General features: G+C 64.0%; 61 protein-coding genes (2 of these 61 cut by a window edge). 36 read left to right on the top strand and 25 right to left on the bottom strand.

The window, feature by feature from the left end; translation table 11 throughout:
- On the bottom strand, positions 1 to 553 hold the 5' portion of the coding sequence (locus SINAR_RS0128820) for an NAD-dependent epimerase/dehydratase family protein (protein ID WP_028002306.1). 431 nt of this gene lie to the left of the window's left edge; the window shows 553 of its 984 coding nt (coding positions 1-553); its start codon is at positions 551 to 553; the stop codon falls past the left edge of the window.
- 72 nt (positions 554 to 625) lie between these two features.
- Positions 626 to 1,150, bottom strand: a complete 525-nt coding sequence (locus SINAR_RS0128815; protein WP_028002305.1) for a helix-turn-helix transcriptional regulator — start codon at positions 1,148 to 1,150, stop codon at positions 626 to 628.
- Between the two features lie 112 nt (positions 1,151 to 1,262).
- Here SINAR_RS0128815 and SINAR_RS0128810 point away from each other — a divergent pair, with 112 nt between their 5' ends.
- Positions 1,263 to 2,072 (top strand): AraC family transcriptional regulator, encoded by an 810-nt coding sequence (locus tag SINAR_RS0128810; protein WP_028002304.1) that lies wholly within the window; start codon positions 1,263 to 1,265, stop codon positions 2,070 to 2,072.
- Positions 2,073 to 2,154: 82 nt separating this feature from the next.
- Positions 2,155 to 3,099, top strand: a complete 945-nt coding sequence (locus tag SINAR_RS01000000133970; RefSeq protein WP_050577565.1) for a DMT family transporter — start codon at positions 2,155 to 2,157, stop codon at positions 3,097 to 3,099.
- On the opposite strand, the gene SINAR_RS0128800 is transcribed toward SINAR_RS01000000133970, so the two are convergent.
- Positions 3,068 to 4,651 (bottom strand): peptide chain release factor 3, encoded by a 1,584-nt coding sequence (locus SINAR_RS0128800; RefSeq protein WP_028002303.1) that lies wholly within the window; start codon positions 4,649 to 4,651, stop codon positions 3,068 to 3,070. The two genes, SINAR_RS01000000133970 and SINAR_RS0128800, sit on opposite strands and share 32 nt — an antisense overlap.
- 98 nt (positions 4,652 to 4,749) lie before the next feature.
- Between SINAR_RS0128800 and dut the strand changes: the two genes are divergently transcribed.
- Positions 4,750 to 5,232 carry a dUTP diphosphatase gene (dut, locus tag SINAR_RS0128795; protein ID WP_084617803.1) on the top strand — a complete coding sequence of 161 codons (483 nt, stop codon included), beginning with the start codon at positions 4,750 to 4,752 and terminating at the stop codon, positions 5,230 to 5,232.
- Here dut and SINAR_RS0128790 read toward each other — a convergent pair.
- Positions 5,225 to 5,662: an Lrp/AsnC family transcriptional regulator gene (locus tag SINAR_RS0128790; RefSeq protein WP_028002301.1), complete on the bottom strand. Its 438-nt coding sequence runs from the start codon at positions 5,660 to 5,662 to the stop codon at positions 5,225 to 5,227. The two genes, dut and SINAR_RS0128790, sit on opposite strands and share 8 nt — an antisense overlap.
- A 134-nt stretch (positions 5,663 to 5,796) precedes the next feature.
- Here SINAR_RS0128790 and SINAR_RS0128785 point away from each other — a divergent pair, with 134 nt between their 5' ends.
- Complete coding sequence (locus tag SINAR_RS0128785; RefSeq protein ID WP_028002300.1) at positions 5,797 to 6,711, top strand: DMT family transporter; 915 nt, start codon at positions 5,797 to 5,799, stop codon at positions 6,709 to 6,711.
- A 92-nt stretch (positions 6,712 to 6,803) separates the two neighbouring features.
- On the opposite strand, the gene SINAR_RS0128780 is transcribed toward SINAR_RS0128785, so the two are convergent.
- A complete protein-coding gene (locus tag SINAR_RS0128780; protein WP_028002299.1) occupies positions 6,804 to 7,436 on the bottom strand; it encodes a LysE family translocator in 633 nt (210 codons plus the stop codon).
- Between the two features lie 161 nt (positions 7,437 to 7,597).
- Here SINAR_RS0128780 and SINAR_RS0128775 point away from each other — a divergent pair, with 161 nt between their 5' ends.
- Both SINAR_RS0128775 and cysK read left to right on the top strand, forming a co-directional pair.
- Positions 7,598 to 8,215 (top strand): LysE family translocator, encoded by a 618-nt coding sequence (locus tag SINAR_RS0128775; RefSeq protein ID WP_028002298.1) that lies wholly within the window; start codon positions 7,598 to 7,600, stop codon positions 8,213 to 8,215.
- A gap of 140 nt (positions 8,216 to 8,355) precedes the next feature.
- Positions 8,356 to 9,324 carry a cysteine synthase A gene (cysK, locus tag SINAR_RS0128770; RefSeq protein WP_028002297.1) on the top strand — a complete coding sequence of 323 codons (969 nt, stop codon included), beginning with the start codon at positions 8,356 to 8,358 and terminating at the stop codon, positions 9,322 to 9,324.
- A 320-nt stretch (positions 9,325 to 9,644) separates the two neighbouring features.
- Here cysK and SINAR_RS0128765 read toward each other — a convergent pair whose 3' ends face one another.
- The 5 genes from SINAR_RS0128765 to rsmI form a co-directional block, all read right to left on the bottom strand.
- Entirely contained in the window at positions 9,645 to 10,004 is a 360-nt protein-coding gene (locus tag SINAR_RS0128765; protein WP_234710646.1) for an SH3 domain-containing protein, read from the bottom strand.
- A gap of 26 nt (positions 10,005 to 10,030) precedes the next feature.
- Complete coding sequence (locus SINAR_RS0128760) at positions 10,031 to 11,563, bottom strand: YifB family Mg chelatase-like AAA ATPase (protein ID WP_028002295.1); 1,533 nt, start codon at positions 11,561 to 11,563, stop codon at positions 10,031 to 10,033.
- 180 nt (positions 11,564 to 11,743) lie between these two features.
- Entirely contained in the window at positions 11,744 to 12,691 is a 948-nt protein-coding gene (gshB, locus tag SINAR_RS0128755; RefSeq protein ID WP_028002294.1) for a glutathione synthase, read from the bottom strand.
- Positions 12,692 to 12,882: 191 nt separating this feature from the next.
- A complete protein-coding gene (locus tag SINAR_RS0128750; RefSeq protein WP_028002293.1) occupies positions 12,883 to 13,251 on the bottom strand; it encodes a YraN family protein in 369 nt (122 codons plus the stop codon).
- Complete coding sequence (gene rsmI, locus SINAR_RS0128745) at positions 13,241 to 14,347, bottom strand: 16S rRNA (cytidine(1402)-2'-O)-methyltransferase (protein WP_234710645.1); 1,107 nt, start codon at positions 14,345 to 14,347, stop codon at positions 13,241 to 13,243. Before rsmI ends, SINAR_RS0128750 begins: the two co-directional genes overlap by 11 nt.
- Positions 14,348 to 14,448: 101 nt before the next feature.
- Here rsmI and dnaN point away from each other — a divergent pair, with 101 nt between their 5' ends.
- From dnaN to SINAR_RS1000000135880, 7 genes are all read left to right on the top strand, one after another.
- Positions 14,449 to 15,567 carry a DNA polymerase III subunit beta gene (gene dnaN / locus SINAR_RS0128740; protein WP_028002291.1) on the top strand — a complete coding sequence of 373 codons (1,119 nt, stop codon included), beginning with the start codon at positions 14,449 to 14,451 and terminating at the stop codon, positions 15,565 to 15,567.
- Between the two features lie 202 nt (positions 15,568 to 15,769).
- Entirely contained in the window at positions 15,770 to 16,372 is a 603-nt protein-coding gene (pmtA, locus tag SINAR_RS0128735; RefSeq protein WP_028002290.1) for a phospholipid N-methyltransferase PmtA, read from the top strand.
- Positions 16,373 to 16,385: 13 nt separating this feature from the next.
- Positions 16,386 to 16,967 (top strand): histidine phosphatase family protein, encoded by a 582-nt coding sequence (locus tag SINAR_RS0128730; protein WP_028002289.1) that lies wholly within the window; start codon positions 16,386 to 16,388, stop codon positions 16,965 to 16,967.
- Between the two features lie 7 nt (positions 16,968 to 16,974).
- Positions 16,975 to 17,679, top strand: coding sequence for an orotidine-5'-phosphate decarboxylase (pyrF, locus tag SINAR_RS0128725; protein ID WP_028002288.1), 705 nt, complete (start codon positions 16,975 to 16,977; stop codon positions 17,677 to 17,679).
- 103 nt (positions 17,680 to 17,782) lie between these two features.
- The gene (locus SINAR_RS0128720) at positions 17,783 to 18,070 is read left to right on the top strand and encodes a DUF1330 domain-containing protein (RefSeq protein ID WP_028002287.1); all 288 of its coding nucleotides are present in this window, start codon (positions 17,783 to 17,785) and stop codon (positions 18,068 to 18,070) included.
- 119 nt (positions 18,071 to 18,189) lie between these two features.
- Positions 18,190 to 19,170 carry a complex I NDUFA9 subunit family protein gene (locus tag SINAR_RS0128715; protein ID WP_028002286.1) on the top strand — a complete coding sequence of 327 codons (981 nt, stop codon included), beginning with the start codon at positions 18,190 to 18,192 and terminating at the stop codon, positions 19,168 to 19,170.
- Between the two features lie 245 nt (positions 19,171 to 19,415).
- On the top strand, positions 19,416 to 19,577 hold the full coding sequence (locus tag SINAR_RS1000000135880) for a hypothetical protein (protein ID WP_028002285.1): 162 nt from the start codon (positions 19,416 to 19,418) through the stop codon (positions 19,575 to 19,577).
- 110 nt (positions 19,578 to 19,687) lie between these two features.
- Here SINAR_RS1000000135880 and SINAR_RS0128705 read toward each other — a convergent pair whose 3' ends face one another.
- Entirely contained in the window at positions 19,688 to 20,494 is an 807-nt protein-coding gene (locus tag SINAR_RS0128705; RefSeq protein ID WP_028002284.1) for an undecaprenyl-diphosphate phosphatase, read from the bottom strand.
- Positions 20,495 to 20,650: 156 nt separating this feature from the next.
- Between SINAR_RS0128705 and SINAR_RS0128700 the strand changes: the two genes are divergently transcribed.
- The 10 genes from SINAR_RS0128700 to SINAR_RS0128655 all read left to right on the top strand — a co-directional run bounded on the left by SINAR_RS0128700 (position 20,651) and on the right by SINAR_RS0128655 (position 32,192).
- Positions 20,651 to 21,343 carry a glutathione S-transferase family protein gene (locus SINAR_RS0128700; RefSeq protein WP_028002283.1) on the top strand — a complete coding sequence of 231 codons (693 nt, stop codon included), beginning with the start codon at positions 20,651 to 20,653 and terminating at the stop codon, positions 21,341 to 21,343.
- Between the two features lie 10 nt (positions 21,344 to 21,353).
- On the top strand, positions 21,354 to 22,517 hold the full coding sequence (gene queG, locus SINAR_RS0128695; protein ID WP_028002282.1) for a tRNA epoxyqueuosine(34) reductase QueG: 1,164 nt from the start codon (positions 21,354 to 21,356) through the stop codon (positions 22,515 to 22,517).
- Positions 22,514 to 23,389, top strand: a complete 876-nt coding sequence (locus tag SINAR_RS0128690) for an SDR family oxidoreductase (protein ID WP_028002281.1) — start codon at positions 22,514 to 22,516, stop codon at positions 23,387 to 23,389. The genes queG and SINAR_RS0128690 overlap by 4 nt, the downstream gene beginning before the upstream one ends.
- Before the next feature lie 460 nt (positions 23,390 to 23,849).
- Entirely contained in the window at positions 23,850 to 24,224 is a 375-nt protein-coding gene (locus SINAR_RS0128685) for a septal ring lytic transglycosylase RlpA family protein (RefSeq protein WP_028002280.1), read from the top strand.
- Positions 24,225 to 24,355: 131 nt separating this feature from the next.
- Positions 24,356 to 25,645: an RsmB/NOP family class I SAM-dependent RNA methyltransferase gene (locus tag SINAR_RS0128680; RefSeq protein ID WP_028002279.1), complete on the top strand. Its 1,290-nt coding sequence runs from the start codon at positions 24,356 to 24,358 to the stop codon at positions 25,643 to 25,645.
- 155 nt (positions 25,646 to 25,800) lie between these two features.
- Positions 25,801 to 27,081: an imelysin family protein gene (locus SINAR_RS0128675; RefSeq protein WP_028002278.1), complete on the top strand. Its 1,281-nt coding sequence runs from the start codon at positions 25,801 to 25,803 to the stop codon at positions 27,079 to 27,081.
- 48 nt (positions 27,082 to 27,129) lie between these two features.
- Positions 27,130 to 28,680 carry a di-heme oxidoreductase family protein gene (locus tag SINAR_RS0128670; protein ID WP_028002277.1) on the top strand — a complete coding sequence of 517 codons (1,551 nt, stop codon included), beginning with the start codon at positions 27,130 to 27,132 and terminating at the stop codon, positions 28,678 to 28,680.
- Positions 28,680 to 29,807 carry an imelysin family protein gene (locus SINAR_RS0128665; protein WP_028002276.1) on the top strand — a complete coding sequence of 376 codons (1,128 nt, stop codon included), beginning with the start codon at positions 28,680 to 28,682 and terminating at the stop codon, positions 29,805 to 29,807. Before SINAR_RS0128670 ends, SINAR_RS0128665 begins: the two co-directional genes overlap by 1 nt.
- Before the next feature lie 222 nt (positions 29,808 to 30,029).
- Complete coding sequence (locus SINAR_RS0128660; RefSeq protein WP_028002275.1) at positions 30,030 to 31,019, top strand: magnesium transporter CorA family protein; 990 nt, start codon at positions 30,030 to 30,032, stop codon at positions 31,017 to 31,019.
- A gap of 36 nt (positions 31,020 to 31,055) precedes the next feature.
- Positions 31,056 to 32,192 (top strand): DUF1513 domain-containing protein, encoded by a 1,137-nt coding sequence (locus SINAR_RS0128655; protein WP_028002274.1) that lies wholly within the window; start codon positions 31,056 to 31,058, stop codon positions 32,190 to 32,192.
- On the opposite strand, the gene SINAR_RS0128650 is transcribed toward SINAR_RS0128655, so the two are convergent.
- A complete protein-coding gene (locus SINAR_RS0128650; protein WP_028002273.1) occupies positions 32,138 to 32,692 on the bottom strand; it encodes a GNAT family N-acetyltransferase in 555 nt (184 codons plus the stop codon). The two genes, SINAR_RS0128655 and SINAR_RS0128650, sit on opposite strands and share 55 nt — an antisense overlap.
- Before the next feature lie 239 nt (positions 32,693 to 32,931).
- Between SINAR_RS0128650 and SINAR_RS0128645 the strand changes: the two genes are divergently transcribed.
- From SINAR_RS0128645 to guaA, 3 genes are all read left to right on the top strand, one after another.
- Complete coding sequence (locus SINAR_RS0128645) at positions 32,932 to 33,318, top strand: PaaI family thioesterase (RefSeq protein WP_234710667.1); 387 nt, start codon at positions 32,932 to 32,934, stop codon at positions 33,316 to 33,318.
- Positions 33,315 to 33,953, top strand: a complete 639-nt coding sequence (locus tag SINAR_RS0128640) for a 5'-methylthioadenosine/S-adenosylhomocysteine nucleosidase (protein ID WP_028002271.1) — start codon at positions 33,315 to 33,317, stop codon at positions 33,951 to 33,953. The genes SINAR_RS0128645 and SINAR_RS0128640 overlap by 4 nt, the downstream gene beginning before the upstream one ends.
- Before the next feature lie 106 nt (positions 33,954 to 34,059).
- A complete protein-coding gene (gene guaA / locus SINAR_RS0128635) occupies positions 34,060 to 35,622 on the top strand; it encodes a glutamine-hydrolyzing GMP synthase (RefSeq protein ID WP_028002270.1) in 1,563 nt (520 codons plus the stop codon).
- A gap of 71 nt (positions 35,623 to 35,693) precedes the next feature.
- Here guaA and SINAR_RS0128630 read toward each other — a convergent pair whose 3' ends face one another.
- Positions 35,694 to 36,119 (bottom strand): type II toxin-antitoxin system VapC family toxin, encoded by a 426-nt coding sequence (locus SINAR_RS0128630; protein WP_028002269.1) that lies wholly within the window; start codon positions 36,117 to 36,119, stop codon positions 35,694 to 35,696.
- Positions 36,119 to 36,361 (bottom strand): type II toxin-antitoxin system Phd/YefM family antitoxin, encoded by a 243-nt coding sequence (locus tag SINAR_RS0128625; protein ID WP_028002268.1) that lies wholly within the window; start codon positions 36,359 to 36,361, stop codon positions 36,119 to 36,121. The genes SINAR_RS0128630 and SINAR_RS0128625 overlap by 1 nt, the downstream gene beginning before the upstream one ends.
- 153 nt (positions 36,362 to 36,514) lie before the next feature.
- Between SINAR_RS0128625 and SINAR_RS0128620 the strand changes: the two genes are divergently transcribed.
- The 4 genes from SINAR_RS0128620 to ybaK all read left to right on the top strand — a co-directional run bounded on the left by SINAR_RS0128620 (position 36,515) and on the right by ybaK (position 39,868).
- On the top strand, positions 36,515 to 37,576 hold the full coding sequence (locus tag SINAR_RS0128620) for a succinylglutamate desuccinylase/aspartoacylase family protein (RefSeq protein ID WP_028002267.1): 1,062 nt from the start codon (positions 36,515 to 36,517) through the stop codon (positions 37,574 to 37,576).
- Positions 37,577 to 37,673: 97 nt separating this feature from the next.
- Positions 37,674 to 38,843 (top strand): tyrosine aminotransferase, encoded by a 1,170-nt coding sequence (gene tatA, locus SINAR_RS0128615; RefSeq protein WP_028002266.1) that lies wholly within the window; start codon positions 37,674 to 37,676, stop codon positions 38,841 to 38,843.
- Positions 38,844 to 39,040: 197 nt separating this feature from the next.
- Positions 39,041 to 39,391 (top strand): ArsC family reductase, encoded by a 351-nt coding sequence (locus SINAR_RS0128610; protein ID WP_028002265.1) that lies wholly within the window; start codon positions 39,041 to 39,043, stop codon positions 39,389 to 39,391.
- A 3-nt stretch (positions 39,392 to 39,394) separates the two neighbouring features.
- Entirely contained in the window at positions 39,395 to 39,868 is a 474-nt protein-coding gene (gene ybaK / locus SINAR_RS0128605; RefSeq protein WP_028002264.1) for a Cys-tRNA(Pro) deacylase, read from the top strand.
- Positions 39,869 to 39,886: 18 nt separating this feature from the next.
- Here ybaK and SINAR_RS0128600 read toward each other — a convergent pair whose 3' ends face one another.
- Positions 39,887 to 40,339, bottom strand: coding sequence for a MarR family winged helix-turn-helix transcriptional regulator (locus SINAR_RS0128600; RefSeq protein WP_028002263.1), 453 nt, complete (start codon positions 40,337 to 40,339; stop codon positions 39,887 to 39,889).
- Positions 40,340 to 40,421: 82 nt separating this feature from the next.
- On the opposite strand from SINAR_RS0128600, the gene SINAR_RS0128595 reads away from it, so the two are divergent.
- Positions 40,422 to 41,108 carry a glutathione S-transferase family protein gene (locus SINAR_RS0128595; protein WP_028002262.1) on the top strand — a complete coding sequence of 229 codons (687 nt, stop codon included), beginning with the start codon at positions 40,422 to 40,424 and terminating at the stop codon, positions 41,106 to 41,108.
- Between the two features lie 70 nt (positions 41,109 to 41,178).
- Positions 41,179 to 42,435: an aminopeptidase gene (locus SINAR_RS0128590; RefSeq protein ID WP_028002261.1), complete on the top strand. Its 1,257-nt coding sequence runs from the start codon at positions 41,179 to 41,181 to the stop codon at positions 42,433 to 42,435.
- Positions 42,436 to 42,734: 299 nt separating this feature from the next.
- Here the strand turns inward: SINAR_RS0128590 and SINAR_RS01000000133965 are convergent, their stop codons facing one another.
- The 3 genes from SINAR_RS01000000133965 to SINAR_RS0128575 form a co-directional block, all read right to left on the bottom strand.
- On the bottom strand, positions 42,735 to 43,160 hold the full coding sequence (locus tag SINAR_RS01000000133965; RefSeq protein ID WP_050577563.1) for a VOC family protein: 426 nt from the start codon (positions 43,158 to 43,160) through the stop codon (positions 42,735 to 42,737).
- 76 nt (positions 43,161 to 43,236) lie between these two features.
- Entirely contained in the window at positions 43,237 to 43,812 is a 576-nt protein-coding gene (locus SINAR_RS01000000133960; RefSeq protein ID WP_234710644.1) for a sigma-70 family RNA polymerase sigma factor, read from the bottom strand.
- Between the two features lie 220 nt (positions 43,813 to 44,032).
- The gene (locus tag SINAR_RS0128575) at positions 44,033 to 44,905 is read right to left on the bottom strand and encodes an EamA family transporter (protein WP_028002260.1); all 873 of its coding nucleotides are present in this window, start codon (positions 44,903 to 44,905) and stop codon (positions 44,033 to 44,035) included.
- Positions 44,906 to 45,017: 112 nt separating this feature from the next.
- Between SINAR_RS0128575 and SINAR_RS0128570 the strand changes: the two genes are divergently transcribed.
- The gene (locus SINAR_RS0128570; RefSeq protein ID WP_028002259.1) at positions 45,018 to 45,512 is read left to right on the top strand and encodes a MarR family winged helix-turn-helix transcriptional regulator; all 495 of its coding nucleotides are present in this window, start codon (positions 45,018 to 45,020) and stop codon (positions 45,510 to 45,512) included.
- Positions 45,513 to 45,520: 8 nt separating this feature from the next.
- Here the strand turns inward: SINAR_RS0128570 and SINAR_RS0128565 are convergent, their stop codons facing one another.
- The 3 genes from SINAR_RS0128565 to SINAR_RS0128555 all read right to left on the bottom strand — a co-directional run bounded on the left by SINAR_RS0128565 (position 45,521) and on the right by SINAR_RS0128555 (position 48,576).
- Positions 45,521 to 46,111, bottom strand: a complete 591-nt coding sequence (locus tag SINAR_RS0128565; protein ID WP_028002258.1) for an NAD(P)H-dependent oxidoreductase — start codon at positions 46,109 to 46,111, stop codon at positions 45,521 to 45,523.
- Positions 46,111 to 47,691: an exodeoxyribonuclease VII large subunit gene (xseA, locus tag SINAR_RS0128560; protein WP_028002257.1), complete on the bottom strand. Its 1,581-nt coding sequence runs from the start codon at positions 47,689 to 47,691 to the stop codon at positions 46,111 to 46,113. The genes SINAR_RS0128565 and xseA overlap by 1 nt, the downstream gene beginning before the upstream one ends.
- 93 nt (positions 47,692 to 47,784) lie before the next feature.
- Positions 47,785 to 48,576, bottom strand: coding sequence for a helix-turn-helix domain-containing protein (locus tag SINAR_RS0128555; RefSeq protein WP_028002256.1), 792 nt, complete (start codon positions 48,574 to 48,576; stop codon positions 47,785 to 47,787).
- A gap of 126 nt (positions 48,577 to 48,702) precedes the next feature.
- Between SINAR_RS0128555 and SINAR_RS0128550 the strand changes: the two genes are divergently transcribed.
- The gene (locus tag SINAR_RS0128550; protein ID WP_028002255.1) at positions 48,703 to 49,113 is read left to right on the top strand and encodes a hypothetical protein; all 411 of its coding nucleotides are present in this window, start codon (positions 48,703 to 48,705) and stop codon (positions 49,111 to 49,113) included.
- Between the two features lie 48 nt (positions 49,114 to 49,161).
- On the opposite strand, the gene SINAR_RS0128545 is transcribed toward SINAR_RS0128550, so the two are convergent.
- A complete protein-coding gene (locus SINAR_RS0128545; RefSeq protein WP_028002254.1) occupies positions 49,162 to 50,148 on the bottom strand; it encodes a Gfo/Idh/MocA family protein in 987 nt (328 codons plus the stop codon).
- A gap of 212 nt (positions 50,149 to 50,360) precedes the next feature.
- Here SINAR_RS0128545 and SINAR_RS0128540 point away from each other — a divergent pair, with 212 nt between their 5' ends.
- Positions 50,361 to 51,311, top strand: a complete 951-nt coding sequence (locus tag SINAR_RS0128540; RefSeq protein WP_028002253.1) for an aldo/keto reductase — start codon at positions 50,361 to 50,363, stop codon at positions 51,309 to 51,311.
- 5 nt (positions 51,312 to 51,316) lie between these two features.
- Here SINAR_RS0128540 and SINAR_RS0128535 read toward each other — a convergent pair whose 3' ends face one another.
- On the bottom strand, positions 51,317 to 51,958 hold the full coding sequence (locus tag SINAR_RS0128535) for a hypothetical protein (protein WP_028002252.1): 642 nt from the start codon (positions 51,956 to 51,958) through the stop codon (positions 51,317 to 51,319).
- Between the two features lie 38 nt (positions 51,959 to 51,996).
- Positions 51,997 to 52,767: an SDR family oxidoreductase gene (locus SINAR_RS0128530; RefSeq protein WP_028002251.1), complete on the bottom strand. Its 771-nt coding sequence runs from the start codon at positions 52,765 to 52,767 to the stop codon at positions 51,997 to 51,999.
- A gap of 217 nt (positions 52,768 to 52,984) precedes the next feature.
- Between SINAR_RS0128530 and SINAR_RS0128525 the strand changes: the two genes are divergently transcribed.
- On the top strand, positions 52,985 to 53,476 hold the full coding sequence (locus SINAR_RS0128525; protein ID WP_028002250.1) for a YciE/YciF ferroxidase family protein: 492 nt from the start codon (positions 52,985 to 52,987) through the stop codon (positions 53,474 to 53,476).
- 35 nt (positions 53,477 to 53,511) lie between these two features.
- Here the strand turns inward: SINAR_RS0128525 and SINAR_RS0128520 are convergent, their stop codons facing one another.
- Positions 53,512 to 53,655 carry the 3' end of a LysR family transcriptional regulator gene (locus SINAR_RS0128520; protein WP_028002249.1) on the bottom strand. It continues 747 nt past the right edge of the window, so only the last 144 of its 891 coding nucleotides appear in the window; the start codon falls outside the window, past its right edge — the gene reads right to left on this strand; its stop codon occupies positions 53,512 to 53,514.

Here is a 53,655-nt window from a genome sequence, read left to right as displayed (position 1 = left end):
CCGTTTCGTAGCGGCCGCGGATTTCCGCGTCGTCGTCGGCCTCGGGAAAGAAACGCGAGGTCCGGAGGATAACGGCGGGCAGACTATGCCGCCGCGCGAAAAGCTCGCAGAAACCCTCCGCTGCGACTTTGCTTACGCCGTAGATATTGCGCGGGATCGGCCGGACATCCTCCGTGATCCAGGCGGCGGGCTCGCCGGGCGCCGGCGTCAGGGCCGAACCGAAGGCGCTCGTGGTGCTGGTGAAGACAAAGGCTCCGACGCCCGCCCCTGCCGCCTCTTCGAGAAGATTGACCGTGCCCGCGACATTGGTGTCTACGAATTCGGAATAGCCGTGCGTCGCCACATGCGGCTTGTGCAGGGTCGCGGAATGGATGACGGCGCGCACGTCCTTCATAGCGTGACGGACGAATATGCGGTCGACGATCGATCCGACCGCATCGGTAAATGGGGAGACCTTGATGTCGATCCCGCGCACGTCGTGCCCCGCCCCGCGCAGCAGCCGCATCAATGCTTCGCCCAGATGGCCGGCGCTTCCCGTCACCAATATCGTCATGCGTCGCTCCTTTTTACCTCGAAGCTAGTTCAAGCGCGGCGACGGGGACAACGCATAAATTATGCGTTGCGATCATGAGAGCGCGGTGACCAGCCGGCCCATCGCACCATCGGCGAGTGGTATGCGCTCCCAAAGCACGCGGCCGGCTGAGATCGGGACGTCATCACGGCCGTTGGGGCCGGTCTCGACGGCCAGCGAAGCCACGCGGCAATCGTGCCAGCCGAGATCGTCGAGTTCGCTTTCCGCCCTGCGTATTTCCTCCGAGGCGTAACGGAACATCGGCTCGCCGATCATCTCCCGCCTCCATTCCGCCCGCCGTCCGGGCGAGGCCGCCAGCAGCCGGTGCGAATGGTCGCAGATCAGGTGGACCTTTGCCGCCGACGTTTCGACCAGCCGCTTGAGGGCTGCATCGGCCGCCGAAGGCGTCCTGGCGAAGAGGCGCTCCAGTGCCTGTCGCTGGCTATCCGAAGGCGTCAGGACACCTGCCTCCCAGCGCGATACCGTCGCCTGCGTCACCCGCAGGAGCTCCGCCACATGGGTCTGCTTCATGCCGTTCAGAACCCGCAGCCGCTTCAGCGTCCGTCCCATAAAGATCATTCGACTCCTCCGAAACCGCCCAAACCATCAATCCGCCTGCGCTTTGCGACAGGGGGATGGAAGCGCTATACCACCATCGAGGCGCAACGAAGAACGGGGGCGGCAACGGCACATGGCGAAAGGGCATTTCAGGGTGCTGCCGCGCCGCATCGCCGGCGTCGACGTGGTGGAAGCGGCGACGAACCACAGTTTCGCGCGCCATACGCACGAGCAGTTCGGCATCGGTCTGATCCGTGCGGGCGCGCAAACGTCGCTGAGCGGCCGCGGAACCGTCGAGGCGAAGGCAGGCGATGTGATCACGGTCAATCCCGGCGAGGTCCATGACGGCGCACCGATCGGTGACGCGGGCCGCTCCTGGCGGATGCTCTATTTCGATCCGCCGCTGGTCGCCTCGCTCATCGACGACGTCTCAGAAGGGAAAAGGTCGGATTGCGAATTCTCGGACCCGGTGATCCGGAACGCCGGGCTCGCGGCCCGGTTCGGCACGATCTTCGCGGCCGCCGCAGGCGCCGGCGGTGCCGGGACGGGGTTTCGATGGGAAGAACTGGCCGTCACCCTGTTTGCGGAGGCGATGCAGCTTGCCCCGCCAAATGCACCGGCCAGCGCACCGAAGTCGGTCGCCGCCGCCGTAAGCCTGATCGATGACGATCCGCTGGCGCCGCTCTCGCTCGCTGACCTCGCCCGCGAGAGCGGCCTGAGCCGCTTCCAGCTTGTTCGCGGCTTTGCCAAGGCAACGGGGCTCACGCCCCATGCCTATCTCGTCCAGCGGCGGATAGACGTCGTCCGGCGGCTGATCGCCGGGGGTATGCCGCTCGCGGAGGCGGCAGCTGCGGGCGGCTTCGTCGACCAGAGTCACATGACGCGGGTTTTCGTGCGCAAATACGGCTTTTCGCCCGGAGCCTATGCGCAAGCGGTGAAATGATTTCAACATCTGCAATTCCATACAAGACCGCCGGCTGCCGATCGGCTCTTCTGCCCGAACGCCAATCGGGAGTTTCTGCGGGATGTCGAAGCAAATTGAAGGATATATCTATCTGTCGCTCGCCATGGTGCTCGTCGGCAGCACCGTGATTGCGAGCAAGATCATCGCCGCCGGCCTGCCGCCCTTCACGGCCACGGCGCTGCGTTTCGCCATCGCCTTCCCTCTTTTCCTGTGCCTGATGCGCGCAACCGGGGCGTCCTGGCCCAAGCTGGCGAAGAGCGACTGGCTCATCCTCGTGTTTCAGGCAGGCGCCGGCAGCGTCGGCTACACCACTCTGCTCATTTCCGGCCTGAAGCTCACCTCTGCGGCCAATGCCGGCGTCATCATCGGGACGCTTCCCGTCGTCTCCGCCGCGATCGCCATCATGGTTCTCGGCGAGCGTCCGCATCGCTCCGTGCTCGTGGCCGCTTGCCTGGCGGCGGCCGGCGTTCTCGCGATCGTCTTCCGGCCGGATGCGAACACCCCGCATTCGCTCGCCGGCAGCGCGCTGATCTTCGGCGCGGTCATCTGCGAAGGGCTGTTCATACTGCTCAACAAGCGCGTCAGCGTCGCGATTCCGCCGCTTGGCCTGTCGGCGCTGATGACGGGCTTCGGCGGCGCCATTGCGCTCCCCTTCGCGCTTGCCGAGCTTCCTTCTATGGGTGCGCCAGGCGCCCCGGCCCTCGCCGCGGTCGCCTATTACGCGCTCGTACCCACGGTCGGGGGCTTCGTGCTCTGGTATGCGGGACTTCAGAGGGTGAGCGGCACGGAGGCCTCGGTCTTCACCGCGCTGGCACCCGTTTCCGCGCTGCTCCTCGCCGCTGCCGTTCTCGGCGAGACGATCACCGCCAATCAGATGATCGGCATGGCCTGCGTGCTGATCGCCGTGTTGAGCCTCGGCCTACGCGGGACCAGCCCGGGACAGGCTGGTGGGGTGGAATCCGGCGAAGGCACGATCACGCCGCCTTGGCGACGTGATACTCCTTGATCGCCACCATCCTGATCGCCGGGTAGCGCTCCGACTCGTAGCGCAGCGAGAACCCGTCCTGCGCCATGTACACCGGATCGCCGTCGAGATCCCGCGCGATATCGCCGCGGTGGGCTCCGATGAACTTCTCGAGATCGGCCGGGTTCTCGGCGGAGATCCAGCGGCAGATGGAAAAACGGGACATTTCGAAGGAGACCGGCAGGCTGTATTCCGCCTGCAGCCGTTCCCTGAGGACGTCGAGCTGGAGCGCTCCGACGACGCCGACGATTGCCGGCGCGCCGTCATCGGGCGAAAAGAGCTGCACGACGCCCTCCTCCGCCATCTGCTGCAGCGCCTCCTTCAGCTTCTTCGCCTTCATCGCATCCTCGAGCCGGACGCGGCGAAGGATCTCCGGCGCGAAGTTCGGCACGCCCTGGAAGACCAGCGGCTCACCTTCCGTCAGCGTGTCGCCGATCCGAAGCGTGCCGTGGTTCGGAATGCCGACGACGTCGCCGGCGAAGGCCGTATCGGCGAGCTGGCGTTGCGAGGCAAAGAAGAATTGCGGCGCCGTGAGGCCCATCTGCTTGCCGGTGCGCGAAAGCCGCGCCTTCATGCCGCGTTCGAGCTTGCCCGAGCAGACGCGGACGAAGGCGATGCGGTCGCGGTGGTTCGGATCCATGTTCGCCTGGATCTTGAAGACGAAGGCGGTCATCCTGTCGTCCGTCGCCTCGACGGTGCGGATGTCGGCAACCTGGGCTCGCGGCGGCGGCGCAAAGTCGGCGAGCGCATTGATCAGATCGCGCACGCCGAAGTTCCGGAGCGCCGAGCCGAAGAAGACCGGCGTCAGGTGGCCTTCGAGGAAGGCCTTGCGGTCGAAGGGCTTGCAGGCCTCGATCGCCAGCGACGTTTCCTCGATGAAGGTGTCGCGCTCGTTCTCGGGCAGGCGGTGCGCAGCCATTTCCGGACCATTGACCTTGGTCAGACGTTCCTGCGTGTCGGCGCCGCGCACCTCGTCGGTGGCAAGATGATAGGTGCCGCAGAAGGTCTTGGAGCGGCCGATCGGCCAGGTGACCGGCGCGCAGTCGAGCGCCAGCTTCTGCTCGACCTCGTCGAGGATCTCGAAAGGGTCGCGGCTTTCCCGGTCCATCTTGTTTACGAAAGTGATGATCGGGATATCGCGCAGACGACAAACCTCGAAGAGCTTGAGCGTGCGCGGCTCGATACCCTTGGCCGCGTCGATCACCATGACCGCCGCATCGACCGCCGTCAGGGTGCGGTAGGTGTCGTCGGCGAAGTCCTCGTGCCCGGGCGTGTCCAGCAGGTTGTAAACCGTGTCGTTATATTCGAAAGTCATCACCGAGGTGACGACCGAGATGCCGCGCTCGCGCTCGATCTTCATCCAGTCCGAGCGGGTCTGGATCCGGTCCTTCTTGGCCTTGACCTCGCCGGCGAGCTGGATCGCGCCGCCGAACAGAAGCAGCTTCTCGGTGAGCGTCGTCTTACCTGCGTCCGGATGCGAAATGATCGCAAATGTGCGGCGGCGGGAGACCGCCTCGGCAATGCTTTCGGCCATGATCTGAGTATCCTGTGAGTTGCGGCGTCCTTTACAGCCTCGGGGGGCAATATGCAATTGACTGCGGCAAAGCCGGTCGTGCTTATGATGGAATGATCATGCACATGTCCGAAAATCGCGCTGCCCTCGCCCCTTGCCTCACCCTCGTGCGCCTGCCCCATGGCGAAGGCCTCGACCTGCCGGCCTATGAGACGGCGGGTGCCGCGGGGATGGACCTGCGTGCGGCGGTTCCGGCGGATGGGCCGATGGTGATCCGGCCGGGGGAACGCGCATTGGTGCCGACCGGCTTCATCTTCGAGATCCCCGAGGGTTACGAGGGCCAGGTTCGCCCGCGTTCGGGTCTTGCCTTCAAACACGGCATTACCTGCCTCAATACGCCGGGCACCGTCGACAGCGACTATCGCGGCGAAGTGAAGGTGCTGCTCGTCAATCTCGGTGCGGAGGATTTCGCGGTCGAGCGCGGCATGCGTATCGCCCAGATGGTGATCGCCCCGGTGACCCAGCTGGCGATCCGCGAGGCGGATGGCGCGACGGCGACGGTGCGCGGGGCCGGCGGCTTCGGCTCGACCGGAACTAGATAAGCGGCGGCAGGCGCCGCTTGACCGGCGACGCTTTGACGATCGACGTGTTGGTCTGCGCCTTTTCGGCGATGCGGTCGAGGATCGTGTCGAGTTCCGCCATGTCGCGCACCAGCATCTTGGCGATGAAGCAGTCGTCCCCCGTAACCTTGTCGCATTCGATGAATTCGGGCGTTTCCTGGATCAGCCTTTCGACGATATGCAGCATGCCCGGCATGGGGCGGATGCGGACGATGGCCTGCAGCGGATAGCCGAGGCGCGCCGGATTGACCGAAATCGTGAAGCCGTCGAGCACACCGCGCTCCTCGAGCTTGCGCAGCCGCTCTGCTGCACTCGGCGAGGAAAGGCCCGCCTCCTGCGCCAGTTCCTTCAGCGACACCCGGGCATTGGCGGCCAGAATTTCGAGAATGCGGCGGTCGAGCTCGTCCAGCATGCGAATTCCCCCTAAGCCAAATCGGCTTTTCTACCTCAAAATTTTAGGCATATTCCCATATTTTCCTCTCAATATCCATATCTCTGCGCCAGCAAGCTCATTATTATTGCAGCACAATGAATGGAGCCAAGGCTATGGATAGGGACATGCGGCGCGGAAGCGCGGAAATGACGGCGGCGATGCTGATTTCGGGAACCATCGGCTGGTTCGTCCTGATGTCAGGCCAGCCCGTGGCGGGCGTCGTCTTCTGGCGTTGCGTGTTCGGGGCTGCGACGCTTGCCGCACTTGCGGCAGTCTTCGGCCTCATCGACCTCAGACATTTGCGGATGAAGGTCATCGTTCTTTCCGCTCTGGGCGGCGTCGCGATCGTCGTGAACTGGCTCCTGCTCTTCGCCGCCTATCCCCGCGCCTCGATCTCGATCGCGACGATGGTCTACAACACGCAACCCTTCATGCTGCTCGGGCTCGGCGCGCTTTTTCTCGGAGAGAAGATCACCGCCAGCAAGCTTCTCTGGCTCTCACTCTCCTTCGCAGGCATGGTCGCGATCGTCTCCGCCAAGCCCGCGGGCGGCTTCGAGCCCGCCGACTATCTGGCCGGAATCGCCCTGTCGCTCGGTGCCGCTTTCTTCTATGCCATCGCGGCGCTCGTCACCAAGCTCCTCAAGGGCACGCCGCCGCATCTGATCGCGCTGGTGCAGGTCATCACCGGAGCGGCCATGCTCGCCCCCTTCGCCCTTGTCGCGCCGCTGCCGCAAGGCACGCTCCAGTGGACGCTGCTCCTGACCGTCGGCGTCGTCCACACGGGCATCATGTATATCCTGCTCTATGGCGCCATCCAGAAGCTGCCGACCCACATGACCGGCGCCCTCTCCTTCATCTATCCGATCGCCGCGATCCTGGTCGACCGCATCGCCTTCGGCCACGCCCTGCAGCCGGCGCAGATCGCGGGCTCGGTCGCGATCCTCATTGCTGCCGCGGGCACGAATCTGGGCTGGACCCTTCGGCCGTCGTCACCGTCCGCCAAGCGCCCGGCGGAAGGAAGCCTCTAGGGCACTTCCAGGAAAGCGTATGCGGTCTTCCGTCCGGATTGCGCGAACCGAAGCGTTTGATGTTTCCGCGCCTCGGGGAAAAGCGAAGTGGTCTAGCGCCGCGCCTCCGCGGCCATGCTGATGGCAAGACCCGCAAGCGCCGTGCTCATGAGCCAGCGCTGCACCAGCATGAAGGACGGCCGACCGGAGAGGAAGGCGGCCACCGCTCCGGCCGTCATCGCGATCAGCGCATTGACGCTGACACTGATCGCGATCTGCACGCTGCCGAAGACGAGAGACTGCGCGAGCACGTTGCCGGCCTCGGGACGGATGAATTGCGGCAGCAGCGACAGGTAAAGGATAGCCACCTTCGGGTTGAGCATGCTGGTGAAGAAGCCCATCACGAAGAGCTTGCGCGGACGATCCTTCGGCAGGTCGCGCACTTGAAAGATCGAGCGGCCGCCGGGACGGACCGCCTGCCACGCGAGGTAAAGCAGGTAAAGCGCACCTGCGAAACGAAGGGCATCATAGGCAAAGGGAACCGCGAGAAGCAGGGCGGTAATGCCGAACGCGGCAGACACCATGTAACAGACGAAGCCGAGCGCCACGCCTCCGAGCGAGATCAGCCCCGCCGCCGGTCCCTGGCAGATCGAGCGGGAGATCAGATAGATCATGTTCGGCCCCGGCGTCAGCACCATGCCGAGCGCGATCAGGGCAAAGCCCAGGAGGTTCTGAACTTCGGGCATGGTGCGCCGGTCTCCCATTTTTCCGGAAAGTGTACGGCTCTGCCGCCGAGGGCAACGCCGTTCTTGTCACCCGATCAATTTTCGCGCGTGTACGCGAGTGCGCCCGGATTTTCCTCGGCGGCAGATTGCGCTACACCTGCACCTATTCAGGAGGAACGATCGTGACACTTGCGGCTCTTCTCGCCTATAGCGGCGCTCTCTTTATCGCAGGGATCATTCCCGGCCCGGGCGTGACGGCGCTCGTTGCCCGAGCCCTGGGGTCGGGCTTTCGGGAGACCTTCTTCATGGGTCTCGGCCTCATCGTCGGCGACATGGTCTATCTGACGGCGGTGGTGCTTGGGCTCGCCTTCGTCGCCCAGACATTCACGACCGCGTTTCTGGTCGTGAAGATCGCCGGCGCGCTCTATCTCGGCTATATCGCCTGGAAGCTCTGGACGGCCGGACTCCTGCCCCAGAACATCGAGGCGCGGAAGTCGACGAGTGCGGCGCTCTCCTTCCTCTCGGGCCTGACGGTCACGCTCGGCAATCCGAAGACGATGCTCTTCTATGTGGCGCTGGTTCCGACGCTGATCGACCTTGCCTCGATCGGGATCCGCGACTACAGCGTGCTGCTTGTGGCGACTTTCCTCGTGCTTCTTGCCGTGCTGCTGCCCTATATGCTGCTTGCGGCCCGCGCCCGTTCGCTCCTGAAAGAGCCGCAGGCATTGAAGGTCCTGAACCGGGCTGCGGCCGGCATTCTCGCCGGAACCGCGGCCTATATTGCGACCCGCGCGACCTGAGAAAAAGATTTCCCTGCCGGCCGCTTCGCATCGGTTTTTTCCTTCAGCACCATCGATCCGAGGCTTTCCCGCTCTGGAAGGAAGCGCGCATAGCTCCTATTGTCGCAGCGACAATTTCAAAAAACGAAGGGAGAAACCATATGCCTGAAGCGCGCAAGCCCGGCCGCGGCCGCGTCTTTTCCTCGATCACCGAGACGATCGGCGACACTCCGATCGTGCGGCTGGACAAGCTCGCGAGCGAAAAAGGCGTAAAGGCGAACCTGCTCGCCAAGCTCGAATTCTTCAACCCGATCGGCTCCGTCAAGGACCGCATCGGCGTCGCGATGATCGAATCGCTCGAGGCGCAAGGGAAGATCACGCCCGGCAGCACGACGCTGGTCGAGCCGACTTCCGGCAATACGGGCATCGCACTCGCCTTCGTCGCGGCCGCCAAGGGTTACAGGCTGATCCTCACCATGCCCGAGACGATGTCCGTCGAACGCCGCAAGATGCTGACGCTTCTCGGTGCCGAACTGGTGCTGACGGAAGGCGCCAAGGGCATGAAGGGCGCGATCGCCAAGGCCCAGGAACTCACCGAGACGCTGCCCGACGCGATCATTCCGCAGCAGTTCGAAAATCCGGCCAATCCGGAAATCCACCGCACGACGACCGCCGAGGAGATCTGGAACGACACGGAAGGCGCGGTCGACATCCTCGTGTCCGGCATCGGCACCGGCGGCACCATCACCGGTGCCGGCCAGGTGCTGAAGGCCCGCAAGCCATCGGTCAAGGTGATCGCCGTCGAGCCCGAAGAATCCCCCATTCTTTCCGGAGGCGTCCCGGGTCCGCACAAGATCCAGGGCATCGGCGCGGGCTTCGCACCGGCGATCCTCGACACGAGCGTCTATGACGAAGTCGTCACCGTAAACGCCGGCGAGGCCGTCGAAACCGCACGGCTCGTCGCGAGACTCGAGGGCGTTCCGGTCGGCATCTCCGCCGGTGCGGCGCTCCAGGCGGCGATAGAGGTGGGACGGCGCGAGGAAAACGCCGGTAAGAATATCGTCGTGATCATACCGTCCTTTGCCGAACGGTACCTTTCGACTGTGCTGTTCGAGGGATTGGGGAGCTAGGCTTAGCCTGGGACTAAGCGCCGGCAGTCGCGCATGCCCCTCATCCGGCCTGCCGGCCACCTTGTCCCCGCAGGCGGGGAGAAGGGATATGCCGCGCCCGCTCGCTCGCCGAACAGGCGGTGAATGCGGGGTTCAGCCGGCGCCGCTTGTCCCTTCTCCCCGTCGTGACGCGTGAAACGGGGAGAAGGTGGCGGCAGCCGGATGAGGGGCACGCCCTCAATGAAACGGTTTGAAATCAAACCATTGGCTCCTTCCCGGCCTCTGTCGGGAAGCGAAAAATGGAGACCCGCAAGGCCGCCTCCCTGCGCGGCCATATCCCACTAGAGCGTGGCGGGCAGCCCCGCCTCCTCAGGCGACACAAGCTTGCACAAAGGCACCCAGCCCTGTTTACCACCAGCTGACCGGCACCAGGCCCAGCCATGCGTTTCCTCGACAATCAGCAGGACCTCTCCCTTTCGACAGGTAAGCTCTGCCGCCGAGTAGTCGCGTATCGCATATGTCCCGTTTCCATCTCGGCCTCCCACGATGCCGCCTGGAACCCAGCCTTCCCTGCGGTCGGGGCCTATCGCCCAAAGCCATTCATGCCCGTCCCAGTTGTCGGCTTTTCCGGACAGGTAAACGGTGTCGCCTGCTTTGACTGCGATCGGATCGGGGTAACTTGCTACATGATCTTTCACCACGACTTTTCTCATCGGAGCCGGGTCCCTCACGCCGCGACCGGCAGCCGCTCTCCCGCGACCCGATAGGAAATCGCTTCGGCGAGATGGATGCGGCCGACGGTCGGCGCCTCATCGAGATCGGCAAGGGTGCGGGCCACTTTCAGGACCCGGTGGTAGCCGCGTGCAGAGAACTTCAACTTTTCCGCCGCATCTCTCAGCAGCTGCAGACCGGCGGCATCCGGCTCGGCGATCTTTTCGATCATCGCCGTCGAAGAGCGGGCATTATTCGTGAGTTCCGAATGGCCGAGGGCGGCGAAGCGTTCCCTCTGCAATTCGCGGGCCCGGGCGACGCGGCGGGCGACGGCGGCGCTCGGCTCGGAGGTGCCGGGGCGGATCAAGTCGGCGGCGCTGACGGCCGGAACGTCGACGCGGATATCGATACGGTCCATCAACGGCCCGGAGATCCGCGCCTGGTAATCGGCCATGCAGCGCGGTCCGCGGGCGCAGCTACGGCCCGGCTCGCCTGCCATGCCGCAGCGGCAGGGATTCATAGCGGCGACGAGCTGGATCGCAGCCGGATAGGTGACCCGATGATTGGCACGCGCAATGATGCACGTGGCCGTTTCAAGCGGCTGACGCAACGCATCGAGCACCTGAGGCGAGAACTCAGGAAACTCGTCGAGAAAGAGCACGCCGTTATGGGCGAGCGACGCCTCTCCCGGCTTTGCGCGGAAGCCGCCGCCGATCAGCGCCGCCATGGTGGCGGAATGGTGCGGCGCGCGGAAGGGCCGGCGGTCCGACAGCTTGCCGCCCGGCAATTGCCCGGCGATCGAATGGATCATCGAGACTTCGAGCAGTTCGGCGGGCGAAAGCAGCGGCAGGATGGACGGGAGCCGCGCCGCAAGCATCGACTTGCCGGAACCGGGCGGGCCGACCATCAGCAGATTATGGTTGCCCGCCGCCGCGACCTCCAGCGCCCGCTTGGCGCTCTCCTGGCCCTTGATGTCGGCAAGATCGGGAAGGCCCTCGGCGGCCGCCCGGACCGCCGGCTCGGGGCGGGAGAGCACCTGGGTGCCGCGGAAATGATTGGCGATCGCGATCAGGCTGCGCGGGGCGAGAATATCGATCTCCGATCCGGCCCAGGCGGCCTCGGGCCCGCTTTCCGCCGGGCAGATCAGCCCCTTGCCGAGCGCGTTGGCGCCGATCGCCGCCGGAAGCGCGCCGGCGACGGCTGCGATCGTGCCGTCGAGATTGAGCTCGCCGATGACGACATAGCCGGACAGCGCGTCAGCCGGAATCGCGCCGAGCGCCGCCATCAGGCCGAGCGCGATGGCGAGATCGAAATGGCTTCCTTCCTTCGGCAGGTCGGCGGGCGCCAGATTGACCGTTACCCGCTTCGCGGGCAACGCCAGCCCCGATGCATGAAGCGCCGCCTGGACGCGCTCGCGGCTTTCGGCGACCGCCTTGTCCGGCAGTCCGACGATCTGCATCCCGACCTTGCCGGGCGCGACCATCACCTGGACGTCGACCGGAACGCCTTCGATGCCCTGAAACGAAACGGTGCTGACGCGCGCGACCATAATGCCCCCTCTGTTCGAGCGGAGCGCGGAAGGTCATCGCCCTCCGCAACCGCTTCAGCACGGCTGCCCACACACGCCGTCACAACCGCATCCGGTTGCAACGACAAATCTTGCACGGAATACGCTTAAATACAAGAACAATAACAGAACAAATGGACGAGGTGGCCGCGCGCCTTGAAGTCAGGCGCGCTTCTTCTCGATCGCGTCCCAGAGAAGGCTTGCGACATCGGCGCCACCGAACTTCTTGACCTCGCGGATGCCGGTCGGCGAAGTCACGTTGATCTCGGTCAGATAGTCGCCGATCACGTCGATGCCGACGAAAAGGAAACCGCGCTCCTTGAGCGCCGGACCGATGCGGGTGCAGATCTCCCGCTCGCGCGCCGTCAGTTCGGTTGCCTCCGCGCGCCCGCCCACATGCATGTTGGAGCGCGAATCGTGCTCGGCCGGAACCCGGTTGATCGCGCCGACCGGCTCGCCGTCGACGAGCAGGATGCGTTTGTCGCCCTTGCGGACCTCCGGCAGATATTCCTGGGCGATGTAGGGCTCGCGGAACATCTGGGCGAACATTTCCAGGAGCGACGAGAAATTTCGGTCGTCGCGTGCGGAGTGGAACACGCCGGCGCCGCCATTGCCGTAAAGCGGCTTCAGTATGATGTCGCCCATTTCCTGGCGGAAGCGGGCAATCTCGTCCACATCGCGGGTGATCAGCGTCTTCGGCATCAGATCCGGAAACTCGGTGACGAAGATCTTCTCGGGCGAGTTCCTGACCCAGGCCGGATCGTTGACGACCAGCGTCTTCGGGTGGAGGCGCTCGAGCAGATGCGTCGAGGTGATATAGGCCATGTCGAAGGGCGGATCCTGGCGAAGCAGGATCACGTCCATGGCCGAAAGATCGATCCGCTCGTCTTCCCCGAGGGTGAAGTGGTCGCCCTTGAGATCGCGCAACTGCATCTGCTGCGCGGTTGCAAAGACCTTGCCGTCCCGGAGCGACAGCCTGTCCGGGGTGTAGTGGAACAGGCGGTAGCCGCGGGCCTGCGCCTCCAGGCTCATCGCGAAGGTCGAATCGCCCGCGATTGATATACCCGACACATGGTCCATCTGGACCCCGACATTGACGATTCCTGCCATCTTCCCGTTCCCGATCTGGATCCTCGATCCGCATAGTTCCTTCGACCGGCGCCGGCCAGAGATCGAATTATACGGCATTCAACGCGATGCTGTGCCCTCGTTGTCGAAACGGGTCGGCACCGCAGAAAAAGCCCGCAAGATGTAGAATGCGCACCCTCGTTAGGCAAGAAGGCTCCTGCCGCTCCCGCTGATCAAAAGGCGTCCGGCAGGTGCCGCGGCCAGCGCCAGGGCATGACGGCAACAATGTCGTAGCGTACCGACAGGCGGTGGAAGTCGCCCTGGCGCGAAAGCCAGATATCGCTTGCCGCCCGGATGCGCCGCTGCGCCGTGTCGGTGACGGCGAAGACCGCCTCGTCCGGGCTCGACCGGGCCTTCACCTCGACGCAGGCGATCAGGTCGCCGCGCCGGGCGATGATGTCGATCTCGCCGAGCGTGGTGCGATAGCGCATGGTGACGATACGATAGCCCTTCAGCATCAGGCAGAGCGCGGCGCGGTATTCGGCAAGATGCCCCCGCCTCAGAGCCTTCAGCTTGCGGGCGTCCGGCCGCTCAGCTTTCATCGCCGCCCTTGAGCCGAAGGAGCCGGTCGTAAAGATGCTTGCGGCCGAGCCCGGTGCGGCGTGCGGCCTCGGTCGCGGCCTTGCCCATCGGCATGTCCCTTGCCAGCGCCTTCAGCAGTGCATCGACGTCCGCTTCCTCCGGCGCAGGCTTCGCTTCCGGCGGACCGATCACCAGGACGATCTCGCCTTTGACGTTCGCGCCTTCGCCGTAGAAGGCCTTGAGTTCGCCGAGCGTGCCGCGGCGGAACTCCTCGAAGGCCTTGGTCAATTCGCGGCAGACGGCCGCCCGCCTGTCTGCGCCGAGGACCTCGGCTGCAGCGGTGACGGTCGCGGCGATACGATGCGGCGACTCGAAGAAGACGAGAGTGGCGGGAACGGCGGCGAATTCCGCGAGCCGGTCGCGCTTCGCCTTGTCCTTCACCGGCAGGAAACCCGCAAAAAGAAAGGCATCGCTCGGAAGGCCGGAGCCGACAAGAGCCGCAAGCGGCGCCGAAGGCCCCGGCACGGGCACGACCCGGTCCCCCGCCTCGACCGCCTGCTGCGCGAGTCGGTAGCCCGGATCGGAGACGAGCGGCGTGCCGGCATCGGAGACCAGTGCCACCGACTTTCCGTCGCCGAGCGCTGCAAGCAGTCGCGGCCCCGCTTCGGCGGCATTGTGCTCGTGATAGGCGGTCGGCCGACTGACGATCCCGTAGCGATCGAGCAGCACCCGCGTCACCCTCGTGTCCTCGCAGGCGAGCACATCGGCTCCGGCAATCGTCTCGAGGGCTCTCAGCGTGATGTCGCCGAGATTGCCGATCGGCGTTGCCACGAGATAAAGGCACGGCTCCAGCGGACGCGCAGGAATATTCGTATCGTGCAGGCGAAAACCGCGCCGTCGTTCCTTTTCAGACGCATCCGTCGATTGCTGCTTTTGCAACGCCGCGTTCCCAATCACTCCTGGCCCGATCGTTCCCGACCGATCATTCCGGTCAAGCCGGTTCGAGCCCTTTATGAGTGAGCGCGAAGCTCGGGGCAAGGGTGGGCCGCGGCAGCGACCCCGGATTTGGGGAAGAGGCCGCGAAACCCCTTGCTTTTGCGGCTCTCTTTCTGCCATTTTGCCCGTCCACATCCTTCCGGCCGACCGGCCGGGGCACGCAGTTGACGCCGCGGCGGACCCCTCGCCCGCCCCGGCAATGGTTGAAAGCGGTAGCATCCATGCGTATTACTCTCGAGCGGTCCAACCTTTTGAAATCGCTGAACCATGTCCACCGTGTGGTCGAACGGCGAAACACGATCCCGATCCTTTCGAACGTGCTCTTGCGCTCCGACGGCGCAAGCCTCGAAATGAAGGCGACCGATCTCGACCTGGAGATCACCGAGGCCACGCCGGCGCAGGTGGAACAGGCTGGTGCCACGACCGTTCCGGCGCACCTCCTCTACGACATCGTGCGCAAGCTGCCTGATGGTTCGGAAGTGCTGCTGGCCACCAATGCGGAAGTCACGGCGATGACGGTGGCCTCCGGCCGCTCCAAATTTTCGCTGCAATGCCTGCCCCAGTCGGATTTTCCCGATCTGACCGCCGGTACGTTCTCGCATTCGTTCCGCCTGAAGGCGACCGATCTGAAGATGCTGATCGACCGCACGCAGTTCGCGATCTCGACGGAGGAGACGCGCTATTATTTGAACGGCATCTTCGTCCACACGGTCGAGAGCAACGGCGAACTGAAGCTGCGCGCCGTCGCGACCGACGGCCACCGGCTGGCCCGCGCCGATGTCGAAGCGCCGTCCGGCTCCGAGGGCATGCCCGGCATCATTATTCCGCGCAAGACCGTCAGCGAATTGCAGAAACTACTCGACAATCCGGACGTGGTGGTGACGGTCGAGGTCTCCGACGCGAAGATCCGGCTGACGATCGGCTCGATCGTCATGACGTCGAAGCTGATCGACGGAACCTTCCCCGACTATCAGCGCGTGATCCCCGCCAGCAACGACAAGGAGCTGCGCGTCGATTGCCAGTCCTTCTCGCAGGCCGTCGACCGTGTCTCCACGATCTCGTCCGAACGCGGTCGCGCCGTGAAGCTTGCGCTTGCCGATGGCCAGATGACGCTGACCGTTAACAACCCGGATTCCGGCAGCGCGACCGAAGAAGTGCCGGTCGGCTACGAAAGCGACCCGCTCGAGATCGGATTCAACGCGAAATACCTTCTCGACATCACCGCGCAGCTGACCGGCAGCGAGGCCGTATTCCTGCTTGCCGATCCCGGTTCGCCGACGCTGGTGCGCGACCTCGCCGCGGATGACGCGCTCTACGTCTTGATGCCGATGCGCGTGTAACGCATTCCGCAGACTGCGATAAAGCCCGCCATCCGGCGGGTTTTTTCATATGTGCCCGTCGCGCATCGTTCATGATCTGTCGCTTTTAGACGCAGTCGGACTTGTTTTTGCCGCAGATGGAAGCACATTATGATTAAGCGCTCCCGCAGCAACGCGAATCACGATAAGAGCGCAACTGCAAATCACACTGCGAGGGGATTCGATGAGCTTGCGCTTGAGGGTGAAGGAAAAATTCGGTCGGAAATTCGACGAAGAAATCCGCTTCTTCAAGGGCTGGATGAGCAACACCCGCGCCGTCGGCGCGATCCTTCCGACATCCGCCATCACGGCACGCCGCATGGCAAGCATCGTCGATCCGGAATCCGGCCTTCCGGTCCTCGAGCTCGGCCCCGGCACCGGGGTGATCACGAAGGCGATCCTCGAGCGCGGCATCGAGCCTGAAAAGCTGGTCTCGATCGAGTACTCGACCGATTTCTACAATCAGCTCAAGGCGCATTTCGATGGCGTTCATTTCATCAATGGCGACGCCTTCGATCTTTCCCGGACGCTTGGAACCTTCAAGGATCAGCAGTTCGACAGCGTCATTTCCGCCGTGCCTTTGCTGAACTTCCCGATGCACCGCCGGGTCGAGCTGCTCGAAGACCTGCTCTCGCGCATCCCCTTTGGCCGTCCGGTCGTTCAGATCTCCTACGGTCCGATGTCGCCGGTCGTTGCCATGCCGGACCGCTACCGCATCCAGCATTTCGACTTCGTGGTGCGCAACATTCCGCCGGCGCAGCTGTGGATCTACCGCAAAACGCACTGACCGTTTAAATCCAGTGTTCGGCATCTACCTCACCCATCCGCAGGTCAGGATCGATCCCGCCGTCTCCGTTCCGCAATGGGGTCTCTCCGAACTCGGCACAGAGCGCATGCGCGCCACGGCGAAACGGCCATGGGTCCGCTCGCTCGGACGCATCGTCGCCAGCGGCGAGAAGAAGGCGATCGAAACGGCGCGGATACTGGCCGAGGTCACCGGCATTCCGGTCGAGACCGACGAGGAGATGGGCGAGAACGACCGTTCTTCGACCGGGTTCCTGCCGCCGGACGAATTCGAGAAGGCTGCCGATCAGTTCTTTGCCCGCCCCGAGCTGAGCTTCAAGGGCTGGGAGCGTGCCGTGGATGCCCAGGCGCGAATCTCCAGAGCCGTCTTCCATATCCTCGACCGGCACGATCCGGTCATGCCCATCGCCTTCATCGGCCATGGAGGCGTCGGCACGTTGCTCAAATGCCGGATGACCGGCACCGCGATCGCCCGCAGCGCCGATCAGCTGCCCGGCGGAGGCAATCTCTTCGCCTTTCGTCTTGCGGATCGCGCCGTCACATGCGACTGGACGCCGATGGAGTTCTGGCAGGGGTGATCTCGATATGAGCACAAGTGCACGCGACCGGCTGATCGTCGGCCTTGATCTTCCAACGGTGGCCGAGGCCGAAAAAATCGTCTCGTCGCTCGGCGACGAAGTCGTTTTCTACAAAATCGGCTATCAACTCGCCTTCGCCGGTGGCCTCGACTTCGCGCGCGACCTCGTCGCGAGCGGCAAGCAGGTCTTCCTCGACATGAAGCTGCTCGACATCGACAACACGGTCGCCAAGGGCGTGGAGAACATCGTCAAGATGGGTGTGTCGATGCTGACCCTGCACGCCTATCCGAAGGCGATGAAATCGGCCGTCGAGGCGGCAAGGGGCTCGGACCTCTGTCTGCTCGGCGTGACCGTGCTTACATCGATGGACGAACAGGACATCATCGACGCCGGTTATGAATATGATCCGCATAGCCTGGTTTTGCGTCGCGCCGAACAGGCCCGCGCCGCCGGCATGGGGGGCGTCGTCTGCTCGGCGGAGGAGGCCGCCGCCGTGCGCAAGATCATCGGCGGCGGCATGGCGCTGGTGACGCCCGGCATCCGCCCCGCCGGCGCGGACAAGGGCGATCAGAAGCGGGTGATGACGCCGGCCGACGCGCTTCGCTCCGGCTCGAGCCATCTGGTGGTCGGACGACCCATTGTTGCCGCGCCCGAACCGCTCGCGGCAAGCCGCGCGATTCTGGCCGAAATGGAGAGCGCGCTCTCCAGCTGATCGCCCCATGTCCGTTCAGCGGCGTCAGGCAAGCTTGACCTTGGGCGCAAATTGCCGGAAGTAACCATCCCGTCTGTATTTCGCGAAAGACGAGGAGCTCAAAATGGCCAAGGGATACTGGATCGCTCGGGTCGATATAAGGGACCCCGAGCGCTACAAGGACTATGTGGCGGCGGCGACGCCGGCCTTCAAGAAATACGGCGCGACCTTCCTCGCCCGGGGCGGGCAGTTCCATCGACTCGAAGGTGCCGTTCGCGCCCGCAACGTCGTCATTGAATTTCCCTCGCTGCAAGCGGCGGTCGACTGCTACAATTCGCCGGAATACCAGTTGGCAGCGGCCATCCGTCAGGAGGTCGCCGATGCCGAGATGGTGGTCGTCGAAGGTGTTTGACGCGAGGCGGGCGAAGCATTGAGAGAGGCCTCCGAAGCACGCGGATTGGCCTTCACCTCGGTCGCCGCTTGGGCTATGTAGCAGGCAATTCCACCATTGACATCAGGAGTGCGTTTCTCATGACCTTGTCCAACCTTCCGCCGCTGGTGACGATTTTCGGCGGATCCGGATTTGTCGGCCGTCATGTGGTGCGCGCGCTTGCGAAACGGGGCTACCGCATTCGCGTCGCGGTCCGCCGCCCGGATCTCGCCGGCCACCTGCAGCCGCTCGGCAATGTCGGTCAGATCTCATTCGTCCAGGCCAATCTGCGCTACCGCAACTCGGTCGATCGCGCGGTCGATGGTGCCGACCATGTCATCAATTGCGTGGGCGTGCTCTTCGAAAGCGGTCGCAATACCTTCGACGCGGTCCAGGATTTCGGCGCACGGGCGGTCGCCGAGGCGGCTCGGGCGACCGGCGCCACGCTTACCCATATCTCGGCGATCGGCGCCGACGCCAAGTCCGAATCGAGCTATGCCCGGACAAAGGGGCGCGCCGAGGCTGCAATCCTCGAAACGCTGCCGACAGCGGTCATCCTCCGCCCGTCGATCATTTTCGGCCCCGAGGACGGCTTCTTCAACAAGTTCGCCGAGATGGCCCGCTTCTCGCCCGTCCTGCCGCTGATAGGCGGCGGCCGTACAAGATTCCAGCCGGTCTATGTCACCGATGTGGCCGAGGCCGTGGCGCGCTCCGTCGACGGAAAGCTCAAGGCCGGTACGATCTACGAACTCGGCGGGCCGCAGGTTCTCTCGTTCCGCGAATGTCTCGAGGCCATGCTGAAGACGATCGACCGCAAGCGCTCCTTCGTGTCCGTCCCCTTCGGCATCGCGTCGCTGATGGGCAGCGTCGCCTCGCTGGTGCCGTTCATTACGCCACCGCTCACGGCCGATCAGGTGGTGTTGCTTAAATCAGACAATGTCGTCTCGGCAGAGGCCGAAGCGGAGGGGCGGACGCTTACGGGCATCGGCATCGAGCCGACACTGCTCGATTCGATCCTGCCGACCTATCTCGTGCGCTATCGCCCGCATGGGCAATATACGCGCGGCGGCCGCGCGGCCTGATCCGTCGCGTCACTGCCGATCAGCCACGCCGCCGGTATCGCCGGCGGCTTTTTGTTGCCGCCCCATTGTGCCCCTTCGGCAACAGCGTTGCATTTCTGCCGCAGTTAAAATTCGGAATGCCGTTTACCGCGGATTCAGCAGGCTCCGATATTGATCATGACATGTTCGCAGAATAAAGACCGCTCGCACCCAACGCTTGCGAGCGCTTCCGGTGCAGAAATCATACTCGAAAGGCATAGCGTCCCATGGGCAAGTCGATCGCAATCTTTTTTGCGTCTGCGGCACTGATCATTCTGGCTGGCTCGTTCATGGCACCCGGCACCGTGGCAAGCAGCAACAAGGGCTGCACGCCGGCCTATGGCGTCAATCCGTGCACGACGGCGTCGATCGGGTTTTCCGGCGAGTAAGCCGGATAGTTCCGCCTCGGCTGCGAGGCAGACATTTTAGTTTTTGGCGGGGGCCAGGAGCCGGGTGCGTTTCGAAAGAGACGCATCCGGCTTTATGTTTCCGGACTGCCCTATCCGAGCAGCCACAGGCCGGCCAGCCCGGCGGTGCCGACGAGAATGCGCCAGATCGCAAAGGGCGTGAAGCCGCGATGTGACACGAAATCGAGCAGCGAGCGCACCACGAAAATTCCGGCGACGAAGGCGGCAAGGAAACCAACGGCGATCAGTCCGACGTCGTCGAAGGAGAGCGCGTCCCGGTTCTTATAGAGATCGAGCGCGAAGGCTCCGACCATTGTCGGCATGGCCAGGAAGAAAGAGAACTCCGCGGCGGAGCGCTTGTCGGTTCCCATCAGCAGAGCTCCGGCAATGGTCGCGCCCGAACGCGATGTCCCCGGAATCATCGCGAGGCACTGGAAGAGACCGATCTTCAGGGCGAGCGACGGCGGATAGTCGAACACGTCCGTATAACGCGGCGTCAAAGGGAGCCGGTCGATCGCATACAGGATGACGCCGCCGGCGATCAGTACGACGCAGATGAGCATCGGCGTTTCGAAAAGCACCGACTTGATGAATCCATGCGCGACAGCTCCGATAAGCGCCGCGGGCAGGAAGGCGATGAGGACCGCGAAGACGAAGCGGCGGGCCTTGACGCTCGTCGGAAGCGCGAGCGCGATCGTCAGCAGCTTCTGGAAGTAGACGAGCAGGATCGCCATTATGGCGCCGAGCTGGATCAGAACGGCAAACGTATTTCCGGGCGATTTGAACCCGAGAAAGTGTCCGGCGAGCAGCACATGCGCCGTCGACGACACCGGGATGAACTCCGTCAGCCCTTCGATGAGCCCGAGAACGAGCGCACTTATGATCGATTGATCCGCCATGGATAAGTCATTCCTGATATAAATGGATGTGGGAGGAGAAAGTCGATTCTCTTGTGTTTGCCACCGCAACTACCTATAGCTCGTTGTAACGAGCCGTGGCCAGACGCATATGCCGCGACGCCGATATCCCCGAAAACAGCTGCAATCTGATCATCGATGCCGACACTGTATCATCACCCCATGTCACCAGCTTCGCGGTTCGTACGCCTTATTCTCTCAGAATATGGCTATCAGACGGAATTGAGCGAAGAGCAGCCATGGGAGAACCGGCGCGACTTCCTGACCCTGAACCCGGCCGGCACGCTCCCGGTCTATGTCGATGACAGCATGCGCGCGCTCTGCGGCGCTACGATCATTTCCGAATATCTCGACGAGACCAGCGGCATCATGAAGCGCGACCGCCGTCTTCTTGCGGAGGACCCGTTTCAGCGCGCCGAAATCCGCCGGCTTACCGAATGGTTCCTGCAGAAGATGGAAGCCGACGTCACGCGCCCGCTCGTGCGCGAGCGCATCTTCAAGCTGCAGATGACCCCGGACCAGGGCGGCGGCGCGCCGGATTCGAAAATTCTCCGCACCTCGCGCAGCAATATCCGCCAGCACATGAAGTATCTCTCCTGGCTCGCCGGATCACGCCCCTGGCTCGCCGGCGACCGCATCTCCTATGCGGACCTCGCCGCCGCCGCGGCGGTCTCCGTGCTCGACTATCTGGGAGAGATCGACTGGTCCGATGCACCAACTGCCAAGGAATGGTACCAGCGGCTGAAGTCGCGCCCATCCTTTCGGCCGCTGCTCGCCGAGCGGGTCCGCGGCGTGACCCCGGTCTCCCATTATGCGGACCTCGATTTTTAAGGACGCAAACATGCCCGGCGACGCTGGAAAAGCGGAGAACCAGGGCAGGAAGCGGCAGACCCTCACCGTCTTTCTGAAAGAGGAAGCCGCGGCCAAGGGTTTCGATATCTGTCGCATCACGCACCCGGATGCCATCCCACACGCGCCGGAGCGGCTGAAGCAATTCCTGGCTGCCGGCGCTCACGGCACCATGGACTGGCTTGCGGAGACTGCCGAGCGCCGTGCCGCTCCGCGCGTCCTGTGGGGCGAAGTGCGCTCGATCGCCCTTTTCGGCATGAACTACGCTCCCGAGGACGACCCTCGCGACATCCTCGCCAGGCGCGACCGCGGTGCAATTTCCGTCTATGCCCGCAATCGCGACTATCACGACGTGGTCAAAGGCCGGCTGAAAGAGATCGCAACACGCTTTGCCGCCCGTGCGGGCGAGGACGTGAAGGTCTTCGTCGACACCGCCCCGGTCATGGAGAAGCCGCTTGCGGAAAAGGCCGGTATCGGCTGGCAGGGCAAGCATACCAATCTGGTCAGCCGCGAATTCGGCTCCTGGCTGTTTCTCGGCAGCCTCTTCACGACCGCCGAACTGAAACTGGACGAACCCGAACGCGATCACTGCGGTTCCTGCCGGTCCTGTCTCGACGTCTGTCCGACCAATGCCTTTCCGGCACCCTACCGGATCGACGCGCGACGCTGCATCTCCTATCTCACGATCGAGCACAAAGGGCCAATCGAAACCGAGTTGCGGCCGCTGATCGGCAACCGCATCTATGGCTGCGACGATTGTCTCGCCGCCTGTCCCTGGAACAAGTTCGCGCGCTCGGCATCGGAATTGAAACTCCAGGCGCGGGACGACCTCAAGGAACCCGAACTCTCGTTCCTGTTGACCCTCGACGACACGGGGTTCCGCGCATTCTTTTCTGGATCGCCGGTAAAACGCATAGGGCGCGATCGTTTCGTCCGGAATGCCTTGATCGCCGCTGGCAATTCCCGCGAGAAGAGCCTGATACCGATCTGCAAGACGCTGGCGGCCGATGCGTCGCCAACCGTCAGAGGGATGGCGGTCTGGGCGCTTTCGCGGCTGATTTCACCCGCCGATCTGGCGGCGTTTGCCCTGCAATGCGGACCTGAAACCGACAACGAGGTTCTTTCGGAATGGAAAATGGCGGGAGTGAGCCGATGAATGTCCTGATCCTTGGTGCCGGCTATTCCGGCACAGCGATTGCCAAGGCGCTCGCTCCCTTGGCGAATTCCGTGACCGGCACTACCCGGTCGGCAGAAAAGCTCGGCCGTCTCGAGGCTGCCGGTATCCGCCCGATCCTCTTCGACGGCGCGGATATATCGGAAGAGCTCAAGGATGCGATGAGGGACACTACCCATCTCGTTCAGTCGATCGCGCCTGGCCGCGAAGGCGACCCGATGTTCCGTGCCACCACGCCGCCGCTTGCCGAACTCCTGCCGCGACTCGAGTGGGTGGGCTATCTTTCCACGGTCGGCGTCTATGGCGATCATGGCGGCGCCTGGGTCACGGAGGATACGCCGCTCAACCCGGTCTCGCAGCGCTCGCTGGAGCGTGTGGAAGCGGAAAACGCCTGGCTGCGGCATGGTGCGCAGTGCGACGTTCCCGTGGCGGTGCTGCGGCTTGCCGGGATCTACGGCCCGGGCCGAAATGCATTCCGCAATCTCTCCGAAGGGACAGCGCGCCGCGTCATCAAGCCGAACCAGGTCTTCAACCGCATCCGGGTTGAAGATATCGGGGCGGTGAGCGCCTTCCTCGCAGAACGCGGCACGGGCGGCGTCTTCAACGTGACCGATGACGAACCCGCGCCGCCGCAGGATGTCGTGCTGGAAGCGGCCCGGCTCATGGGCGTCGAACCGCCGCCTGAGATCCCCTTCGAAACCGCCGAAATGTCCCCGATGGCGCGCTCCTTCTACGGCGAAAACAAACGTGTCTCCAACGCGCGGCTGCGTCAGATGGGCTTTGATCTGGCCTTTCCGAACTATCGCGTTTCGCTTGCACAGCTGTGGACGTCCGGCGCCTGGAACCGACAGTAAGCGCCCGATTCGATGAATGCGGCCAGAATATCGTTCGCGTTTCCAAGCAAGTCCATCGCGGTGCCGAAAGTATTGATTCGCAGCGAATCGCCTTGACACGACTATGCTGTCTTTATTCCGTCTATACTTCGCCATTTTCCACAACCATGGCGATAGTCACGACAATTCGACGGTGGAGATTCGAGGATTTCCATGCGACGCGAAATTTTTAATGATTTTTTTCCAGAGAGCGGCTGCTGCGCGACTCCGGCGGCCGTCAGGAGCGCTTAGTTGCTGATTCCAAAGAATTTCACGCAGAGTTTCGAAATAATCAAACCCATCTTTTATTTTTAAATTTAACCGTTCCTCAATCATTCCTAATGAAAACCTAACGGTTGAAGCACGTTTTCGCCATTTTTTCCCTCAATTAGCTCGATCAACAAAGGGAACGACAAAATCTTCAAACCGAAGGGGGCATCGCTTGAAGCCAGCGAAAATCAAGACTGCTGCCGCGGCAGCGCTATTCACCGTTGGGATGGGCTTGGTCTCGGCATCCGACAGTCAGGCAGCAGGCGCCGGTTGCGGCGGGGCGTCCTGGTACGCGCTTTCGTCCAAAACCGCCTCCGGCGAAAGAATGAATGCCGCGCACCTGACGGCCGCGCATCGCAGCCTGAAATTCGGCACGAAGGTCCAGGTGACCAACAAGCGCAACGGCAAGTCCGTCGTCGTCCGGATCAACGATCGCGGTCCGTTCATTCGCGGCCGGGTGATCGATCTCTCCAAGGCCGCCGCCTCGAAGATCGGCATGGTCCGCTCCGGCACCGCCAGCATCTGTTACACGGTCGTCAACTCCTGACGATGCACGGCTTCGCCCGATACCGCCGGGCGAACCAGGCTGCAAGGGCCGGTCGCCCTTACATAATGCGGCCACCGTCTTGCTCTTCGATGTCATCGCCGTTACCACGGCGAAAAAGGAGTTCATCGAAGATGCGATTGGGCGGAAGGCTCTTGGGAGCCATTGAGGTTCTTGACGATATCGAGAAGCGCAAGCGACCGGTCGCCGACGCGCTCAAGGATTGGGGCCTGTCCCATCGCTTCGCCGGCTCCGGCGATCGCGCCGCTATCGGCAATATCGTCTATGACGCCTTGCGGATGAAACTCTCCCACGCCTATCTCATGGACAGCGACAGCGCGGTAGCCCTTGCGCACGCGGTCATGTACCGGCAATGGGGCTTTGACGTCGACGCACTGTCGGCCGAACTTGCCGACGACAAGTTCGCGCCCGAAGCGCCCTCGGAGGCGATGATGCAGGCCTTCGCCCAGCGGCGGCTCGAAGAGGCACCCCTGCATGTGCAGGCCGATATTCCGGAATGGACGCAGGCCTCCTTCGAAGAGAATTTCTCCGACGACTGGCTGGCCGAAGCGAAAGCGCTTGCCGGCCGGCCGACGCTCGACCTGCGCGTCAATACGCTGAAGGCGACGCGTGAGAAAGTACTGAAAGCGCTGGACCGCAGCGGCGCCGAGCCGGCGGCGATTGCCCGGCACGGCGTGCGCATTCCCGCCGGCGAGGGCGCGTCGCGCCTGCCGAACGTGACGGCGGAAGTCTCGTTCCAGAAGGGCTGGTTCGAGGTTCAGGACGAGGGCTCGCAGATCGTCGCAGACCTCGTCTTTCCCGGCGAGGGCGAACAGGTGCTCGACTACTGCGCCGGCGGCGGCGGCAAGACGCTGGCCATGTCGGCGGCGATGAACAACAAGGGCCAGGTTCACGCTTACGACGCCGACCGAAAGCGGCTGGCGCCGATCGTAGAGCGGCTGAAGCGCGCCGGCACCCGCAATGTTCAGGTGCACGAGTCGGCCGGGTCGCTCACGCCCCTCATCGGCCGGGTCGACCGCGTACTCGTCGATGCGCCCTGTACCGGGACCGGAACCTGGCGGCGCCGCCCCGACACGAAATGGCGCCTGACGCAGAAAAACCTCGAGGAGCGGTTGGCCCAGCAGGAGGAGGCGCTCGCCGGCGCCGCTCAATTCGTGCGCCCCGGCGGGCATCTGATCTACGTCACCTGCTCGGTCCTTCCGGAGGAGAACGAGGCACAGGTCTACGGCTTCTGCGAGGACAATCCGGAATTCGAGGTCCTCTCGGCCGCCGACAACTGGGCCGCGCTCTTCGGCACCGACAAGCCGCAGCCCTGGTCCGCCGACATGAAGACCGTCACGCTGACGCCGGCATCGACCGGAACCGACGGATTCTTCTTCTGCCTCATGGGCAGGAAGGATTAGGCCACCCCCCGGCGCGCGCCACCATGCACGGCGGGCTGCGCCTTCAAACCGTTCTAAACTATACACTTTGACACCAGTTTGCTTTTGGTCCATGACTCCTGCGCTTTTCACGGGGTTGGAGCTGCACGCTCTATCGATGAGCAAAGGAGAGGGTCATGTCCAAGAATTTCATCCGAGCCGCCGCGCTGGCGCTCATGACGGCGACATCGGCGCTGGCGTTGCAGCCGGCGAATGCGGCAACCGACGCAGCCGCGGTCGTCAAGCATTACGCAGCCATTGCGCATGCCAAATACGAAGATGCGCTGGCCACGGCAGAAGCGCTGGAAAAGGCCGTGGATGCGCTGATCGCAAGCCCGCGCGAGGAGACCTTGAAGGCCGCGCGGGAGGCTTGGCTCAAGGCACGCAACCCCTATCAGGAAACGGAAGTCTATCGCTTCGGCAACGCGATCGTCGACGAATGGGAAGGCAAGGTGAATGCCTGGCCGCTGGACGAGGGCCTCATCGACTATGTCGACGCAAGCTACGGCAGCGAGAGCGATGAGAACGCGCTCTTCACCGCCAATGTGATCGCCAACAAGATGATCAAGGTCGACGGGCAGGATGTCGATGCCACCGACATCACGCCGGAGCTCCTTTCCGGCACGCTGCAGGAGGCAGGCGGTATCGAGGCGAATGTCGCGACCGGCTACCACGCGATCGAATTCCTGCTGTGGGGACAGGATCTGAACGGAACGGGCCCGGGCGCCGGCAATCGGCCCTACACGGACTTCGACACCAAGGCCTGCACCAACGGCAATTGCGACCGCCGCGCCGCCTATCTCAAGGCCGCGACGAGCCTGCTCGTCTCCGACCTCAAGGAGATGGTCGCGAACTGGACGCCGGACGGCGCTGCGACCAAGGCGGTCGAGGCGGATCCGAAGGCCGGTCTCGTGGCGATCCTCACCGGCATGGGCTCCCTCTCCTACGGCGAACTCGCGGGGGAGCGCATGAAGCTGGGCCTGCTTCTGCACGATCCGGAAGAGGAGCACGACTGCTTCTCCGACAATACCCACAACTCGCATCTGCACGACGCGATCGGCATCCAGTCGGCCTATAGCGGCGAATATACCCGCGTCGACGGCAGCAAGCTCACCGGCCCTTCGCTCTCCGAGCTCGTCGCGGCAAAGGACGCAGCCCTCGACAAGGAAATGAAGGATGGTCTCGCCACGACGGTCGAGAAGATGCAGGCGATGGCCAAGCGCGCAGAAACGGTCGAAGCCTACGACCAGATGATCGGCGAGGGCAACGCGGAGGGCAACGCGACGGTTCAGGCGGCGATCGACGGGCTGATCGCCCAGGCGAAGACCATCGAGCGCGTCATCGCCGCGCTCGACCTCGGCACGGTGGAACTTGAAGGTTCCGACAGCCTGGACAATCCTGGCGCCGTCTTCCAATAAGCTGAAAAGGCGGGCCGCGACCGATAGGTGGCGGCCCGGCCCTCCCCGATGAGAATGATCGCCCGCTTTCTGGCGCTAACCATTGCAGCGCTCATTGGCCTCGTCCCCGCGGCGTCGCGCGATGGCGGTATCGCGGAAAAGGCGGGTGTCGGATGCGCGCCTGTTCGCGACGACCTTTCCGCCCATGACCTCGAGCGCGTCCTGACGGTCACGCGCCAAACCGCGGATTTTTCCAAGGCCGAGCCATTCGAGTCGATGCCGGGCGGCGCTGCGACGACGCCCGCACCCCCCGACCGGAGGGTCTTTTCGCACGCCTCCGCCAACCTCTCCTTCGAGGACGAACAGAATTTTCACCTCGGCAAGGCGCTCTTCGAAAAACTATGGGTTTCCTCGCCGTCGTCCACGCAGGCCTCGGACGGGCTGGGGCCGCTCTACAATGCGAGGGCCTGCGAGAGCTGTCATGTCCGTGACGGGCGCGGCCGTCCGCCCGAGGGAGCCGTCGGCGCGACGTCGATGCTCCTTCGGCTCGCCCGTGCCCCACGCGACGACGCCGAGCGCGCGGAGATAACTTCCCATGAACGGCTCAACTTTCCCGACCCGGTCTACGGTGCTCAGCTTCAGGACAGCGCCGTTCCGGGGCTTGCAGCCGAGGGCCGCCTCGGCATCAGCTATACGGAAGAACTGGTGACGCTTGCCGGCGGCGAAACGGTCGCGCTCCGCAAGCCGCATTATGCGATCGCCGATCCCGGCTACGGGCCGGTCGATGCGGCGACGACGCTGTCGCCGCGCGTCGCCTCGCCGATCATCGGCATCGGTCTCATCGAGGCCATCCACGAGGCCGACATTCTGGCGCGCGCCGATCCGGAGGATCGCGACGGCGACGGCATCAGCGGACGGCCGGCTCTCGTGCGCGAGCGCCGGACCGGCCTCGTCACCCTCGGCCGCTTCGGCTGGAAAGCGCAGAATCCGACCGTGCGCCAGCAGGTCGCCGATGCCTTTGCCGTCGATATCGGCATCTCCACCTCCGATCTCGACCGCAGTCATGGCGATTGCACGGCTGCCCAGACGGGCTGCCTCGATCTGCCGGACGGCGTGCAGCCGCGGCTCGGAGCGGTCGAAGCCCCCGACCCGGTGCTCGACCTCGTGACGCTCTATTCCTCCAATCTTGCCGTGCCTGCTCGCCGCAAGGCGAGCTTTCCGGAAACCTTGAAGGGCAAACGGCTCTTCCATGAAGCCGGCTGCGCCGCCTGCCATGCACCGAAATTCGTGACCCGCCGGGACGCCACGCACAAGGCGCAGGCGTTTCAGCTCATCTGGCCCTATTCCGACTTCCTCCTGCACGACATGGGCGAAGGCCTCGCCGACGGCCAGCAGGTCGGCGAGGCCAGTGGCCGCGAATGGCGCACTCCCCCGCTTTGGGGCATAGGCTTGTCCAAGACCGTCAGTGGGCACAGTTTTCTGCTCCATGACGGACGCGCCCGAAACGTGGCCGAAGCGGTTCTCTGGCATGGCGGCGAAGCGGCGAAGGCACGCAATGCCTTCGCCGCCATGCCGAAGGACGACCGCAAAGCCCTGATCGCATTCCTGGAGTCCCTCTGATGCGCCTACCCCTCGCGAGCATCCCCCTCATTCTTGGCCTGTTCTTTCCCGCTGCGCCCGCGGCGGCGCAGGAAGGCGGTACGCTTTCCCCGCGCGTCGTTGACGAGGCGGCGGTGCCGGGCGTGATGGCGCAGGCCGTGGACGGCTTCATCATTCCCGGCTATCGCGATCTTGCCGAGGCGACGAACACCCTGTCCGAAGCGAGCACCACGCTTTGCACATCGCCCTCCGAGGCGACCCTCAAAGCCGCCCGGTCGGCCTTCTCGGACGTCGTCGATAAGTGGTCCGCGATCGAGATCATCCGCCTCGGCCCGGCCCTCGAACAGAATCGGTTCGAGCGCTTCCTCTTCTATCCCGACCGGAAAAGCACGGGCTTGAAGCAGGTGCAGGCAATCCTCGCCAGGAAGGATGAGAGCGCCACCAAAGCAGAGAATCTCAAGGGGAAGAGCGTTGCCGTGCAGGGGCTCGGGGCGCTCGAATTCGTACTCTACGGCACCGGCGCGGAAGCCCTCTCCGGCGATGATGGCGGCTTTCGCTGCCGATATGGGCTCGCTGTGTCGGAAAACCTGAGGAGCATCGCGGGCGAGTTTCTTGCCCAATGGGAAAAGCCGGACGGCATCCAGGCCGCCTGGAAGGAGCCAGGCCCTGGCAATCCGCTCTTCCGCGACAACAAGGAAGCCGCGACCGAGCTTCTCGGCGTCCTCGTCCACGGCGCCGAAATGATAAAGGACCAGAGGCTGCGCCCCTTCTATGCCGGCATGGTCGACGGGAAGCCCGATAAAGGTCGACCGAAGCTTGCAATCTACTGGCGCTCGTTCAACACGATGCCGGCGATCTCCGCGAATTTCAGCGCCCTGCAAAAGCTCTTCAATACGGCCGGCATGGAACGCCTTCTGCCGGCTGACAGCCGGTCGATCGCCGGCTCGATCAACTTCCTCTTCAAAGCTCTGATCGCCGCCGCCGACCGTCTGGAAGGCCCGGTGGATGCAGCGCTTGCCGACGAAAGGCAGCGCGCCAGGCTCGATTTCATCGCGCTCAACGCCGCCGACCTGCTCGACCGGCTCAATCGCGAATTCGGCGGATCGATCGGGCTCGGCGCCGGTTTCTCCTTCGCCGACGGCGACTGACACGCGAACGTGAAATGTGCTGCGGAACCCGGTGCTTGACAAGGCGGGTATTTCGGAGCAAAGCGCACTCCCATGGCCGCCGAGGCGGGCATGTCTCACCAACAAGGATCAACTCAAGATGAACCCCGACAGTCGAAGTCGAGCCTTCATGCTCACGGCCGTCCGGACCTGACTTGATCAGGGCTCCGCCGGTCGGATGACTCGGCCCCATGGAGCCCTGAAATGCTGCGCATCTACAAAAGCCAGAACAGCCGCCTTGTGCTCGTCGATCTGCTCGACGGACTGGCATGCCAGGAACCGGTGATCTGGTTCGATCTCTTCAGCCCGTCGAGCGAGGAAACGCGCCTTGTCGAGGAGCGCCTCGGCCTCGCCATCCCGACTCGTGACGAGATGCAGGAGATCGAACTTTCCGACCGGCTGTACCAGGAGGACGGCGCCGAGTTCATGACGATGACGGCGACCGCCAAACTCGACAGCGATTGCCCGGCGAAGGTGCCCGTGACCTTCATTCTGAAGGGCACGACGCTGGTGACCGTCCGCCACGCCGACGCGAAACCTTTCCAGGTCTATGCCAACCGCATCCGGAAGCCGAACGGCGCCGCTTGCGAAACAGGGGAACTCGTCATGTTCGGCCTGCTGGAAGCGATGATCGACCGTACGGCCGATGCCCTGGAGCGCGCCGGCAACGACGTCGATGCCATCTCAAGGGAGGTCTTCCGCAAATCGAACGCCAGCGCCACCAAGAAGACGCGCGACCTGCAGTCGCTGATCGAGCAGATCGGCCAGAAGGGCGACCTGTTGACCGTGATCCGCGAGAGCCTCGTCAGCATAGGCAGGCTGGTCGCCTATCACGTCGCTCTCGAGGGGAGCGGGCCACGCAAGGCGGCCAAGGAGAGCCGGCAGAGAATAAAGCTCGTCCAGCGCGACGCGGCCTCGCTTGGAGACCACGCGCTGTTCCTGTCGAACAAGATCAATTTCCTGCTCGACGCGACGCTGGGACTCATCAATCTCGAGCAGAACCAGATCATCAAGATCTTTTCGGTCGCCGCCGTCGTGTTTCTGCCGCCGACGCTGGTCGCCTCGATTTACGGGATGAATTTCCAGGTGATGCCGGAACTCACCTGGCGGTTCGGCTATCCCTATGCGCTGGCGCTGATGGTCGCCTCGGCCCTGTTGCCGTTTCTCTATTTCAAGCGCCGGGGCTGGCTGTGATAATGGAGCAGCGCCTCGCCGGTTGCAGGAAATCGCATGAAGACCACAACCCTCATCTGCCGCCGCAGCTTCGTTAAAATGGCGGGTGCCGCCTGGGTGGCGGCCCTTGCCCCCCGCGGCGGCTTTGCCCTCGAAAGGACCGATGCCGTCTTCGCCTCAGCTTTCATGGCGCCGGACGGCAGCTACGGCGTCGCGACGCTCACGGAAGAAGGCGAGATCGTGGAGCGCAGGCTGCTGCCGGCGCGCGCGCACGGCATGGCCTTCTCCCCCGCAAGCCGGCGCGCGGTCGCCTTCGCCCGGCGGCCGGGCACCTATGCGATGATCTTTGCGACGGACGGCGCCGCCGAACCGGTCGTCATCACCTCCGCCGAGGGCCGCCATTTCTTCGGCCATGGCTGCTTTTCGGCCGATGGCCGGCTTCTCTATGCGACCGAGAACGACTTTTCCGCCAATCGCGGCATGGTCGGCATCTATGACGGCCGCCAGAACTTTATCCGGATCGACGAATTTCCGACTTACGGCATCGGTCCGCACGACATGACGCTTGCCGCCGACGGCTCAACGCTCGCGGTTGCCAATGGCGGCATCGAGACCCATCCGGATTTCGGCCGCACCAAGCTCAATCTCGACCGCATGGAGCCGAGTCTCGCCCTCATCGACGCGGCGACAGGGGCGCTTATCGAGAAGCATGCGCTGCCGCCGGAGCTCAATCGCCTTTCCACCCGCCATGTCGACATCGGCGCCGACGGACGCGTCTGGTTCGCCTGCCAGTACGAAGGCGCGCGCAACGATTTCCCGCCGCTTGTGGGGCACTTCGCCAAGGGCGAGGACCTGACCTTCATCGACCTGCCGGAGCGCACCACGGCGGCGCTCGCCAATTATGTCGGCGCCATCGCGGTCAACCGCCGCGACGGACTTGTCGGCCTCACTTCTCCCAAGGGCGGCGTCGCCGTCACTCTGGACGCAAATACGGGCGCCGTCCTCAGGGAGGAACAGGTAACGGACGCAGCTGGCGTTGCCGCCGCGAAGCATGGTTTCGCCGTCTCCTCCTATGGCGGCCTGTTCGCGGAGCGCGCGAGTGCCGTCGCCTGGGACCAGCACATCATCCGCCTTGGGGATCAGGTCGACGCGTCCCCGAAATCCGAGAGCGTCACGAGGTCGTCCCAGCGATAGGCGACCTGATCCAGGCTTTCCCTGCCGACGCTGACCCGGCCCTGGCCCACCGCGCGGGCGCCGAGCCGCTCGTAGAACGTCCTGTTGGGATTGTCCTTCAACACCCACGCAAAGAGCGACGAGCCCCCGGTCTCGCGGCAATGGGCGGCGACGCAGCGCACCAGGGCAGAACCGAGCCCGGCGCCTTGGAATTCCGGGAGGAGGTAGAGTTCGTACAGCTCTCGATCGAAAGCGGGCGGCATGCCCCGGGCCTTGCCGTAGTTTGCAAAGCCGATCACCCGCCCTTCAGCCATATCGGCTGCGACCATCATGAAGGCGCCCGGGAAACGCATGCGCCGCGCGTGCCGGATGGCCTGATCCTCGACGGTCATGTCATCGAGATAGGCATCGGCGATGATGCCGCGAAACGTCGCACGCCAAGTGCTGACCAGCACCGATGCGATCATCATGAGATCGTCGGGAACGGCCGGTCTGATTTCGATGCGCCTGATGTTTCTCATTGCAAAGATATATGGACGCGGCGCGCCCGGCGAAAGTCTGCCCTTGTCGTTTGCGCGTGAGGTGGCCGGTACTTCCTTGTCTCGCCGACGAGGCTTGTCCTCTTTCGCGACGCATGCCACTGTCGGCGCCGACGCGGGCGGTCGGACCCGTATTCGCAGGGATTTTGCACTTGAGGGACGACGGCGGGGACTACGATTTTCGCGAACGTATCCGGGAAAGCTTCAGGCGCCAGGCCGCGATGCGCACGATCGGGGCCGAGCTCACGCGCGTCGAACCGGGGACGGTCGAGATCGAGCTGCCTTTCGATGCCAAGCTGACGCAGCAGCACGGTCTTCTTCATGCCGGCGTGATCTCCGCCGCGCTCGATGCCGCGGGGACCTACGCGGGCTATTCGGTACTCGACCCCGAGGCATCGCTGCTGACGATCGAGTTCAAGGTCAATCTTCTCTCGCCCGGGCGCGGCGAACGCTTCCTTTTTCGCGGTGAGGTGACCAAGCCCGGCACGACGATCATCGTTTCGGACGGGCGGGCCTATGCGGTCAGGTCCGACGGACCCGCCAAGCTCATCGCTTCTATGACCGGAACGATGATGGTGGTGCGCGGACGCCAGGGGATCGAGGGATGAGTTTCGAGCTGAAGACCGTAGCCGCCAGAAAGATCCTTTACGTGATGGCCGTGGATGCCGAGTACGGCCCTTGCCTCAAGGCACGGATCGCCCCGCTGATGACGGGCGTCGGTCCCGTCGAAGCTGCCGTCAGCGTGACCCGGGCGCTTGCGGAGCTTCATGGGAAGGGCAGCCTGCCGGACCTCGTCGTGTCGCTCGGCTCGGCCGGCTCCGCGACTCTCGAACAGACCGAAATCTACCAGGCGGTCTCGGTCGCCTACCGCGACATGGACGCCTCGCCGCTCGGCTTCGAGAAGGGCGCAACTCCCTTCCTCGATCTGCCGGCCGTGGTCGAACTGCCGCTCAGCATTCCCGGTGTGAAGAAGGCGCGGCTTTCGACCGGCGCCGACATCGTCTTCGGCACGGCCTATCAGGCGATCGACGCCGACATGGTCGAGATGGAGACCTTCGCGGTCCTGCGCGCCTGCCAGGTTTTCGGCGTGCCGCTCATGGGACTGCGCGGCATCTCGGACGGAAAGGCGGAGCTGAAGCATGTCGGCGACTGGATCGAGTATCTGCACGTGATCGACGAGAAGCTTGCCGATGCTGTCGATCGGCTCGAAGCGGCGCTGGAAAAGGGAGAAATCCAGCTCTGAGCCTTCTGTAGCGGGTGCTTAATTGTCCGGGTGCAATGTTATCGTTGCGCCGGCAGCAGGGTTTGATTAAAGGCTCGCCATGAACACGCCCGTTTGAAGGCCCGCCATGACCCAGACAGCCCATCCCGATACCGTCCTCATCGTCGATTTCGGCAGCCAGGTGACGCAGCTCATCGCCCGCCGGGTGCGCGAATCCGGCGTCTATTGCGAGATCGTGCCGTTCCAGTCGGCCGAGGAAGGCTTCCGTCGCCTGAAGCCGAAGGCCGTGATCCTGTCCGGCAGCCCGGCTTCGACCCTCGACACCGGTTCGCCTCGGGCACCCTCCGTCATCTTCGATAGCGGTCTGCCGGTCTTCGGCATCTGCTATGGTCAGCAGACCATGTGCGCCCAGCTCGGCGGCAAGGTCGAGAGCGGCCATCACCGCGAATTCGGCCGGGCCTTCCTCGAAGTGGAGAAGGACTGCGCCCTCTTCGACGGGCTCTGGTCGCTCGGCTCGCGCCACCAGGTGTGGATGTCGCATGGCGACCGGGTCACTGCATTGCCCGAAGGCTTCGAAGTCGTCGCGACTTCTTCCAACGCCCCCTTCGCCTTCATCGCCGATGAAAAGCGCAAATACTATGCCGTCCAGTTCCATCCGGAAGTGGTGCATACGCCTGATGGCGCGAAGCTCATCGCCAACTTCGTCCACAAGGTCGCCGGCATTACGGGCGACTGGACGATGTCGGCCTATCGCGCCAAGGCGGTCGAGGCGATCCGCAAGCAGGTCGGCGACAAGAAGGTGATCTGCGCGCTTTCCGGCGGCGTCGATTCATCCGTTGCAGCCCTCCTCATCCACGAGGCGGTCGGCGACCAGCTTACCTGCATCCTCGTCGACCATGGCCTGATGCGCAAGGACGAGGCGGCGAATGTCGTCGCCATGTTCAAGGAGCACTACAACCTTCATCTGCTTCATATCGACGCTTCCGATCGCTTCATCGGCGAGCTCGAAGGCGTCAGCGATCCGGAGACCAAGCGCAAGATAATCGGCCGTCTCTTCATCGAGGTCTTCGAGGAAGAAGCCAAGAAGCTCGGCGGCGCCGATTTCCTCGCCCAGGGCACCCTTTACCCGGACGTCATCGAAAGCGTCTCCTTTACCGGCGGCCCCTCGGTGACGATCAAGTCGCACCACAATGTCGGCGGCCTGCCGGAGCGCATGAACATGCAGCTCGTCGAGCCGCTGCGCGAGCTCTTCAAGGACGAGGTCCGGGTGCTCGGCCGCGAACTCGGCCTGCCCGAAAACTTCATCGGCCGCCATCCCTTCCCCGGCCCCGGGCTTGCGATCCGCTGCCCCGGCGGGATTACCCGCGAGAAGCTCGAAATCCTGCGCGAAGCCGATGCGATCTATCTCGACGAGATCCGCAAAGCGGGCCTCTACGACGCCATCTGGCAGGCTTTCGCCGTGCTGCTGCCCGTGCAGACGGTCGGCGTCATGGGCGACGGGCGCACCTATGAATTCGTCTGCGCATTGCGCGCCGTGACCTCCGTCGACGGCATGACTGCCGACTTCTACCATTACGACATGGAATTCCTCGGCCGTGCGGCCACCCGGATCATCAACGAAGTCCGCGGCATCAATCGCGTCGTCTACGACGTCACCTCGAAGCCGCCGGGCACTATCGAGTGGGAATGAGATAAGAGGCTACCGGCAGTCTTAGCGCAGGGCTCCGGCTTAGCCATACGACGGCCAGGACACAGTCGCGATCAAAGCATAAGACGCGTTGGAACGCCGAGCGCGGGCCCGGCCTCGGCAAGTCGACGATCGAGTGTGTGAACCGTAGCGCCATGCTCCGACGCCACGGCAAGATGCAGCGCATCGCCGGCGCGAAGCCCGAGCGCGTGTTGATCGGCGAACCTGGCGGCAGCCCGAAACTGTCCGCCCGTCACCGGCAGCACGGTCAGGCTCTCGGCCACCAGCTTGTTGAATATCGCAAGCGCCGCGGCGCGCTGTTCCAGGTCGACCTGGCCGGTCCGCAGCTTGATCGCCATGGCCGAGGAAACCTCAGTGACGGTCCAGTCGCTTATCAGAAGTTCAACGGGATCCTGCTCCGCCAGCCACCCCTGGACGCGTGGCGTCATCGCCTCGTTGAAAAGGGCCGCGACGATCATCGACGTGTCCAGATAGAGCATCAGTAGCGATCGTCATCCCGCATCGAACGCACCAGATCGGCGGCGCTGGCGGACTGTGTCGGCATGGTTTCCGTAAGCGACTGGAGCAGGGCTGCATCGATCCGCTTGCGCGGACTGGCGACGGCCGTAAGCCGGGCGACAGGCTTTCCACGCCGGGTGATTTCGATCGTATCCCCCGCCTCGACCCGATCGACAAGGTCGCTCAGATGTGCCTTGGCATCTGCCAGTTTGATTGCGTCCACGTCGCGCTCCTGACCATGTAGATAGTCATATAGAACATTGAATTTAAGAATTCCAGTGAATGTCGCCGTCGAGCCCACCGCAACGGCTTGGCCCTTGCGAAGAGGCGTACGAGAACCGATAAGCTGACGATCCGAGCAATGCGGGGAGAGACTGTGGACATTTCCGAGATCATCATCGCCGGCGATACGCCCGGCATCGAGTGGCGGCTGCCGGTGTTCCGGTTCAAGGGCAGAAGTGCTACGGCGCCGCGGACCTATATTCAGGCGGCGCTCCATGCCAACGAACTGCCGGGCACGGCGCTGCTGCACTTCCTGCTTGAAAGGCTCCGCCGGGCGGATGAAGACGGCGCTATCCTGGGCGACATCACCGTCGTTCCGCAGGCCAACCCGATCGGCGCAGCGCAATCGCATTTCGGAGAGCTGCAGGGGCGTTTCGACCTCGGCTCGCGCACCAACTTCAACCGCGACTTTCCGCTGATCTCCCTTCGCGATCGTGACGGCCTGCTCGATGAGCCGGACCGATATTCGGCCATGGACCGATTGAAGCGGCATCTCCTCAACATGGCGCTCGGCGCCGATCTCGTCCTCGATCTTCATTGCGACGACGAGGGGCTGCAATACGCCTATATCGACGAGGCCTTCTGGCCGGAGGCAGCCGATCTTGCCGCGGCTCTGGACATGGAGGCGGTGTTCCTCTCCGACGGCCAAAGCTCGGCCTTCGAGGAAGCGGTCGCCCATGCGTGGAAGCACGAGAGCGAAGGCGAGCGCAGGACCGCCCTGCCCGGCCGCCTGTCGGTGACGGTGGAACTGCGCGGCACGCGCGACGTCTATCCGGAAATTGCGCGCAAGGACGCCGAAGGCATGTTTCGCTTTCTTGCCGGCCGCGGAGTCGTTGCAGATACAGGCGCAGGCATTCCGGTTTTCGCCGGCAAGGCCGTGCCGCTCGACAATATCGAGATGATCCGCGCACCGGAGGCCGGTGCGATCCTCTTCCACCGCAATATCGGCGACAGCGTCGAGGCCGGAGAACTGCTGGCGACCGTCCTGGTCAGCCCCGGCGTGCCGGGCGGCACCGTCGAGGTCCGGGCGCCGCAGGACGGGCTCATCGTCACGCGCGTCTCCACCCGTCTCGCCCGCCGCCGGTCCGACCTGATGAAGATCGCCTGCGCCGAACCTTCACGTGCGGCGCGAAAGCCGGGGACGCTGGAGGCCTGAACCTGTCGTTTCGACCGGCCGAGGCGTGGAACCGGCTTGCCTTTCCGCCTGCGGGAAACGACTATGATCCGATCCACTGCACCAAGAGGAATACCGGATGTTCGACGCCCTCGCCCGCCAAGCCGACGATCCTTTGCTGGCCCTGATCGGTCTGTTCAGGAAGGATGAGCGCCCCGGAAAGGTAGACCTCGGCGTTGGCGTCTATCGCGACGAGACCGGACGCACGCCGATCTTCCGGGCCGTCAAGGCGGCGGAGAAGCGGCTTTACGAAACACAGGACAGCAAGGCCTATGTCGGCCCCGAAGGAGATCTCGTCTTCCTCGATCGCCTCTGGGAGCTCGTCGGCGGCGACACGGTCGAGCGGAGCCATGTTGCGGGCGTGCAGACGCCCGGCGGCTCCGGCGCGCTCCGCCTGGCGGCGGACCTCATCGCGCGCATGGGCGGCCGTGGCATCTGGCTCGGGCTGCCGAGCTGGCCGAACCACGCGCCGATCTTCAAGGCGGCCGGGCTCAATATCGCGACCTACGACTTCTTCGACATTCCGTCGCAGGCGGTCGTCTTCGATAACCTCGTGAGCGCGCTGGAAGGTGCTGCGCCCGGCGACGCGGTGCTGCTGCATGCAAGCTGCCACAACCCGACCGGCGGCGTCCTGACCGATGCGCAATGGATGGAGATCGCCGCGCTGACGGCAGAGCGCGGCCTGCTGCCGCTCGTCGACCTCGCCTATCAGGGGTTCGGCCGCGGCCTGGACCAGGATGTCGCCGGCCTCAGGCATCTTCTCGGCGTCGTTCCGGAAGCGCTCGTCGCGGTCTCCTGCTCGAAATCCTTCGGGCTTTATCGCGAGCGGACGGGCGCGATCTTCGCTCGCACCACTTCGTCCGCATCGGCAGACCGGGTGCGCTCCAACCTCGCGGGCCTCGCACGCACGAGCTATTCCATGCCGCCCGATCACGGCGCAGCCGTCGTGCGGACGATCCTTGACGACCCGGAACTCAGGCGCGATTGGGCGAAGGAACTGGAGACGATGCGGCTCAGAATGACCGGCCTGCGGCGGTCGCTTGCCGAAGGACTCCGCACCCGCTGGCAAAGCCTCGGCGCAGTCGCCGAACAGGAAGGCATGTTCTCCATGCTGCCGCTTTCCGAAGCGGAGGTCATGCGGCTCAGAACCGAGCACGGCATCTATATGCCGGCATCCGGCCGTATCAACATCGCCGGGCTTAAGACGGCGGAAGCCGCCGAGGTTGCCGGCAAGTTCACCAGTCTCTGATCTCCAGATCACGATGCTTTTAGGTCGGGTCGACCTAAAAGCATGGACGCGATCGATTCCAAGAAGCTGGGGCGGGATGCGGGCGGAAAACCGCACACACTTTTCCTCATCCCGCTCTGAGCCTATCTCCGGGCCTTTTCCGACGCTCAGCGCCCGGCTATGTCTTCCCGCATCTGGAAGAACGGGAAGACTCGGCAATGACGGTTACGATCTACGGCATCAAGAACTGCGACACGATGAAGAAGGCGCGGAACTGGCTCGACAGCCGCGGCACTTCCTACGATTTCCACGACTACAAGGCCGAAGGCATCGATCGCGCGCAACTCGAGCGCTGGTGCGCCGAACTCGGTTGGGAGACGCTGCTCAACCGTTCGGGCACCACCTTCCGCAAGCTGGATGAGGCCGACAAGCGGGACCTGACGACCGACAAGGCGATCGCGCTGATGCTTGAGCAGCCGTCGATGATCAAGCGCCCGGTGCTCGAGACGGACGGCAAGCTGCTCGTCGGCTTCAAGCCGGAACTCTACGAAGCCGAATTCGGGGCGTAGGCCATGTCCAAGACGACCCGGGCGACGCAGGCCCTCGCAAAGGCCGGCGTCATTTTCACCGTTCACAGCTATGACTATGATCCCGGCGCCGAACGCGTCGGGCTGCAGGCGGCGGAGGCACTCGGCGAGGACCCTTCCCGCGTGCTGAAGACGCTGATGGCCGAGGTGGACGGCAAGCCGGTCTGCTGCATCGTGCCCTCGGACCGGGAGGTGAGCATGAAGAAGCTCGCCGCAGCCTTCGGCGGCAAGTCGGCGAGCATGATGAAACCGGCAGACGCGGAGCGGCTCACCGGCTATCACGTCGGCGGCATCAGCCCCTTCGGGCAAAGAAAGACGGTCCCGACCGCGATGGAGGAAGCGGCGCTTGCCGAAGCGCTGGTCTTCATCAATGGCGGGCAGCGTGGCCTGCAGGTGCGGCTTGCGCCCAGGGATGCGCAAGCCGCATTGAGTGCGGTTGCCGCGTCTCTCATCGCCTGATTTCCTCAAGAGGGAGTGTCAGCCGAGCCTTGAAAGCAGAGAGGCAAGCGCGCTTGCCTCCTCTTCGCTGAGCTTTGCGCCGACGTGACGCGCGATCGATGGCCCATAGGTCTGCCACATGCGCCCTCGCATGGCACGGCCCTTCTCGGTCACGACGACCCAGCAGCCGCGTGCGTCCTCGTCGAATGCCTCTCTCTGCACGAGGCCTTCCTTCTCCAGCCGGTCGATCAGGCGGGACAGGTTGTATTGAGCAAACAGCGTGCGGGCTTCGATCTCGAAGGGGCGCAAACGGCCGCCCTCGGCCTTCACCAGTTCCCACAGCACGTCGTACCAGCCGAGCGGCGGCAGGCCCGCCGCCTTGAAGTCCCTTTCGATGGCCGAAAAAGCGCGCCGCTGCGCCCGCATCAGACCGATCCATGCCCCTGTCGCGGCCGCGGTCGGCTCGCTGCTATCCGTCCTTTTCACGCTCATAGATGCAATTACATTTATATTGACGCGTTTGGCAAGCCACGTTATATGCATATGCATCTAAATACAGGCCGGGAGACGACCGATGACCGCGAAGCTCACCCTTATCAGCCACCATCTCTGCCCCTATGTGCAGCGTGCCGCGATTGCGCTCCGCGAAAAAGGCGTGCCCTTCGAGCGCGTCGATATCGACCTCGCCAACAAGCCCGACTGGTTCCTGAAGATCTCGCCGCTCGGTAAGGTGCCGCTGCTCCGCATTTCACAGGATCGCGGCGAAGCGATCCTCTTCGAGAGCACGGTCATCTGCGAATATCTGGAGGAGACACAGGCCGGGCCGAAGCTGCATCCCGCCGATCCGCTGGCTCGGGCCCGCCATCGCGGCTGGATGGAGTTCGGCTCCTCCGTACTCTCCGATCTCTGGGTCTACGAGACCACACGGGACGCCGGCACGCTTGAAGCCAAGAGGGACGTGCTCAAGACGAAGTTCGCGACCGTCGAAGCGGAACTCGGCAGCGGTCCCTATTTTTCAGGCAGCGCCTTCAGCCTTGTCGACGCGGTCTTCGCACCGGTCTTCCGCTATTTCGACCTGTTCGACACGATTTCCGACAGCGGCATCTTTCACGGCCTGCCGCGCGTCACCGCCTGGCGCGAGGCGCTGGCCGAGAGGCCGAGCGTGAAAGCTGCGGTCGGCGCGGACTATCCGCAGCGGCTGATGGCTTTCCTCGAAAAGCACGAGGCGGCTCTGCTCGACGCGGGACGGGTGGCTGCCTGAAGGCGCTTCTGTTTTCGGCGGAACCGGTCTAAAACCGCTGACATCCGCAAGAAGACGAGCAGGAGCCGCCATGAACGCCCCCCTCCAATCCGCAAAGAACCCTGTCGATCCGGTCAAGCTCGAAAAGCTCGCCGAGGTCGCCATCAAGGTCGGTCTGCAATTGCAGAAGGGCCAGGACCTGGTGATGACCGCGCCGATCGCGGCGCTGCCGCTCGTGCGCCTCATCACCAAGCACGCCTATATGGCGGGCGCCGGGCTGGTGACGACCTTCTACGCCGACGAGGAAGCGACGCTTGCCCGCTACGCCCATGCGCCGGACGAGAGCTTCGACCGCGCCAGCGACTGGCTTTACGAGGGCATGGCCAAGGCCTATGCGGGAGGCGCTGCGCGCCTCGCCATCGCCGGCGACAACCCGATGCTGCTTTCGGCTCAGGATCCGACGAAGGTCGCCCGCGCCAACAAGGCGAACTCGATCGCCTACAAGCCGGCGCTCGAGAAGATCTCCAACTTCGACATCAACTGGAACATCGTCTCCTATCCGAATCCCTCCTGGGCGAAGCAGATGTTCCCCGATGATCCCGAGGCGCTTGCCGTGGAAAGGCTGGCAAATGCCATCTTCGCCGCCTCGCGCGTCGACGTCGGCGATCCGATCGCCGCCTGGAAAGAGCACAATGCCAATCTGCACCGACGTTCGGCCTGGCTGAACGAGGAGCGCTTCGCCGCGCTGCATTTCACCGGTCCCGGCACCGACCTGACCGTCGGGCTGGCGGACGGCCACGAATGGCATGGCGGCGCTTCGGTCGCCAAGAACGGCATTACCTGCAATCCGAACATCCCGACGGAAGAGGTCTTCACTACGCCGCATGCGCTGCGCGTCGAAGGCCATGTGTCGAGCACGAAGCCGCTCTCCCACCAGGGCACGCTGATCGACAATATCCAGGTACGCTTCGAAGCCGGCCGCATCGTCGAAGCCAAGGCCTCGCGCGGCGAGGAGGTGCTGAAGAAAGTGCTCGACACGGACGAGGGCGCACGCCGCCTCGGCGAAGTGGCGCTGGTGCCGCATTCCTCGCCGATTTCGGCAAGCGGCGTCCTGTTCTACAACACCCTCTTCGACGAAAACGCCTCGTGCCACATCGCGCTCGGCCAATGCTATTCGAAGTGCTTCCTCGACGGCGCAAGCCTCAGTCAGGAACAGATCCGCGCCCAGGGCGGCAATTCGAGCCTGATCCATATCGACTGGATGATCGGCTCGGGCGAAGTGGACATCGACGGCGTTCGTGCGGACGGCGCCCGTGTGCCCGTTATGCGCAAAGGCGAGTGGGCCTGACACTGCGGGCCCGATGAACCCCTCATCCGCCTGCCGGCACCTTCTCCCCGCAAGCGGGGCGAAGGGACAAGCGGCGCCGACTGAACCCCGCATTCACCGCCCGCTCGAGGGAGCGAGCGGGCGCGGCATATCCCTTCTCCCCGCCTGCGGGGAGAAGGTGGCGGCAGCCGGTTGAGGGGCAATCCCACGCTCGGCCTTCCCTCGAACCGCCAGGTCCGCAAAGGGCAACCGCGAGGATGGCGACCGAGGGAGGGTGAGGCAGAGTCTGACCGGGGAGAGGGTTGGATGCTCATTTCCAGCTATCGCGCCGAGGCAGCTAAGTTGCCTCGTCCATTTGTTGACCTCGTGCGTGGCGCTTCGGCCGGCTGGTAAATCGAGAGGACATGGCCGTCAGGATCGGCAAATTCGGCCGACCAGCCGCCGGGCGCGTGGCTTACCGGTGTGACGATCGTCGCTCCCTTTTCGGCAAGGCCGCCGACGACATCATCAATTCCGCCCTCTGCGAGGTCGAAAACGATGATGGGCGTGTTGCCGGGTTTGCTTTCCGCAACGAAGAAGATCAGGTCGACATTGTTTTCTATGCTGGCCATGAGCCAGTCGTTGCCGGCGCCGTCATCGCCCATGCGCTGGACGTCGAGGCCCAGCACGCTGCGATAAAAGGCTTCCGTCCGGGCGATGTCCGAGACGTAGTAGCAGATGGTTCCGATACGTGTTTTCGACAGCATTGATTGCTTCCTTGTGTTCGTTACCCCGGTTTGTTGCCGCCAGCTGTCTCTTTGTGAGAGGCGCGTGGAGAAAAATTTATTGCGAAGAGATGGCCGTCCGGATCGTGGCTGGCAAACGCGGCCGGCCGCCGCGCGTCACCGGCAGGAGCGCGCGCCGAATGCGGCCGCTCGCCAGCGGGTAGTGCAAGCCGAGCGTTCTCAGGTTTGCGTCGGTGTTGCCGGCATCACGCCAGGCACGCCGAAGCATGAGGATGCGCTGGCGTAGCGCCTCATCGGAGATTCTAAGGAGATGGCGAATCTCTGGTCGGTTGTGACCGGCAATTGCGAGCAGCATCACGATCCGGAGGCTGGGCGTGAGTGTGGCTGCAAAAGCCAATACATCGCTGACATCCACTTCATCCTCGGCTTCCGGAAAGCATATGTGCCCTTCGCGCCGAACACGGCGTGCTGCCGTTCGCGCCTGCATCGCAGCCAAATTACGGATGACGCCGCGAAACCAGGCTCGATCGTCGCCGGTCGGGAACCGCTGCGCCTTGAGCGCGACGATCAGCGCTTCATGCAGCAGGTCCTCTGCGTCGGCGGCGCGGCGGGTCTTGCGCCTGGCGAAACGGAGGAGGTCAAAATAATGCGCCGACGTCAAATGATCGACCATGAAGGGCTGCGTTTCTCCGGTGACTGCCGCCAATGTGAAACGCTTACCCTGTGGTTGCAACCCCTCGCGTTAAGGCTAATCAGCCGTGCCGGCGCCCCCTCTCGCCTGCCGGCACCTTCTTTCCGCAGGCGGGGCGAAGCAGTCTCGCGGCACTACATCAGCCGAAATAAACCCGGCCTATCCTCGCGCTCATTCCCTCTTCCCGCTCGCGGGGAGAGGGTTAGGAGGCGGCTGCGGCGCGGCGCGCGGCCTGTGCATACTGGCTCATCCACACGCTTGCGAAGACGGTTGCGATCCCAAGCACCTGCACCGCCGTCAACTGCTGATCGAGCACGCCCCAGCCGATGAGGATCGCGACGACGGGGCTCAGGAAGCCGAGCGGCGAAACCTGGGACGGTTCGAGCCGAGATAGGCCGCGGAACCAGAGAAGATAGGTGAAGGCGGTGCCGATCAGGCCGAGATAGGTGAAGCCCAAAATATTCGCGGCAGTGAGCGGAGGCAAAGAGGGTTCCAGCAGGAAGGTGACCGGCATCAGCAGCAGCCCGCCGGCCGCCAATTGCCAGGCGGTGAAGGTGAGCGGCGAGACCGGCGGCGTCCAGTGTCGGCTCAGCACGGTGCCGAAAGCCATAGAGACGGCGCCTGCCAGGCCGGCCGCGACGCCCACCGGATCAAGCGCCGCTTTTGGCGTCAGCACAAGGAGCGCGACCCCCGCCATGCCGGCAATGCCGGCAACGACGCTCAACGCCCGGGCCGGCGAGCCGAGAACGATGCGCGACAGGACGATCACGATCAACGGCTGAATGGCTCCGACGGTTGCGGCGACACCGCCGGGCAGCCGGTAGGCGGATACGAAAAGCATCGTCTGAAAGAACGAGAAGTTGAGCGCGCCGAGCACGAAACTGCGGGCCAACCACACACCCGTCGGCATTTGCCGGACGACAAGCAGCAGCAGCAGCCCTGCCGGAAGCGCCCTGAGCATTGCGACCGTGACCGGGTAACCCGCCGGCAGAAATTCCGTTGTGACCAGATAGGTACTGCCCCATATGGCCGGCGCTATGGCCGTGAGCAGAATATCGGTGCTGCGCATGCTCATCTCATCACCTCAAGAATCTTTACATCAAGATAAATCTATCCCAATTTATCTTGACGTCAAGATACATGGAGGCTACGACTTCAGGAAGGCGAAACGTTCACTGAGACCGCCGATGCAGACGGATATGGATCACGTAGACAAAATCCTGGCGCAGTGGCGCCGAGAGCGGCCGGAGCTCGATGCGACGGCCATGGGCCTGCTCGGTCGCCTCTCGCGGCTTCGGGCTCATCTCGCTCGTGAGATCGACAGCACCCTTGCCGATCACGGCCTGAACTCGGCGAGCTTCGACGTGCTCGCGACGCTGCGGCGCTCCGGACCGCCTTTCCGGCTCTCGCCCGGCGCGTTGCTGTCGACGACGATGGTCACCTCCGGCACGATGACAAACCGCATCGACCAGCTCGAGAAAGCCGGGCTCGTCGAACGCCTGGACAATCCGGAAGACCGGCGCGGCGTCCTCATCGCTCTGACGCAGGAGGGTCTCGAGCGCGTGGACGCGGCGGTCACTGCCCATGTCGCCAACCAGCAGCGCCTCGTTGCCGGCCTCGAACCCGATGAACGGGCAGCTCTGGACGCGCTGCTCAGGAAGTTCCTCTCGGTCTTCGAATAGGCCGCCGGTCAGATCCGGCTCACCAGAGCCCTCACACGCTCGATATGGCGCTTCCGCTTTGCCTCCGTCACCCGATCCATGTCGTGCAGAGTGACCATGCGGAAGTCGAGCCCCTTGCCGCAGAAGGCGGCGATGCCTCGCTTCAGCAGCCGGCGCACCGGATTTCCCATGTAAAGATGCACGACCCACCAGGGAGAACCGGTACTGGTCAGCGCCCAGAACAGCCGGATGTTGCCGAGTCGGGGAACGATACGGCCGCCTGCCGCATCATGGTCGAAAGCGACCCCGGGCGCGAAGACACGATCGAAGAAGCCTTTGAGGATCGCCGGAAAATTGAACCACCATTGCGGAAAGACGAGCACGAGTCCGTCCGCAGCGTTCAGCCGCTCGATCCAGCGGGAGACCCCGGAGGCGTCGTAGCTTTCATCGAAATAGCTGCCCCGCTCGGCCACGGTCAGCCGCGGATCGAAGTCTTCGCGATAAAGGTCGAGCAGATCGACCGTATGGCCTGTGCTCTCCAGCGTCTCCGCGGCGACGCGGGCGACACTCGCAGCGAAGCTTTCCTCGAGCGGATGGGCGAGCACCACCAGGATGTGCATCAGAAGAGGCTGCCCTGCTTGGCCGGCTCGCCCGGCCGCGCCGTCCGCTTCTTCGGCGTTTTGGGCGGGGCGCCGTCCTCTCCTGCGACCGCCGCGACGCGGCCATCAGCGAACTCCAGCGAAAGCGCCATACCGGGATGCACGGCAGCCGCCTGTTTCACCGGCTCGCCCGCGGCATCGCGCACCAGCGCGAAGCCGCGCTGCAGCACGCTGTGATAGGAGAGCGACTGCAGCACGCGGTCCTGCGCTGCGAGCGCGCTTTTCATCCTGCGCAGATCGGCGGCGATCGCCGCATCCCCGCGCCTGCCCAGGCCGGAGACGCGATCCGATGCGCGATGAATCTGCCCAATCAGCCGTGACGGCAGAACGCGGAGCGAGGCGTCGGCAGACGAAATGCGCGCGGCGCCGCGATGAACCTGGCGTTCGACGATGCGCTCTGCGCGGTTGACCGCATCGACGACGCGCTGACGGCGATCGACGATCCTTGCGGTCAGGAGCTCCGGCCGAAGATGGGCCGCATTGCGTTCGAAGCTTCGCCGCTTGTTGGCGGTGTTCATCTGCAGGCCGCGACCGAGTCCGCCGGCCGCCTCGTCGAAGCGGCGCCGCGGCAAGGCGAGCAATTGGTCGAGCGAGGGCAGCGCCCGTGCAAGCGAGCGCAGCGTCTGGCGGCGGTTGTCCATCTGCCGCGCCGCGGCGCCCTTGAGCCTGGCTGCCAGACTGGCAAGCTGGGCCTCGAGATCGGCCTTCACCGGCACCGCCATTTCGGCCGCACCCGTCGGCGTCGGCGCCCGCTGGTCGGCCGCATGGTCGATCAGCGTCCAGTCCGTCTCGTGGCCGACGGCCGAGATCAAGGGGATCACGGAAGCCGCCGCGGCGCGCACCATCGCCTCGTCGTTGAAGCACCAGAGATCCTCGAGGCTGCCGCCCCCGCGCGCGACGATCAGCACGTCGGGCCGAGGAATGGGGCCGCCCGGCTGCAGGGCGTTGAAACCCTCGATCGCTGCCACGATCTCCTCGCAGGCGCCGTCGCCCTGCACGCGCACCGGCCAGACGATGACATGGACCGGGAAACGGTCGGCGATGCGGTGCAGGATGTCGCGGATCACAGCTCCGGTCGGCGAGGTCACGACGCCGATGACCTTCGGCATGAAAGGCAGCGGCCGCTTGCGGCCCGCATCGAAAAGCCCCTCCGCCGCAAGCTTGCGCTTGCGTTCCTCGATAAGCGCCATCAGCGCCCCGGCTCCGGCCGGCTCCAGCGAGTCGATGACGATCTGGTACTTGGACGAGCCGGGAAAAGTCGTGACCCTGCCGGTCGCGATGACCTCCATCCCCTCCTCCGGCCGGAACTTCAGGCGCGCGAAGGTGGTCTTCCAGACGACCGCATCGATACGGGCGCGATCGTCCTTCAAGGCGAAATAGGCGTGTCCCGAGGAATGCGGACCGCGGTAGCCGGAAATCTCGCCCCGCACGCGGACATGATCGAAGGCCTGCTCGACCGTGCGCTTGATCGAGCCGGACAGTTCCGACACCGAATATTCGGCGACGTTGGACGGAGATGCGGAATCAAAGAACGAATTCATGTGCCACTTGTAACCGACAGCGCAGCGAAGATCAGCAGCAAGACGCTGCCTTCCGCCGTTTTTCTTCGAAGCCTCGCACCTCCGGGCGGCAATCTACTGAACGTCGCGTCCGCCCTGCCCGAAGAAGCGCCGGGTCGCGTCGTCGGCCGGAAAGAAGGATTCGATCAGGACACCCTCCACCAGCGCGTCCTGTGTCGAGCCGAAGGTCGAGAGAGTCGTGATGAAGCTGAGCGCCGCGTCGCCGAGGCGCAGTTCGATGGGCAGCACCGGCAAGCGGTCTGTCGCCGGGAAGTTCTCGATCGCCATAGCCACCGCCGGGTCGGCAACCAGCCTGTCCAACCTCCGCTGCAAGGGGCTGCGCGGCCCCTGCAGCCACGCCTCCATGCGAACCCGCTGCACGAGATCGGCTGCGGCTGCCTCCCAGTTGACCACGAGACTGCGGATGCTTTCTGCGCCGAGAAAGCCGTCGAGGAAGTTCTCCCCCGGCTGGAACGGAATCCCCGTGACCTGGACAAGCGACGCGAAAGCCGGATTGGTCAGCAGCACCGTATATTGGTGGTCGAACACCAGGCCGGGATAGGGGTCGTGCCGGTCGAGCATCAGCCGGATGGCATGGGCGACAGCCGGCGGCATCGCCTCAAGCCCGGTTGCGGGCTTCGTTGCCACCCGCGGCCGATACCCCGCCGCGGTGAAGAGCGTTCCCTGCTCGCGTGCGGGAACGTCGAGGACCGAGGCGAGCCGCAGGATCATTCCCTCAGACGGCTTGGAGCGGCCCGTCTCCAGAAACGAGAGATGGCGCGGCGAAATGCCCGCCGCCATTGCGAGATCGAGCTGGCTCATGCGGCGATGTCCTCGCCATTCCTTCAGACGGCTGCCGAATTCCATGGATACCTTTCCTGTTGCGGGGGCAGCATCGCCCGGACACGGCACAGAATCCATTACCTCACAGGTAATTGGTTTGATGACCGCTCTGATCCAGCATCTGCCCATCGACAACCGATGGAGACAGATATGTTCGACCTTTCCACCCGCTCTCTTCTCAACAAGACGTTTCTCGCCGACGGCATCTTTTCGCTGATCGCCGGCTCGGCTCTGCTCGCGGCAGCGCAGCCGCTGGCGGCGGTCGTCAGTCCCGCCCTGTCGCCTCAGGTGATCATGGCGCTCGGCGCTGGACTCCTCGTCTGGGGCGCCTTCCATCTCGCCGCTGCCAGAAAAGGAGGTCCGAGCGCCCTCGCAACCCGGATCAGCATCGCCGGAGACATCCTGTGGCAGGTCGGAAGCCTCGCCATTCTTGCATCTGCCTATTCGGCGTTGACGATCGCAGGAATAGCGCTGATCGTCGTGGCGATGATCGGCGTCGCCGACTTCCTCTTCTTCAAGATGCGGGGCGCGTCTCAGGCGCGGCTGCTCCAGGCCGCATGAATTGGTCGGCCCGGCGCAATGCGCGCCGGGCCCATCCCTTAGCCGGCTTCAGACAGGTTCCCAACCGTCTTTTTCGCTGGCGCGATAGATTGCGTCGATGAACATCTGGTTCAGGCGCGAGTTTTCCAGCGTCACCACTTCCTCCGCCTTGTCTTCCGCGGCACGTGCGAAGGCCTCGGCCTCGAGCTTGTACTGACGAGCATCCTGGAAGCGGAAGAGCTGCGACTGGCCGTGATTCTGGTTGGTCAATTCCACCTCTTCCCGGCCGTAGCGATCGGCATTGAAGGGCGACTTCACTTCGATGTAGCCCTTGTCGCCGTGGAAGACCATGACCTGGCGGGCGGCGAGCTGTGTCGAGATATAGAAGCTCAGTTCGAAGTCGCCGAAATCGGCACGAACGCTCGAATAGATATCCGTGCCGAACTCCGCGTCGCGCTCGGTATTGGCCTGCACGCGCAGCGGTTCCTTGCCGGTCGAAAACCGGGTCGTGATTGCCGGATAGACGCCGATATCCGGCAGACCGCCGCCGCCGAGCGACGGGACGTTGCGCATGTTGCCGGGATCGCGGTTGTAATAGGTGAAGGCGCCCTGGACATGCCTGAGGCGCCCGATGGCACCTTCCGCGATGAGCGAGCGCACCTTCCGCCAGACGGGGCTGTAGGTCACCATGTAGGCCTCCGAGATCAGCACCTTGTTGCGCTCGCGCGCCGCGATCACCGCATCGATCTCTTCGGCCTTCAGCGCCAGCGGCTTTTCGCAAAGTACATGCTTGCCGGCATCCGCCGCCTTGATCGCCCATTCCACATGTTGCGACGTCGGCAGCGGGATATAGACGGCGTCGATCGTGTCGGAAGCGAGCATCTCCTCATAGGAGCCGAAAGCATGCGGCACGGAGAAACGATCGGCCATGGCCCTCGCCTTGGCGGGATCGCGACTCGCGATCGCCGTGACGACGCAGTTCTCGGCGTCCTGGATGGCGGGCACGACGAGCTCGCGGCCGATCTTGGCCGTCGACAAAATTCCGAAACGCAGCATGAGGCAGACTCCTTTTCGTGCGCGGCGCTAAGGACGCGCGAAATTCCCCCGGGGGTAGCCCCAAGACTATCCCCGAGGTACGTACCTAGCAAGCCGCCGGCAGGTCAGAAAAACCACGAATGCAGGTGTCCATCGACGGCAAGCTGGCCTATGTTTTTGCCGCAATCCTCCCGATCGCAGCCCGTCCTCATCCAACCACATGGAGCGAAACCATGGAAATGCGCAGACTTGGCCGTACCGGTCTTTCGATCGCCCCGCTCGTCTTCGGCGGCAACGTCTTTGGCTGGACGGCGGATGAGAAAACATCCTTCACGCTTCTCGACGCCTTCTTCGATGCGGGTTTCAATGCCGTCGACACCGCCGATGTCTATTCCTCCTGGGCGCCGGGAAACAGGGGCGGCGAATCGGAAACGATCATCGGCAAATGGCTGAAGCAGTCCGGACGCTCGCGCGACAACGCCGTCATCGTCACCAAGGTCGGATCGGAACTCGGACCGGACCGCAAGGGCCTCTCGCGGCGCTGGATCATGCAGGCAGTCGAGGATTCGCTGAGACGTCTGCAGACTGACTATATCGACCTCTATCTCTCACACTGGCCGGATCCGGACACACCCTACGAGGAGACGCTTGCCGCATACGACACGCTTCTTTCCCAGGGAAAGGTGCGGGCGATCGGCGCGTCGAACCTCGATGCGCAGCAGATGCGCGATGCTCTCGACGTCGCGGCGGCGAAGGGTCTGCCCCGCTACGACGTGCTGCAGCCCGAATACAATCTCTACGACCGCGCTTCCTATGACGGTCCGCTGCGCAATCTCTGCCTCGCCGAGGAAATCGGCGTCATCACCTATTTCAGCCTTGCGAGAGGCTTTCTTTCCGGCAAGTACCGCTCGCACAAGGATCTGGAGGGCTCAGCTCGCGGCGGCGGCGTCGAAAAATATCTCGATGGACGCGGCATGCGGATCCTCGGCGTCTTGGATGAAATCGCCGAGGAGACCGGCGCGAAACAGGCAGAGATCGCGCTCGCCTGGATCATCGCCCGCGACGGCGTCACCGCGCCGATCGCCAGCGCCACCAACATTGACCAGCTGGCAAGCCTGGTGAGATCGGCGGAAATGGACTTGCCGGAAGAGGCTATAAGGCGGCTGAACGAAGTGAGCGAATAGAGAGGTTATCCGCGTCCGAAAGACCCGTCCCCGGTCGCAAGCTTAGGAAAACCTGGGTAAAGATGCGCATGGCTGCCTTCGTGGTTGGCCATGCCGGGTCTGGTCAGCAGCCCGCGCGGCTCGGCATAACTGCTGATCCTGCGGCGTGGCCTCTCGTGCCACTGGATGTTGAAAGCCCAAAGCTTGGGAAAGAAGCAGAGCGAAGCGTAGGGAAGGTGGTCGTGAATCCACCAGGCCAGACTCTGCCAGCCGCCTTCGTGGTGCTCCCGGTCCCAGACCCAGGGAATGGCGACGCAGGCGGTCGCCCCCATGCAGCCCTCCGCGTCGCGCATGTCCCAGATATGGTCGGCGGCCGTTGCCGCATTGGTCGAACAGTTGAGCCTATTGGCGTTGCCGAAGGCATTGACGGCCCGGTTTCGGTAGGCAGAGCGGATGTGCAGCCGGCCAAAGGTCGCCTCGAGCGGTTCCAGGAGCTCCTCGCAGAGTTTCCGGCCGGCCTCGATCGCCAGTTCCGGATCGTCGGGGATATTCGGGATCCGGTAGAACTCCGCGATCTCGGAGTGAAGAAAATCGCGCAGGAAAAAGTTCTTCGACAGGCGCACGCGCCCGAGGTCTTCCAGCGATTTCATCGAGCCTGGTTTCTTCATGCTTCCCCCCTTTCAGCTCCTGCGCTCGCGTCCCGCGTTCACGCCCTCGCCACCGAAGCGCCGCCATCGGCCAGGAGCGCAGCGCCGGTCACGAAGCTAGCACCGTCGGAGGCGAGATAAAGCGCCGCTTCGGCGATTTCCTCAGGTCGCGCGATGCGCTTCAATGCGTGCAGCCCTTCCACGAAACCGCGCGTCTCGGGCGCGGCGCCCGGGAGATTCGCGAAATTGGCGGGCGTGTCGGTGCCGCCGGGCAGCAGCGCGTTCACGCGAATTGCGCGCGTGCCCAGCTCGACCGCCAGCGCCTGCACCAGGCCGATCAGCCCCGCCTTGCTGGCCGCATAGGCGGCCACCCCGGCAAAACCGGCCGTGTGACCGACGAAACTCGAGGTGAAGGTGAGCGAGCCCCCGCCCCGCGCCGCGATTGCCGGAACTTGATGTTTCGCCGCCAGGAAGGCGCTCATCAGATTGGTATCGAGCGTCTCGCGCCAGCCCTCGACGGTGAGAGACGAAATCTCTCCCATCGCGCCGAGCGCCCCGGCATTGTTGAAGGCGGTATCCAGGCCGCCGAAGCGGCGCACCGCCAATTCGACCAGCGCCTCATGCAGGGCTTCGTCCCGCACGTCTCCGGTAAGCGCTGCCGCCTCGCCGCCCTCCCCGGCGATCTCGTCGGCAAGCTCCGCAAGCGCATGCTCGTTTCGGGCGGTGACGACGACCTTCGCCCCCTCGCGTGCAAAGAGCAACGCGGCGGCGCGGCCGATGCCGGAGCTTGCGCCGGTAACGATCGCGATTTTACCTTCCAGTCTCAACATGGTTCTTCTCCGTCTGATCTCGCTGACGGGGGACCATTGCCGATGCGTTACGCCGCAACCACCCGATTTCCGCCTGGGCGCACCGGACCCATTTGCGCCTGCTGCGTAATTACCCCGCGCCTCACGCGCTTTTTGCAGTCGCGAGGAACAAATCTTTGCCCTTTGCTGTTGATTGCGGGTCGAAGGCAACACCAAGCAGACGAGGAAGGAAACGGAAATGGCCAAAGAAAAGACGCTGGACGACCTCTTCCATGATACGCTCAAGGACATCTATTATGCCGAGCGGAAAATCCTGAAGGCTTTGCCGAAGATGGCACGCGCCGCCCAGGCGCCTGAGCTCAAGGCCGCGTTCGAGAAGCACAAGGAACAGACCGAAACCCACGTGGATCGGCTGCAGCAGGTATTCGACATGATCGGCAAGCGCGCGCAGGGCAAGACCTGCGAGGCGATAGAGGGCATCGTCGCCGAGGGCGAGGAGATCATGGACGAGTTCAAGGGCACGCCCGCTCTCGATGCCGGGCTCATTTCTGCCGCTCAAGCGGTCGAGCATTATGAAATCTCGCGCTACGGCACCCTCAAGACCTGGGCCAAGACCATCGGGCTCAAGGATGCAGTGTCGCTGCTCGACGCGACTTTGAAGGAAGAGATCATCACCGACGAGGACCTGACGAAACTCGCGACGGCACAAGCGAACAAGAAGGCCGCTTAAGCCTTTCACGACGGCCGGTGCTCCCCGCCCGGCCGTCAGCCGCTGTGCCGGAAGAAATCGATGAAGGCCCGCAGCGCCGGGCGCATCAAGCGACGGGTGGGATAGTAGAGATAGGGGCCGGCATAGGGGGCGCACCACTCCTCGAGCACCCGGACCAACTTGCCCTCAGCGACATATCC

This window comes from Sinorhizobium arboris LMG 14919 (genome assembly GCF_000427465.1).
GTDB lineage: Bacteria > Pseudomonadota > Alphaproteobacteria > Rhizobiales > Rhizobiaceae > Sinorhizobium > Sinorhizobium arboris.
The sequence above is the reverse complement of the archived record's forward strand: the minus strand, read 5'-3'. Positions and strand labels throughout refer to the sequence as shown.

Excerpts from the sequence above, each read along its gene's own strand:
- SINAR_RS0128815 (WP_028002305.1), bottom strand. The coding sequence starts at position 1,150 with ATGATCTTTATGGGACGGACGCTGAAGCGGCTGCGGGTTCTGAACGGC.
- SINAR_RS0128810 (WP_028002304.1), top strand. The coding sequence starts at position 1,263 with ATGGCGAAAGGGCATTTCAGGGTGCTGCCGCGCCGCATCGCCGGCGTC.
- SINAR_RS01000000133970 (WP_050577565.1), top strand. The coding sequence starts at position 2,155 with ATGTCGAAGCAAATTGAAGGATATATCTATCTGTCGCTCGCCATGGTG.
- SINAR_RS0128800 (WP_028002303.1), bottom strand. The coding sequence starts at position 4,651 with ATGGCCGAAAGCATTGCCGAGGCGGTCTCCCGCCGCCGCACATTTGCG.
- dut (WP_084617803.1), top strand. The coding sequence starts at position 4,750 with ATGCACATGTCCGAAAATCGCGCTGCCCTCGCCCCTTGCCTCACCCTC.
- SINAR_RS0128790 (WP_028002301.1), bottom strand. The coding sequence starts at position 5,662 with ATGCTGGACGAGCTCGACCGCCGCATTCTCGAAATTCTGGCCGCCAAT.
- SINAR_RS0128785 (WP_028002300.1), top strand. The coding sequence starts at position 5,797 with ATGGATAGGGACATGCGGCGCGGAAGCGCGGAAATGACGGCGGCGATG.
- SINAR_RS0128780 (WP_028002299.1), bottom strand. The coding sequence starts at position 7,436 with ATGCCCGAAGTTCAGAACCTCCTGGGCTTTGCCCTGATCGCGCTCGGC.
- cysK (WP_028002297.1), top strand. The coding sequence starts at position 8,356 with ATGCCTGAAGCGCGCAAGCCCGGCCGCGGCCGCGTCTTTTCCTCGATC.
- SINAR_RS0128760 (WP_028002295.1), bottom strand. The coding sequence starts at position 11,563 with ATGGTCGCGCGCGTCAGCACCGTTTCGTTTCAGGGCATCGAAGGCGTT.
- gshB (WP_028002294.1), bottom strand. The coding sequence starts at position 12,691 with ATGGCAGGAATCGTCAATGTCGGGGTCCAGATGGACCATGTGTCGGGT.
- SINAR_RS0128750 (WP_028002293.1), bottom strand. The coding sequence starts at position 13,251 with ATGAAAGCTGAGCGGCCGGACGCCCGCAAGCTGAAGGCTCTGAGGCGG.
- rsmI (WP_234710645.1), bottom strand. The coding sequence starts at position 14,347 with ATGGCAGAAAGAGAGCCGCAAAAGCAAGGGGTTTCGCGGCCTCTTCCC.
- dnaN (WP_028002291.1), top strand. The coding sequence starts at position 14,449 with ATGCGTATTACTCTCGAGCGGTCCAACCTTTTGAAATCGCTGAACCAT.
- pmtA (WP_028002290.1), top strand. The coding sequence starts at position 15,770 with ATGAGCTTGCGCTTGAGGGTGAAGGAAAAATTCGGTCGGAAATTCGAC.
- pyrF (WP_028002288.1), top strand. The coding sequence starts at position 16,975 with ATGAGCACAAGTGCACGCGACCGGCTGATCGTCGGCCTTGATCTTCCA.
- SINAR_RS0128720 (WP_028002287.1), top strand. The coding sequence starts at position 17,783 with ATGGCCAAGGGATACTGGATCGCTCGGGTCGATATAAGGGACCCCGAG.
- SINAR_RS0128715 (WP_028002286.1), top strand. The coding sequence starts at position 18,190 with ATGACCTTGTCCAACCTTCCGCCGCTGGTGACGATTTTCGGCGGATCC.
- SINAR_RS1000000135880 (WP_028002285.1), top strand. The coding sequence starts at position 19,416 with ATGGGCAAGTCGATCGCAATCTTTTTTGCGTCTGCGGCACTGATCATT.
- SINAR_RS0128705 (WP_028002284.1), bottom strand. The coding sequence starts at position 20,494 with ATGGCGGATCAATCGATCATAAGTGCGCTCGTTCTCGGGCTCATCGAA.
- SINAR_RS0128700 (WP_028002283.1), top strand. The coding sequence starts at position 20,651 with ATGCCGACACTGTATCATCACCCCATGTCACCAGCTTCGCGGTTCGTA.
- queG (WP_028002282.1), top strand. The coding sequence starts at position 21,354 with ATGCCCGGCGACGCTGGAAAAGCGGAGAACCAGGGCAGGAAGCGGCAG.
- SINAR_RS0128690 (WP_028002281.1), top strand. The coding sequence starts at position 22,514 with ATGAATGTCCTGATCCTTGGTGCCGGCTATTCCGGCACAGCGATTGCC.
- SINAR_RS0128680 (WP_028002279.1), top strand. The coding sequence starts at position 24,356 with ATGCGATTGGGCGGAAGGCTCTTGGGAGCCATTGAGGTTCTTGACGAT.
- SINAR_RS0128675 (WP_028002278.1), top strand. The coding sequence starts at position 25,801 with ATGTCCAAGAATTTCATCCGAGCCGCCGCGCTGGCGCTCATGACGGCG.
- SINAR_RS0128670 (WP_028002277.1), top strand. The coding sequence starts at position 27,130 with ATGAGAATGATCGCCCGCTTTCTGGCGCTAACCATTGCAGCGCTCATT.
- SINAR_RS0128665 (WP_028002276.1), top strand. The coding sequence starts at position 28,680 with ATGCGCCTACCCCTCGCGAGCATCCCCCTCATTCTTGGCCTGTTCTTT.
- SINAR_RS0128660 (WP_028002275.1), top strand. The coding sequence starts at position 30,030 with ATGCTGCGCATCTACAAAAGCCAGAACAGCCGCCTTGTGCTCGTCGAT.
- SINAR_RS0128655 (WP_028002274.1), top strand. The coding sequence starts at position 31,056 with ATGAAGACCACAACCCTCATCTGCCGCCGCAGCTTCGTTAAAATGGCG.
- SINAR_RS0128650 (WP_028002273.1), bottom strand. The coding sequence starts at position 32,692 with ATGAGAAACATCAGGCGCATCGAAATCAGACCGGCCGTTCCCGACGAT.
- SINAR_RS0128645 (WP_234710667.1), top strand. The coding sequence starts at position 32,932 with ATGCGCACGATCGGGGCCGAGCTCACGCGCGTCGAACCGGGGACGGTC.
- SINAR_RS0128640 (WP_028002271.1), top strand. The coding sequence starts at position 33,315 with ATGAGTTTCGAGCTGAAGACCGTAGCCGCCAGAAAGATCCTTTACGTG.
- guaA (WP_028002270.1), top strand. The coding sequence starts at position 34,060 with ATGACCCAGACAGCCCATCCCGATACCGTCCTCATCGTCGATTTCGGC.
- SINAR_RS0128630 (WP_028002269.1), bottom strand. The coding sequence starts at position 36,119 with ATGCTCTATCTGGACACGTCGATGATCGTCGCGGCCCTTTTCAACGAG.
- tatA (WP_028002266.1), top strand. The coding sequence starts at position 37,674 with ATGTTCGACGCCCTCGCCCGCCAAGCCGACGATCCTTTGCTGGCCCTG.
- SINAR_RS0128610 (WP_028002265.1), top strand. The coding sequence starts at position 39,041 with ATGACGGTTACGATCTACGGCATCAAGAACTGCGACACGATGAAGAAG.
- ybaK (WP_028002264.1), top strand. The coding sequence starts at position 39,395 with ATGTCCAAGACGACCCGGGCGACGCAGGCCCTCGCAAAGGCCGGCGTC.
- SINAR_RS0128600 (WP_028002263.1), bottom strand. The coding sequence starts at position 40,339 with ATGAGCGTGAAAAGGACGGATAGCAGCGAGCCGACCGCGGCCGCGACA.
- SINAR_RS0128595 (WP_028002262.1), top strand. The coding sequence starts at position 40,422 with ATGACCGCGAAGCTCACCCTTATCAGCCACCATCTCTGCCCCTATGTG.
- SINAR_RS0128590 (WP_028002261.1), top strand. The coding sequence starts at position 41,179 with ATGAACGCCCCCCTCCAATCCGCAAAGAACCCTGTCGATCCGGTCAAG.
- SINAR_RS01000000133965 (WP_050577563.1), bottom strand. The coding sequence starts at position 43,160 with ATGCTGTCGAAAACACGTATCGGAACCATCTGCTACTACGTCTCGGAC.
- SINAR_RS01000000133960 (WP_234710644.1), bottom strand. The coding sequence starts at position 43,812 with ATGGTCGATCATTTGACGTCGGCGCATTATTTTGACCTCCTCCGTTTC.
- SINAR_RS0128575 (WP_028002260.1), bottom strand. The coding sequence starts at position 44,905 with ATGAGCATGCGCAGCACCGATATTCTGCTCACGGCCATAGCGCCGGCC.
- SINAR_RS0128570 (WP_028002259.1), top strand. The coding sequence starts at position 45,018 with ATGCAGACGGATATGGATCACGTAGACAAAATCCTGGCGCAGTGGCGC.
- SINAR_RS0128565 (WP_028002258.1), bottom strand. The coding sequence starts at position 46,111 with ATGCACATCCTGGTGGTGCTCGCCCATCCGCTCGAGGAAAGCTTCGCT.
- xseA (WP_028002257.1), bottom strand. The coding sequence starts at position 47,691 with ATGAATTCGTTCTTTGATTCCGCATCTCCGTCCAACGTCGCCGAATAT.
- SINAR_RS0128555 (WP_028002256.1), bottom strand. The coding sequence starts at position 48,576 with ATGGAATTCGGCAGCCGTCTGAAGGAATGGCGAGGACATCGCCGCATG.
- SINAR_RS0128550 (WP_028002255.1), top strand. The coding sequence starts at position 48,703 with ATGTTCGACCTTTCCACCCGCTCTCTTCTCAACAAGACGTTTCTCGCC.
- SINAR_RS0128545 (WP_028002254.1), bottom strand. The coding sequence starts at position 50,148 with ATGCTGCGTTTCGGAATTTTGTCGACGGCCAAGATCGGCCGCGAGCTC.
- SINAR_RS0128540 (WP_028002253.1), top strand. The coding sequence starts at position 50,361 with ATGGAAATGCGCAGACTTGGCCGTACCGGTCTTTCGATCGCCCCGCTC.
- SINAR_RS0128535 (WP_028002252.1), bottom strand. The coding sequence starts at position 51,958 with ATGAAGAAACCAGGCTCGATGAAATCGCTGGAAGACCTCGGGCGCGTG.
- SINAR_RS0128530 (WP_028002251.1), bottom strand. The coding sequence starts at position 52,767 with ATGTTGAGACTGGAAGGTAAAATCGCGATCGTTACCGGCGCAAGCTCC.
- SINAR_RS0128525 (WP_028002250.1), top strand. The coding sequence starts at position 52,985 with ATGGCCAAAGAAAAGACGCTGGACGACCTCTTCCATGATACGCTCAAG.